We start from the raw sequence: 54859 nt of genomic DNA on the forward strand, positions 1-54859 counted from the left end.
CCGCCTGGCGCGCGGGGTTCTGCCCCGCACCGGCGGGCAGCACCTGCCCGACGAGGACCGCATCGACGATCTCGGGGTCCAGCCCTGCTTTCCCCAGCGCTCCGCGGATCGCGGCGCTGCCGAGCGCCGTCGAGCTCAGCGAGGAGAGCGCTCCCTTCAGGCGCCCCTGCGGGGTCCGGGCGGCGGCGACGATGACGACGTCTCGACTGTTCATGACTGCTGTTCTCCTTCGACGACCGCGACGGTCAATTCGGGTTCGGTGGCGGCGCGCACATCTTCGACGCTCACGCCGGGCGCGAGTTCGACGAGCACGAGACCCGTCTCGGTCACATCGATCACGGCGAGGTCCGTGATGATCCGATCGACGACGCCGCGACCGGTGAGGGGCAGGGAGCATTCGCGGACGATCTTCGGGGTCCCGTCCTTCGCGACGTGTTCCATGAGGACGATCACCTTGGCGGCCCCGTGCACGAGATCCATCGCTCCGCCCGGCCCCTTGACCATCTTCCCGGGGATCATCCAGTTGGCGAGGTCGCCGGCCGCCGATACCTGCATGGCGCCGAGGATCGCCGCGTCGATCTTGCCGCCGCGGATCATTCCGAAACTCATCGCCGAGTCGAAGAATGCCGAGCCGGGCAGGACCGTGACCGTCTCCTTGCCCGCGTTGATCAAGTCGGGGTCCACCGCGTCCTCCCCCGGGTAGGGACCGACGCCGAGGATGCCGTTCTCGGACTGCAGCACCACCGTCACCCCATCGGGGACGTAGTTCGGCACGAGCGTGGGCAGCCCGATGCCGAGGTTGACGTACGAGCCGTCGCCCAGTTCCCGGGCGGCACGGGCAGCCATCTCCTGACGCGTGAGTGCCATGCTCAGTTCCCCTCTCCGTCGACGGCGACAGTGCGCCTCTCGATGCGCTTCTCGATCGCCGGCCCCACCTCGACGATCCGGTGGACGTACACGCCGGGGAGGTGCACGGTGTCGGGGTCGATCTCCCCCGGCTCCACCAGTTCCTCGACCTGCACGATGCACACGCGGCCGGCCATCGCGGCGAGCGGATTGAAGTTCCGGGCCGCCTTGCGGAACACGAGGTTGCCGTGACGATCTCCGCGGAGAGCGTGGACCAGCGCGTAGTCCGTCACGATCGCCTCCTCCAGCACGTACTCACGAGGGATTCCGTCGGGGGCGAAGGAGCGGACGTCCTTCGCCGGGGAGGCGACGGCAACGCCGCCCGCGCCGTCGTAGCGGCGGGGCAGTCCGCCCTCGGCGACCTGGGTGCCGACCCCGGTCTGGGTGTAGAAGGCGGCGATCCCCGATCCCCCGGCCCGGAGCTTCTCCGCGAGAGTGCCCTGGGGCGTCAACTCGAGCTCGAGTTCCCCGGACAGGAACTGACGTTCGAACTCCTTGTTCTCCCCCACGTAGGACGACGTCATCTTCCGAATGCGGCGGTCCTTCAGCAGGATGCCGAGACCCCAATCGTCGACACCGCAGTTGTTCGACACGATCGCGAGCTCGCGCACTCCGCGCTCGTGCACCGCATCGATGAGGGACATCGGGTTGCCGGACAAGCCGAATCCGCCGACCGCGAGGGACGCGCCGTCGGGGATGTCGGCGACAGCGGACGCTGCCGATTCCCAAGTCTTGTCGATCACGCGAGAAGCTCCTTCGATCCGAAAAGGACGCCGCGCCGGCGCCTCCTCGACCATCGTCGTCCGCGACGGGCTGCACGGCGACCGGACGCTTGCGATGTGGACATCTGGTCGTCTAGCGTCCACGATGTGGACACTCCTCGCGCGATCCCCGGTGCGCAGGCGATCGCGCGCGCGGCCCTCCTCCTTCGTCTGGTGTCCGCGGCGGGGGTGGAAGGGCTCACGGTCTCCGCACTCGCGCGGCAGTCGGCCCTCACCCGTCCGACGACGCACCGTCTCCTCTCGGCGCTTCGGAAGGAGGGGCTCGTCGATCAAGACGAAGCCCGTGGCACATGGACCCCCGGCCCCGAGCTCTACCTCATGGGCGCCGCGGCCGCCGCACGGTATGACGTGACCGCGGTGGCCCGCGACATCGTGCGGTCCCTCGCTGTCCGCACCGAGGAGAGTGCCTTCCTCTCAGTCAGACGGGGCGACGAGACGGTGTGCCTGCTCCGGGAGGAGGGCAGCTTCCCGATCCGCTCCTTCGTGCTGTCGGAAGGGATTCGATTCCCTCTCGGCGTCGCCTCCGCGGGGCTCGCGATCCTCTCCTTCCTGCCGGCTCACGATATGGACGACTATCTCGACCGGCATCCGGAGCTGCCTGACCGCTGGGGCGCTGCCCATGCGCCGCACGATGTCCGCCGGCGCGTTCGCGAGACCCAGCTGCGCGGATACGCCGTGAACCCGGGGCTCATCGTGGAAGGAAGCTTCGGCCTCGGAGCGGCGGTGTTCAACCGAGACGGCCAGCCGCAGTGGGCGCTGAGTCTGACCGGCGTGCAGTTCCGCTTCGGTCCGGATCGCCTTCCCGAACTCGGCCGGACCCTCCTCGCGCATGCTCATCAGCTGACCACCCGGATCGCCGCAGCGCGGTCCTGACCGGGCGGCGGGGTCTACCGTTCGGACATCCGCGTGATCGCCTGGGCGGCGACCGATCCCACCACGCGTGCGCCGGCGGGCGCCATGATGATCGTGTAGTGGTTGACCCCGAGGACCGCGGTGTGCGCGATCCCCGGGTAGTGCGCCAGAAGTCGACTGAGGTACCCGGGGGCGTAGAGGCCCGGGGGCTCGTCCCGATACCCGCGCGGGGCCGTCAACAGAGTGGTCGGGTGGCGGAGGGCGGCGAGAGCGGCGGGCACAGCCTCCCCCATGTTGCTGTCCAACGTGTCCTCGATCATCACGCGATAGCTCGTCACCGGGCGGAGAGCCCCGTGACCGTCATCGACGAGGTCGTATCGGAGGTAGCGCTCGAGTTCCTCCGACCAGTGACCGCAGAACGCGGGATGACCGCGCCAGAACTCCAGGTACTCCTCATCGTCGGCGAAGCGCATCGACAGTCGCGCCGCTGTGGGCCCCAGGAGACCGGAAACGAGAGCATCGGGATCGGCGTCCCGGGGCAGATCCAGTGGGAGACCTCCGTCGATGAGGACGAGACGCGAAACGCGGTCCGGGTGCCGGTGGGCGAGCACGACGGCGACGAAGGCGCCCATCGAGTGCGCGATCACCGGCACCCGGTCGATGTCCAAGGCATCCAGGACGAGGGCGAGGTCGTCCGCGTGCACGGCCATCCCCGCGCGTCCGTCGACGTGCTCGCTCCGACCGCGGCCGCGCAGGTCCGGTGCGACGAGCCGGACACCCGGGAGCTGGGAGACGACGAACGACCACGCGAGGTGAGACGCGGTGATCCCGTGGACGAGCAACGCCGTGGGCGCATCGACGAGGTCGTCTACCGGATCCCACACCGCGACGGTGAGCGTACCGCCGGGAACGGCGACCTCGACCGTGCGATGACGGTGGGTCCGAGTGTCGTGGATGCTCACCGAAGCAACCGTACCCGCCCGGAGACGACATGAGGGCCTCGCCGAAGCGAAGCCCTCATGCCCTTCCCGTGTGTGGTGCACCCCCAGGGACTTGAACCCTGAACCCACTGATTAAGAGTCAGTTGCTCTGCCGATTGAGCTAGAGGTGCGTGGATCCGATCGGAAAACCGACGTCTCGAACCGAGGGTCAACACTAGCATCACGATCCCGTCACGCGGAAATCGAGCACCGAGTCCGCGGGTATCCTGAAGCGGTGACGTCTGCTCCCCCGCCCTCCTCCTTCGACGCGGAGTTCTCCGGGGACCTGACCGCCGATCTCGCGTTCGCGCTTGCGCTGGCGGATGCCGCGGACGCGGTGTCGATGACGCGGTTCGACGCTCCCGACCTCGAGGTGAGCACGAAAGCCGACAGCAGCCACGTCACGGAGGCCGACCTCGCCACCGAGCGCGCGCTGCGGGAGCGGATCGAAGCCGGGCGGCCCGGTGACGGGATCTTCGGCGAGGAGTACGGCACGACGGGCTCGAGCGAGCGTCGATGGATCATCGACCCCATCGACGGGACGGCGAACTATCTGAAGGGCATCCCGATGTGGGCGACGCTCATCGCCCTCGCCGTGGACGGCGTCCCCCGGGTCGGCGTGGTGAGCCAGCCCGCGCTCGGGCGACGCTGGTGGGGCGCCACGGGCCTCGGCGCGTGGACGCGTTCCGCGGACGGACGAGAGCGCGCCCTGCGCGTGTCGAGCGTGGACGACATCGCGACGTCGAGCGTCAGCTTCCAGAGCATCGGCCAGTGGCGCGACGCCGGCAGGGAGGCGGAGCTCGACCGCCTCACGCGAGCGGTGTGGCGTGACCGAGGGTACGGCGACGCATGGCCCTTCATGCTCCTGGCCGAGGGCCGCCTCGAACTCGTCGCCGAGTTCGGCGTCAAGGAGTACGACATCGCCGCGCACGTCCCGATCATCCGGGAAGCCGGTGGACGGGTGACCTCCTTCGACGGAGAGGACGATCTCGCCGCCCGCTCCGTCCTCGCCACCAACGGCATCCTCCACGCGTCGTTCCTCGACCTGCTCCACAGCCCCTGACCGCTTCCGACAATCCCCGCCGGAGACTCCCCCATGATCCCGCCTCGCGTCCGCTGGACCGCCGCGCTCCTCGCTCTTCCCCTCGCCCTGGCCGCGACATCGTGCGCGCCCCAGGAGCCGGAGCCCTCAGCACAGCCGACCCCGTCCGCGTCGGCTCCGGTGATCGCCGAGCCCGAACCGGAGCAGTCCGTGGAACCGGGAGCCGATGCAGAGGTCGACCCCACCTGCGAGACCATCATCGCCACTTCGATCGTCACCGAGTTCGAGCGGATCGGCTGGACCTCGCGTGAGGAACCCTTCTACGTCGGATCGACAGAGCTCGAGGACGGACTCCGTTGCATGTGGGCGGACTTCGATGCACCCGCCAGCGACAACCTGCAGATCTTCGGCTGGTCGCCCATCGACGAGCAGGCCACCAGATCCGCGCAGACCGAGCTGGTGGGGCAGGGCTGGATCCGGGAGGAAGCGGCAGAAGGCGTCTACGTCACCGAGAACCCCGAGACGATCATCGCCCCGGACGAGAACGGTTACGGCATCACCTACTTGTTCGGGGACGGCTGGGTCACCGTTGCGGACACGAAGCAGGGACTCGTCCTCATCGAATGGCCCCCTCCGGCATCCTGAGCCGCCGCGACAGGCGTCGCGCATCGCCTATCCTCGATCTCCATGGCCGCCGGCGCGACGATGTACTCCTTCCAGGTCACCCTGGCCGACGTCGATCGCGGGATCTATGAGGACCTGGCGCTGCGCGTCGCGCGACATCCCTCCGAGACGGGCGCCTTCATGCTCACGCGCTTGCTGGCCTACTGCCTCGAATACACCGACGGCATCGTCTTCAGCGACGGGATCTCCGCTGCGGGTGAGCCGGCGGTGTACGCGAAGGACGCGACCGGGGCTCTCGTGATCTGGGTCGAAGTGGGAGCCCCCGATGCGGCCCGTCTGCACGACGGATCCCTGCGTTCGCCGCGGGTCGCGGTCTACACCCACCGGGATCCCGCCAAGGTCGCCGCCCCCTGGTCGGGCAAGCGCATCCATCGGAGCGAGGAGATCTCGCTGCACAGTTTCGACCCCGGATTCATCGACCGAGCGACAGAGGCGCTCGAGCGACGCACCGTCGTCTCGGTCTCCCGCGTCGAAGACACCCTCTACCTCGAACTGAACGGGTGGCAGGGCCAGAGCGCGCTGCACGCCCAGCGCGTGTCCTGACCTTCGGGTCAGAACCGCAGCAGGACCTTCCCCGCGCGGCCCGCCCGCGCGTTGGCGCGGACAGCGTCGGCGATCTCCGCGGCGGGGAAGATCTCCTCCACGGGCAGCGACACCTCACCCGAGGAGATCCGGGTGACGAGTTCGCCCATCAGACGCGTCCTCGTGGCGGTGTCCATGTCCTTGCTGACCCGGCTGCCCCAGAAACCGCGCACCGTGAGCTGCCGGAAGATGATGTCGCCGGTGGGGAGGGACAGATTCGGCTCACCCATGGACCCGAAGACCACGAGGGTCCCCGCGTCGCTCAGGAGCGAGACCAGGTCTCCCGCCGCCTGACCGCCGACCGAATCCACTGCGGCCCGCACCGTCGCGCCGCCGATGATCTCGGCCGCGCGTTCCTGCCAGTCGGCGGAATCTGTGGCGACGACATCTGCGATTCCGGCCGCAGTCAGCTCATCGACGGCGGCGGATCGGCGGACGAGGCCGAGGACACGGATACCGCGGGCCGCCGCGAAGGGGACGACCAGCCGTCCGACCGCGCCGTTGGCGGCGTTCTGGACGATCCAATCGCCCTCCTCCGCACCGAGGGAATCGACGAGACTGAGCGCGCTGAACGGCATCGAGATCCACTGCGCCGCGGTCTCGTCGGACACCTCGTCCGGAACGGGGACGAGCGCTGCGGCACGGGCGATGAACGACTCCGCCCACACGCCGAACGCTCCGGCGGAGGACACCCGCTGGCCGACGCGAAGCCCCTGGACGTCGGGACCGACGGCGTCGATCACCCCGACTGCCTCCGTCCCCGATCGGGCCGGAAGTTCCGGCCGGTACCCGTAGGTGCCGCGGACAGTCCACAGATCATGGTTGTGGATCGCCGCCAACGCGGTACGGACCCGGACCTCTCCGGGGCCCGGCTCGTCGGTCTCCTGCTCCACCAGGGTCAGGACGTCGGCGGGTTCTCCGAAGGTGTGGTGCATGAGTGCTCGCATGCGGGGCACAGCGCGTGCGCGGTCCCCCGTATTCCCGCCCCTGCGCGGAGGACGACGGTAGGGTCGGATCCACGGCGGCGCGGCAGGAGGCGACATGGATCGGTTCGACACGATCATCGTCGGCGCGGGAATCTCGGGTCTGGCGGCCGCACGACTTCTCCGCGGCGAAGGCCGGCGCACCGTCGTTCTCGAAGCGCGGGATCGGATCGGTGGGCGGGTCCACACCGATCGCACCGACGGATGGGTGACGGATCTCGGCGCGTCGTGGATCCACGGGATCACGGACTCGCCCGTCGCAGCGGCGGCGACCGCCTTCGGCATGCCGATGCGGGAGTTCACGGTCGGGGGCTACCAGCCGGACAGCCGTCCGATCGCCTACTTCGGCCCCGATGGTGCGCGTCTGAGTGCCGAGGAGACCCGGCGGCATATCGCCGACATTCGCCGCATCGATGCGGACCTCGTCGGCATCATCGCCCGATCCGAGCCGCGCGCGTCCTATCGCGACGTCACCGACCAGGCCCTCGCCGCTCAGGGGTGGGACGCGGAGAGGACCCAGCGGGTCCGGGAGTACTTCGAACACCGGAGCGAGGAGCAGTACGGCGCCCGGATCGACGACCTCGCCGCGCACGGGCTCGATGACGACGCCATCGAGGGCGACGAGGTGGTCTTTCCCGGGGGCTACGACGTGCTCGCGCAACGGCTGGCCGACGGAGTCGACGTGCGGCTCGAGGAGGTCGTCCGCGAGGTGCATTGGAACGGCGACGGCGTCACCGCCGTGACGGACGCCGGCGCCTGGCACGCGCGCTCGGCGGTGGTGACCGTCCCGGTCGGCGTCCTCGCCTCTGGCGACCTGACGATCTCACCCGCGCTCCCCGACCCCGTCGCCGGAGCACTTTCACGTTTGAGGATGAACGCGTTCGAGAAGGTCTTCCTCCGGTTCCCTGTCCGGTTCTGGGATGCGGACGTCTATGCTCTCCGCGCTCAGGGTCCCGCCGCGCAGTGGTGGCACTCGTGGTACGACCTCACCGACCTCCACGGTGAGCCGACGCTCCTCACCTTCGCGGCGGGACCGGCCGGGGTCGGCATCCGCGATCTCTCCGACAGGGAGGTCGGCGAAGCGGCAGCGGGACCGCTCCGACGCCTGTACCCGGGCGGCTATGTCGACCCGATCCATGTGCGGGTCACCCGGTGGTGGGAGGATCCTTTCGCACGCGGCTCGTACGCCTATATGCGGGTGGGGTCGACCACCGCCGACCACGACGACCTCGCCACGCCCGTGGGCGACGTGCTGCACCTGGCCGGCGAGGCGACCTGGACGGATGACCCTGCGACGGTCACCGCCGCGCTGTGCTCGGGACATCGGGCGGCGGAGCGGGTGCTGGGGAGGTTCGTGCCGATCGAGTCGCTGTGGGCCTAGCACCGGAGACCTCCCCCGATCGACCTGCTCCTCCGCGCGTCGTGACTCTGGAACTCCTCCTCGACGCGGCGTCCGAGGCGTCCATCCGCGACGACTGGGAACGGCTGCGAGCGGGCGGCCACTCGTCACTCGCGGCATCCACCGCCGCGGCGAACCGTCCCCACATCACCGCCGTCGTGCGGGCGGATCTCCCTGTCCCGGATCTGACCCCGATCGTCAGCATCCTGCCGCTGGAGATTCGGCTGCTCGCGCCCATCGTGTTCTCGCACTCGGATGAGGCCCGTCGCGGAGTCCTCGTTCGACCGATCCGCCTGACGCCCGAGCTCGATGCGCTGCACCGGAGGCTTCACGCGATCTGCGGACCGGGCGGGGATCTGCCGCACACCGCCCCGGGCGCATGGACGCCGCATGTCACCCTCGCGCGCCGCCTCATCCTCTCGCAGATCCCGGAGGCGACCGCCCGTCTCGCGCCTGCTTACGACGGGTCGATCGTCGGCGTGCGACGGTGGGATGCGGCCCGGCGCGAGTCGAGGATCCTGTGGAACTCATGACGGATCCAACCGCCTCGACAGCGGCGCCAGACCGTGTCTCACGGAGACGATGAAGGCCCGGCATCCGCGTGGTATCGCGGAAACCGGGCCTTCACCGTTGTGACAGCGGTCGTGGAGATGGGGGGAATCGAACCCCCGTCCATCGCTTTTGAACTGCGTCTTCTCCGGGCGCAGTCTGTGAAGACGTTCTGCTCGGCCCCGACATTCAGCACAGACACACAAGTCGACGGGCCCAGCCTGGAAAGAGTCCCGCGTGACGTCCAGACGCCATCACGCAGCAAGATCCCTAGATGACGCCAGTACCCGTGACGGGATCACTCACGGACTGACGGACTCGAGCTCGCTGCTTAGGCAGCGAGGGCGAAGTCGGACTGCTTCTTTTCGGCAGTTATTGTTTTCGCAGGGAGCGTTGACGAGATAACCCTGCATCCTCGGCCCGCTTCCCGCAGCGTCACGAGCGATGTCGAAACCGATCATCCCCGAGCGCCGTTCGGCAAGGAACCGCTGTCACCCTGTGGAGTTGTCCCCGGGTGCGAACACCCGAGCACATCAGGATACACCTTCGCGTGGAAGGTGCACACCCGGACCCACGATCCGGCTCACGCTCACGCGAACTCGAGCTCGCCCCGCACAATGGAGTCGCCCGAGTGGCCCGGGTCCTCGTCATCCTCCTCCTGGGAGATGTCGACGAGGACGTATTCGTCGATGTCGATACCCGCGGGGACGTCGAACTCCCCTTCGCGTCCGTCGAGGACACCGAGGCTCACCAGCGCGGACGCATCCGCGGTGATGAGCCAGACCTCGCGGTAGCCGGCATCCGGAACCGACGCGTCCAGCTCGACGCGGACGCGGGTGTCGCCGTCGGCGGACTCCACGACCACCGCCGATCCGGCCGCCCCCGGATGCTCCGGGAACGCGTTCAGAGTCGCGGACGCCAGCTCCACCACCTGCACGGGACGAACGAGCGACCACACGCCGACGACGGCGAGCACGAAGGCCGTGCTGGCAGCCAGAGCGAAGAGCAGGCGATAGCCCCGCCGCCGCGGACGCGCAGCGGGAGCGGGGGTCCGAGGAGACCCCGCCTCGCGCGCGGTCATGGTGGCCACCGGGGCGGAGTCTGATCTGCGCACCTCGTCGAGGATGTTCCCCCAAACACGGTCCGGCGGGGACTCGAGCTCGCCGAGACTCATCGTGGAACGGCCGATGGTGATCGTATGCTCCAGCTCAGCCAGTTCGAGCGCACACTCGTCGCACGCGGCGAGGTGGACCTGCTCGTCGGCTGACGGAGCCTCACCGAACGCGACGGCGGCGAACCGGTCAGGATCAAGATGCGACATGACCCACCTCCAGTCGTCGTCGCAGTCGCGTCAGGCTCCTGCGGATATGGCTTTTCACGGTTCCCAATGGCATGTCGAGGCGGGAGGCGATCTGGTCGTGCGTCAGATCATCGTAGAAGGCGAGACGCACCACACGTTGCGCGTCGGGTTCGAGCCGCTGCAATTCATCGGCGAGAAGGAGCGAATCTCCGAGGTCGACCTCGTGTCCGACCATGTCATCCGGGTGCGCCGTCCGCTGCAACTGCTCCTGAAGGGCGCGGACCCTGGCCCTCGCCTCGTGCATGTCCGCGATGCGTCGCTTCGCGATCGCCACCAGCCAGGTGGAGAGTTTCGCCTTCGACGGGTCGTACGACGCACGCGACGTCCACGCAGAGACGAACGTCTTCTGCGTCACGTCCTCCGCATCGCCCCGATCCCCCAGGGACCGCAGGGCCAGGGTGAAGACGATCGGCGACCACCTGCGGTAGATGGCTTCGAGCGCTCTCTCGTCGCCCTGACGGAACCGCTCATGCAGTTCCTGCTCCTCGATCTCATCCACGGGGGTGCCTTCCCTCAACACTGCGCTGCTCATGGCACCGGCGTCATTCCACGGGCGTGGCCACGGCGACCACATTATCCGCGTAGCGGCCCGTTGCCTGATCGAACGGACCACCGCAGGTGATGAGAACAAGCGAATCGGTTCCCGATCGCGCGAACAAGTTGTTGACGGGGAGGTCCGCCTTGGGGTAGTAGGTGACACTCTCGATGACATAGCGATGCACCGTCCCCGCGTCGTCAGTCACGTCGACCTGCTCTCCGGCAGGAAGATCGCGGAGGCGACTGAACGGCCCGATGGGGTAGCCGGGGAAGTCGACGTGGGCGGTGATGACGGTGTTGCCGTCAGGGCTGGACGGGTCAGCGCCGAACCGGTACCAACCAGCGACGGCGGGGTCGTCGGGGATCTCCATGAAACCGCCCTCTTCCACTCCGACGGGGACGACCGGGATGTCGACGCCGATGGCCGCGACGGCCACCCGCACGGGCGGCACGGGCTGACGTACCGGCTCGGGGGTGGCCGCCGCGATCGGCACGTCGGCGACGGGGGTGGGGGCCGCCGTCGCCGACGGTGCCGGTGCAGGCGGAGTGGATGCGGCATCCGTGGGGGCGGAACCGCACCCCGCCAAGACGAGGGAGACCGCCGCGGCGGCCAGCGTCGCGACGATCCCCCTCATGCTCATCACTCGATTCAGCGGCCGGCGCGCGCGCGGGCGACGACGACGACGGAACCGGCGGCGACGGCGGCGATCAGCAGTCCACCGATGAGGAACATGGTCTGACGCTGCTGGTCCTGCTGCGCGAGCAGGCCCGCGGTACCGGAGTTCACGCCCTCGGGGCCCGAGTGCAGACCCTCGATCGTCTGGACGGCGAGAGCGAGGTTCTCGTCCTCGAGGCTGCCCCAGGCGTAGACGATGGTCAGGACGCCTTCCTGGATCTCGACGTCGGCCGGGCCGATCACGGGGTCGGTGGTGCCGGTCGCGGCAACCGATGCCGAGACGGTGCCCGCGGCGAGGTTCAGAGTCGCCTCGTCGGGGTTGGAGAGGTTCTCGATCACCGGCGAACCACCCGCGAGGATGTCGACGGCGGGGGCCGCGGCGTCGTGACGAACCGTGAGTCGGCCTTCACCCGCGGCGGTCTGAGAGGTGTCGTTGACGTAGGGCGTCACCGTCGGAGTCCCGTCGGCGGTCAGGTGCGCGACGGCGGTGTAGTTGACACCGGCATCGAGCGTCAGGTCGACCGGCCCGAGGATCGGCTCGCTGTCGTCCGCCGCGTCCGGAGCGGTGATCGCGACCGAGTAAGTCGCGGCCGGGAGCTCCAGCGGGCCGGCGAGGTCGCCGGGCTGGAAGTCGTCGAGGGTGAGTTCACCGTCGACGTACACGTCGACGGGGGTGTCCGGGATGCCGTGCAGCACAGAGAGCTGAGCCGATTCGGCCGAGCCCGCGTAGGCGGGGGCGACGAGCCCGAGGGCCGCGACGGCTCCCGCTGCGACACCGAGAGCGATGGTCTTTCGCACGATGGTCCTCCTTGATCGGGGGCGGCGCCTGACCGCCCGTTGATGAGTGTTTCTCCGCGAACCCCGAATTCGGATGCACGTGAATGAGATTCTTTTCCGGGAGGCTCCCGCACCCGCCGAATCCTTCGGCGTACCCTCGGGTCATGAGCGAGGTCATCATCAGCGTCCGCGGCGAACACGAAGTGCGCGTCGCGCCCGAAGAAGCGGTCGTGCACCTCTCCGTGCGAACGGAGGGTGCCGTGCGTTCCGAGGTCGTCGCCCGCAACGCCGCGCTGACGGATCCCCTCCGCGCCGATCTCGACCGGCGGCTGGCGTCGGGGACTGTGCGGCGTTGGGCATCCGACCGCGCATCCGTGTGGTCCGAGCGCCCGTGGCACCCGGAGGGCGCACGTTTGGATCCGGTCCATCACGCGAACGTCGACATCACCGCGGCCTTCGCGGATTTCGACGCGCTCTCCCGATGGGTCACGGAGATTGCGGACGTCGACGGCGTACACCTCGTCGGTATCCAGTGGCTTCTGGGAGCGGAGACCCGCGTGCGGCTCGAAGAGGAAGCGGCGACGACCGCCGTCGGGGTGGCCGTCGCCCGCGCCCGCGCCTACGCGGGAGCCCTGGGACTCTTCGCCGTCGAGGCCGAACACATCGCCGACGTCGGGTTGCTCGCCGAATCGGGCGATCGGACGGAACGCCGTTCCGCGCCGCTGATGGCCGCGGCTGCCTTCCGCGACGCAAACGCACCCTCGGTGCAGCTACGTCCGGAGGAACTCGTCATCACCGCCGCGATCGAGGCGCGCTTCCGCGCACACTGACCGTGGCGGCGGGCGGGTCAGTCGCCCAGCCGGTTCTTCGTGCGCATCGCGCGTTCGGCCTCACGCTTGTCCTGACGCTCGCGAAGGGTCTGGCGCTTGTCCCAGTCCTTCTTTCCCTTCGCCACGGCGATCTCGACCTTGGCCCGACCGTCCAGGAAGTACAGCTTCAGGGGGACGAGCGTGTAGCCCCCGGCGCTGATCGCGTGCGAGAGCTTCACGATCTCCTCCTTGTGCAGGAGAAGCTTGCGGGTGCGTTTCGACGAATGGTTCGTCCAATGCCCTTGCGAGTACTCGGGGATGTGCACGGCATCGAGATACGCCTGCCCGCCGTCGATGTACGCGTAGCCGTCCGAGAGGTTGGCACGCCCCTGGCGCAACGACTTCACCTCGGTCCCGGTGAGTACGAGCCCTGCCTCGTACGTCTTCTCGATCGCGTACTCGTGGCGCGCGCGACGATTGGTCGCGATGACCTTCTCCCCGCGTTCCCTGGGCATGGTGACTCTCCTCGATCGATCCGCTCCGTCGACGTTCGGGCGGCTTTCGTGCCGGACGGCAGCCTTTCACCCTACCCGAAAGTCCGGCAGGGAGCGGCACGTCGCCGAAGCCCGTCAGGCACGCAGCCAGCGTCGGATCGCGAAGCCGGCGGAGACGGCCGCGAGGACGACCCCGATCGCCACCAGCACGGGCACGACGAGCCACGCCTCGCCCATACCGACCCACGTCGTGACGAACTCGACGCGACCCCGGAGGTACTGTTCGACGCCGAAGTGCACACCGGCGAGGACGGCGGCGCTGGCCAGGACGGATCCGATGAGCGCGGCGAACACCCCTTCGAGGATGAAGGGTGTCTGTATGAAACGGTTCGAGGCGCCCACGAGCCGCATGATGCCCAGCTCCCGCCGACGCGCGTACGCGGAGAGCCGGATCGTGGTGGAGATCAGCAGCACCGCGGCGATCAGCATCAGGACGGCGATTCCGACAGCGATGTAGGTCGCGACCGTCAGGGCCGAGAATAGCGGGTCGAGGTACTGGAGCTGATCCTGCACCTCTTCGACGCCCGCCATGCCGGTGAAAGCCTCACTGATGACGTCCGATTCGTCCTGGTCGACGAGGTTGATCCAGAAAGTCTCGTTCAGCTGGTCCGCGGTGATGACGCTCGCGTAGTCCTCCCCGACGAGGGCGATGACGTTGTCGTACGCCTCCTCCCGCGTCTCGAATCGCACTTCGCGGATGAGAGGCGCCAGCGCCGGACCCTCCAGCTGCGCCTCGACCGCGTCCAGCTGCTCCTGGGTGGCGACGCCGCCCGTGCACGTCGGCGTCTGCACCGCGGTGCACATGTACACCGCGACCTGCGCCCGATCCACCCAGAACGCACGCATCTGACCGATCTGCATCTGCATCAGGATGGCCGCTCCGACGAAAGTGAGCGAGACGAACGTCACCAACACGATGGAGATCACCATCGATGCATTCCGACGGAGTCCGTTGACAGCCTCGGCGAGGACCAGTCCCCCCCTCACGAGGTCGGCCCCACTTCTTCGTGACCGCGGTCTCCGCCGAGTCCGAGGCGATCGGCGACGCCGAGTTCAGCGACATCCACCTCCGCGATGTCGGCGACCGGGATCGGATTGGTGCGCGGCGCGGGCGATGCGTCCGCGGAGTCGGCGACGGGCGCGACTCCGGCCTCGGCGAGGGATGCCGCCGCGGCCTCCCGCGCCACCTCGAGCGCATCGTGGGCTTCCGCCTCGCGCGCCGGATCGGCCGCGACACTCGCCGCCGTCACGGCGGCATCCACCGCTTCGGGTTCCACCGTTCCGGTCTCGACGATCTCGCGATGCAGTTCCAGGACCGCCGTCAGCGCCGCGACCGCTGCGGCCCCGCGTTCGGGCTGCGGGGCGAGGCTCGGCAACCCCGATGTGTCGCCGTATCCACCGTGTCGTTCGTCGCGCACCATCACGCCGTCGCGGAGCTCGATGACCCGTCGCTGCATCTGATCGACGAAACCCGCTTCGTGCGTGGCCATGACCACGGTCGTCCCGCCGTCGTTGATGCGGGCGAGGAGCTGCATGATGTCTACGGAGGTTCCGGGGTCCAGGTTGCCTGTCGGCTCGTCGGCGAGGAGCACCTGAGGTCGGTTCACCAACGCCCGCGCGATGGCCACGCGCTGCTGCTCACCCCCGGAGAGCTCGTGGGGGAATCGCTTCTCTTTGCCCGCGAGACCGACGAGGGCGAGCACTTCCGGGACGGCTTGCTGGATGAACGCGCGCGATGAACCGATCACCTGGAGGGTGAAGGCGACGTTCTGAAAGACGGTCTTGGTCGGCAGAAGCCGGAAATCCTGGAACACCGCCCCCACGTGGCGGCGGAAGTACGGGACCTTCCGATGCGGCAGGGTGCGCAGATCCCGCCCCAGGACGACCACACGCCCCTCGCTCGGGATGTCTTCACGGAGGATCAGCCGCAGACACGAGGACTTCCCCGAACCGGAAGCTCCGACGAGGAAGACGAACTCCCCGCGGAGGACTTCGAAGTCGACTTTCTCCAGGGCGGGCCTCGCGGTTCCGCGATAGCGCTTGGTGACGTTCTCGAACCGGATCATGACCTGATGAGCCTAAGCGCGCCGACCTGATCGCCCTCGCACGACACGGGCGTGCCCGGGTTTCGTCGTCCGGGTCAGTCGTCGGTCTTGCGCTTGCGCCAGCGGATGCCGGCCGAGATGAAACCGTCCAGATCGCCGTCGAGGACCACGGCGGGGTTTCCCACCTCGTGCCCCGTGCGGAGGTCTTTCACCAGCTGCTGACCGTAGAGGAAGTAGGAGCGCATCTGGTCGCCCCAGCTCGCCGTCATCGTTCCGGCGAGCTCCTTCTTCTTGGCCGCTTCCTCTTCGCGCTGGAGCAGCATGAGGCGCGTCTGAAGCACCCGCATGGCGGCCGCCCGGTTCTGGATCTGCGACTTCTCGTTCTGCATGGACACCACGATGCCGGTCGGAAGGTGGGTGATGCGCACGGCGGAGTCCGTCGTGTTGACGGACTGCCCACCCGGGCCGGAGGAACGGAAGACGTCGACACGGATGTCACCCTCGGGAACCTCCACCTCCTGCGCCTCCTCCATGACCGGGATGACCTCGACGGCCGCGAAGCTCGTCTGCCGCTTGTCGGCACCACCGAAGGGGCTGATGCGGGCGAGGCGATGGGTCCCGGCTTCGACGGAAAGAGTCCCGTAGGCGTAGGGAGCGTCGATCTCGAACGTGGCCGACTTGATCCCGGCCCCCTCGGCGTAGGACGTGTCCATGACCTTCACCGGGTACTTGTGGCGCTCGGCCCACCGCAGGTACATCCGCATGAGCATTTCGGCGAAGTCCGTGGCGTCGTCGCCGCCGGCTCCGGATCGGATCGTCACGACCGCCGAGCGCGCGTCGTATTCGCCGTCGAGGAGGGTCTGGACCTCCAGCTGGCCGATGAGGTCCTCGAGTTCGGCGAGCTCGCGGCGCGCCTCCTCGGCGGAGTCCTCATCCTCCATCTCGTTGGCGAGCTCGATCAGCACGTCGAGATCGTCGAGACGCCGCTCGATCTCGGTGATGCGCTTGAGTTCCGCCTGACGGTGGCTGAGCGCGCTGGTGACCTTCTGCGCGGCGTCCACGTCGTCCCAGAGGTCGGGTGCTCCGGCCGCGTCGCTGAGGCGCGCGATCTCGGCGGTGAGTGCGTCGACGTCGACCACGGCGCGGATGTCGCCGAAGGTGGAGCGCAGCGCCTGGATATCGTCGGAGAGGTCGAGTTCGAGCATGACAGTCCAGCGTAACGTGGATGCCCGTGACCGATGGCCCCGATTCCGTACGCGCTCGCGAGGTGCTTTGGGGTTTCGGACCGATGGTCTACGCCCCGACGGTCCTGTTCGCGCTCGGAGAGGGCGCGGTCCTGCCCCTGATTCCCGTGATCGCGTCGCGTCTGGGCGCGGATGTCCCGACCGCCGCGCTCGTGGCCTCGGCCCTGGTCGTCGGACAACTGTGCGGCAACCTGCCCGCGGGATGGGCTGTCGCGCGGTTCGGCGAGCGCGTCACTATGGCCGTCGCGGGCGTGATCGCCCTGGGCGGTGTGGCCGTGCTGGCACTCGCCCCTTCGCTCGGACTCGTCGCCCTCGCCGTGCTCGTGGTCGGGATCTGCGCAGCCGCATTCGGTCTCGCCCGGCATTCGTTCATGACCACGCGTGTTCCTCAGGCGTTCCGCGCCCGCGCGTTGTCGCTCCTCGGGGGGAGCTTCCGCTTCGGCATGTTCGTGGGGCCTTTCGCCGCCGCCGCGCTGCTGGCGCTGTTCGGCACGGATGCGTCGGCGATCTGGTTCTTCGCCGTCTGTCTCGTCGCCACCGTGATCCTCGTGGTCTTCGGTCCCGACCCGGAGGCGCGGTTCACCCCGCGACCCGACCCGGCACGCGCCTCCGCCTGGCAGCCCGACGTCGCCGACGACAGCGGAGAGCCCGTCTCGGGGTCGATCCCCGTCGTGGAGAGGGCCGGGGTCTTCCGGACCATGTGGCGCCACCGCAGCGTCCTCGGGCGCCTGGGCCTGGCCGCTGCATCCCTGTCGGCCGTGCGATCCGCCCGCCAGGTCGTGCTCCCGCTGTGGGGCGTCTGGATCGGCCTCGACGCTCAGACGATCGCCCTGGTCGTCGGAATCTCCGGCGCCATCGACTTCGCCCTCTTCTATGCGAGCGGCCAGGTGATGGATCGATTCGGTCGCCTGTGGGCGGCGCTCCCCGCGATGGTGCTCATGAGCGCCGGGTTCCTGGCCCTGGCATTCACGAGCGGCAGCGATCAGCAGTCGATGTGGTTCGCGATGTTCGCCGCCGTGCTCGGGGTCGGCAACGGGTTGTCGAGCGGCATCCTTCTCACCCTCGGAGCGGATGCCGCCCCGAAGGACGATCCGGCCCCGTTCCTCGGATCGTGGCGGACGCTCACCGACGCGGGCGGTGCCGCCGCGCCGCTGGCCGTGTCCGCGATCGCGTCCATGAGCAGCCTGGCGATCGCCACCGGGGCGATGGGCCTCGTCGGTCTCCTCGGCGCCGCCGCCTTCCTCCGCTGGGTACCGCGGACGCGGCGATGACGCCCACCGTGTTCTGCCGCAGTCGACTGTACGGACGCCGGTGCACCCGCCCCGAGGGCCACCCCGGTCTGCACCGGCACCGCACGACCCTCTGGAGCGGCGTCCAAGCCGATCCGGCGCGCTGTCCGGGTTCCGGTGCTCCGGCGGAAGCGGCGGTACCGCTCCTCGACGGCTGGCCTCACGGACGGGCGCTCTGCCCCCGGTGCCTCCGTTTCGTCCCGCTCATCGACGGCGCGGTGATCGACCACGAGACGGGCGGCGACGGCGCGGCCGAGCGCGCCCGCGTGGCGGAGTGGTTCAACGCCCACGGGTGGTGATCGGATACCGCCTCGGCCGCATCGGCCGCATCGGATCATCGCAGAGCGGTGCGGCTGGTCGCGGTGGACTCGAGCACGAGCCCGTCCGCCACGAACATCGCGCCGACGAGAGGTCGCCACGCCGCACGCACCGTGACTCTGGCCGACACGCCGTCCGGGGTGCCCGCGTCCACCACGACGGCGTCCGTGCCGAGCGTCTCCACGAACAGCACCGCCTCCCGCTGCACCGCCGCCGTGGTCAGGACGGCGACCGGCCGCCCGTCCCGCACCTCGAGGACGAAGGCGTCGGCCGCCGCAAGCGCGGCGGCATCGGCCGCGGCATCCACCCGCTTCTGGGCGAGGGAGAGCCCCGTCGCCTCCACGCACACCAGCACCAGCGCGATCGCCAGGAGGGCGTAGCCGAGCGTCAGCAGAAGCACGCTGCCCCGTTCATCGTCGCCCAGGGCGGCTCCCGCAGGCCGTCTCACGATTCCCCCCAGAAGCGCGAGACCTTCTGCGCCGACATCGCCTCGACGGGTATCGCGGTCGCCCGGTGCAGTCCCCAGATCGCAGGCATGAAGGGAAGCGCGACCCGCGTGTCGATCCGGACCACCACGGTCGAGCCCGCCGCAGGGCACGTCGCTGTGGCGGGCCGGCAGTCGATCGCCACCGCTGTCCCCGCCGGGTCCAGCCGATACTCGCGGTTCACGGTCGCGAGGATGTCGTCCGCGCGTTGCTGCGCCTCACCCGGACCGGAGGCCGTCGCGATCGCCCGCGCGACGTGGCGCGCCCCCGCCTCGGCCCCGAGGGCCGCGGACTGCAGTGCCCCGAGAGCGACGACGAGGTAGACGATGGGGACGAGCAGCACGAGTCCGACGACGATGAACTCCAACGAGGCGGATCCGCGCTCCGCCTCCGCCCGCGTCTCGGCCTTCGGATCACGGGGACGTTCAGTCGAAAGACTCGGCCGGGGCATTCGCGCTCACCTCCCATGCTCCGGGGACACCCCACAGGCCGAGGACCGGCAGCGGTGCCCGCACGCGCACCGTGACCGTCGGGGCGCCGGACACGACGCTCTCCGTGAGGGCGATGTCCTCCGCGTAAGCGGTCCCGATGGCACGCGTGATGACCTGGCGCGTACGCTCGATCCCCTCGCGGTCTTCGGTGTCGGCGAGCGCCGCATGGAACGCGCCCTCGACCGCCGCGTCGTGGACGACGTTGCGCACGTACACCGCAAGGCCGAGCTGCAGCACGCCCAGGGTGAGCGCGGTGAGGATCAATCCGACGAGGATGAACTCCACCGGAGCAGAGCCGACGTCGTCGCCGCCCGAGCGGTCGGACGCCTTCGTGGCCCGAGAACGCTCACCTCGGGCCACGTCACAACCCGGAGACGCGGGCGATCGCCGACTCGAAGAGCCCGGCGAGGGCCGGTCCCGCCAGCGCCCAGATCAGCACGACGAGCCCCGCGGTCATCAGCGTGATGAGCACCCAACCGGGTACGTCACCGCTCTCATCCTCCAGAAGCGACCGGAGGCCCTGTTCGGCCGGTGGGCCCGCGAGCGGGGTGTTCTGCGATGGCGTGTCCATCGTTTCTCCTTTCATCGGCGTCAGCCGAGTCCGATTCGAAGCATGAGGATGCCGGGGAACACGGCGAAGAGGACGCTCAGCGGCAGGATGGCGAACACGAGAGGGATCAGCATGGTGATCTCCTTGCGGCCCGCGCCTTCGATAAGGGCCCGCTTCGCCTCCTCCCGGGCATCCGACGCGTGGGCGTGGAGGACCTGGGCGAGCGGGGCGCCGCGACCGAGCGCGGCGACCAGCTGGTCCACCGCACGCGTCAGTGCGGGGAGGTCGAACCGCGTCGAGAGAGCGGAGAGCGCATCCGGCAGAGGCTCGCCCGTGTCGACGGCGAGGACCACTCGACGCAGCTCCGCCGCCAACTCGCCGGACCCCACGGCGCTGACCCGCCGCACGGCGTCGAGCATCCCTTCTCCGGCGGAGAGGCACAGGGCGAGGAACTCCAAGACGGTCGGGAGTTCTTCCTGTATCCGCGCTCGCCGCGCGGATGCCGCACGGGTGAGGGTGGAGTCGTAGGCCACGGCAGCGGCGAACGCCGCGAGCAGCGGCACGGCGCCGACCAGAGCTCCGCCGCGCTGCGTCATGGTGAGGAGGACGGCGACGAGTCCGCCGACGAACAGACCTGTCAGCGCCCACAGGAGCTGGCGCTGGCGGAATCCGCCCGCGTCCATCACCCAGGCGGCACGACGCAGGCGGCCGGTGATCTCCGCCTCGTCGCCGATGGAACGAGCGAGGCGCACCCCGAGTCGAGCGCGACTCCCCCCGGAACCCGCCCGACCGGACACGGTGACCGGCTCGATCCCGAGGGGGTCGGCGAGGTCGCGAAGGTACGGTGCGATGCGGCGGTGGAGGCTCGCCGCACCCCATCGAGGGGTGCGCGACACGATGAGCAGCACCCCCACCCCGAGCGCGACGCCCCACGCGATCGAGACGGCCCCCGCGTCCAACGCCGTCGTCACGCGAACCATCTCCTCGGCTCCGGAAGCCGCCCGATGCGCACCATGACCCAGAAAGCGGCCCCCGACACGATCGCCCCGACGAGGACGAGCGCGGCACCCGCCGCCGACCCGTACGCCTCCGCGCCCTCCGGCCGCAGGGAAAGCAGGATCAGGATCACCCAGGGCGCGCTGACGCCGAGCACGGCGGCCCCGCGGATCCATGACTGGCGCGCTTCGACCTCGGCGCGCAACGCGGCGTCGGCGCGTACGGACGCTGCGAGGGCACGGAGCACCGTGGTCAGATCGGTTCCCCCGACTTCACGCGCCATCCGCAGCGTCTCGATGATGCGATCCGCGACCGGATCCGCGAGTGTTCCCTTCAGACGCGTCAGCGCCGATGAGAAGTGGCCGCTCGCGGCCAGATCCCGCGCGAAGCCCTCGAACGCGGGGCGCAGCGGTGCCGGCACGGAGGTCGAGAGGCTGGCGACCGCGTCCGGCAGCGACATGCCGGCACGTACCGATGCGATGAGGAGGTCGCAGACGTCAGGCCACAGTCCGCGGCGCTCCTTCCGCCGCCGCAGCCGGCGTGCGCGCAGCCACGCGATCGGGGCGAGCGCCGCGGCCGCCGCGCCCACGAGCGCGACCACGGCGACCGCGGTGGCCAGCCAGAAGACGGCGCCCGCGACGCATCCCGCCAGTCCGCAGAGAGCGGCGAGGCGCGCGGGGGTCAGCGACGAGGCACCGGATTCGGCGATGAGCCGATCGATCGCCGACCTCCGCCCGCGTGAGGTAACCGCCGGTGAGCCGTCCCGACGCGGCCAGAGCCACGGTGCCACGACAAGCAGGACTCCCGCCGCCAGAAGCGCACCCCACACGATCGTCATGCGGCACCCGCACGGTAGACGGAACGGGCAGCGACCGATCCGTCGACGACGGCCCCGGTCACCTCGAGGATCTCCTGCACGAACCGATGCCCTGACTCGTCTCGGCGGCAGTGGACCACCAGGTGCACGCCGCGGGCGACCGCCGGTACCAGGAACTCGGCGTCGATGTTGCGACCCGCGAGGAGCGGCAGGGCGCAGAGCTTGTCCAATGCCTCGTGCGCCGAGTTCGCGTGGATCGTCGCCGCCCCGGGAACACCGGTGTTCAGGGCCAGGACCAGATCCAGCGCTTCGGCATCGCGGACTTCCCCGACGACGAGGCGATCGGGCCGCATCCGCAGGGCTTCCTTGATGAGACGCCGGAGCGTGACCTCGCCGGTCCCTTCGAGGCTGGGTTGACGCCCCTGCAGCGCGACCACGTCGTCGACGACCACCGCGAGCTCGAACGTCTCCTCCACCGTGACCACCCGGGCTCCGGGTGCGGACGCGTCGATGAGAGCGCCGAGCATGGTCGTCTTCCCCGCGTGCGTCGCGCCCGACACGAGGATGCTCCGTCCCGCGCGGACGGCGTCGCGGAGGTATCGCGCCGCGCCGCGGGTCAGCGAGCCCGACTCCACGAGAGCGGCGAGGTTGCCGTATCGGGGCAGGAACTTGCGGATGTTGACCGACCAGTGACGGCGGGTGATGTCGGGGATGACGACATGCAGCCGGCTGCCGTCCGGAAGCGACGCGTCGACGAACGGCTGGCTGAGGTCCACCCGGCGCCCGGAGGAATGGAGCATCCGCTCGACGAGGTCGCGCACCATTCCGTCCGTGAGCGTCAGCGGCAGACGCTCCGACGTGCCGTTCCTCGCGACGAAGACACGGTCCGGAGCGTTGATCCACAGCTCCTCGACCGTCGGATCGTCGAGATAGGGCTGCAGGGGCCCGTACCCCAGCACGCGCGCGAGGATCTCCCGCTCGCATCCTTGCTCGTCCTCGACGACGGTGAGGCCGCGGGCGGCGGCGATGTCGTTGTGCCGGCGGATCTCCTCGCGCGCGACCCGAGCCGCCTCCTCCGCCGGTAGGCGGTCGGACGCCTCTGTCCGAAGGCGGTGCTGCGTGCGCTCCAAGACACCGGTCGGCACGATCGTCGCCGTGGGCGCGGGAGCGGCGGCGACGACGGTGGCAGGAGCGGCTCGGAACACGCCGTCATCCTCGCAAGAGCGCGCGCGAGGCGTCGAAAGTTATCCACAGTCGAGATGAACGCGAGCCCTTCCGGTGGGACATCCGCTCGAGAGAGGATGGCGACGGACGAAGGGACGACCATGACCGCCACGAAGACAAACCTCTCCCCCACAGCCCGCGTCGCGTTCGGGGCGATCGGGCTCGTCCAGGTCGCATTCGCGTTCCTGGCCTTCTGGGATCTCAGCCACAGAGACGACGACGAGGTCCGCGGCCCCAAGCCCGCCTGGGTCCCGGTCATCCTCGTGAACTGGATCGGCCCGGCTGCGTACTTCCTGTTCGGCATCCGCCGCTGATCACGCACGACCCGTGCGCTCAGTAGAATGAGCGCACCTCGCGGGAGTGGTGAAATCGGCAGACACGCAGGATTTAGGTTCCTGTGCCTTCGGGCGTGTGGGTTCAAGTCCCACCTTCCGCACGTCGTGGCGTGTCTCCACGACACCGACGAAGGCTATGACCGACAGGACCGCCGTGCACCAGATCGCTCTCATCCCGTGGTTGGACCCGGCCGCGATCATCGCGGCCGCGGGTCCGTGGGCGCTCCTGGTGGTGTGCTTCATCGTCTTCGCCGAGACCGGCCTGCTCGTCGGCTTCCTCCTCCCCGGCGACACCCTCCTGATCATGGCGGGGCTGCTCTCCCATCCGAGCGACGTCGCCCCGAACGGCGTGTTCGGCGTCAGTGCCTGGGTCGTCGCGCTCCTCATCGGCCTGTCGGCGTTCCTCGGGGGCGAAGCCGGCTACCTCATCGGCCACAAGGGCGGGCCCGCGGTGTTCGAGCGGAAGGAATCGGGCGTCTTCAGCAGACGCAACGTCGAGCGGACGAACGCGTTCTTCGAGCGCTACGGCGGGCTCACGATCATCCTCGCCCGCTTCGTGCCCATCGTGCGCACCTTCGCGCCGGTCGCCGCCGGGGTCGGCCACATGCCGTGGCGCCGCTACACGCTGTACAACTTCATCGGCGCCGTGATCTGGGGTTTCGGCCTCACGATGATCGGCTACGCGATCGGCTTCATCCCGTTCGTCGGCGACTTCGTCGCCGAGTACATCGACATCATCCTGCTCGCGGCTGTGGCCGGCACGATCATCTTCGTGGTGTGGCACTATTTCGCCGAGCGACGCAAAGCTCGCGCGGATGCCGCGGAGGGCCGTGCCGCCATCGGCGCCGAGGAGGCCCGGTCGCTGACGCTCGACCCGCAGGTGCTCGAACACGGCGACCCGGAGACGCGGAGCGACCGACGCGACTGATCCGCCGCGACGATCAGGCCTTCTTCTTCCGCTTCTCCGTCGTCTCAGCGGGGTCCTCGTCTTCCGCCGATCGGGAGGCGCGCGAGCGCTCCACGCTCGCGCGGAGGGCGGCCAGGAGATCGATGACCTCTCCCCCGCTCTCGTCCTCGTCACTCTCCCCGAACGTCGCCGCGGTGTCGACCGCGTCGCCATCGGCGAGCTTCGCATCGATGAGGGCACGCAGCTCCTGCTGGTATTCGTCGGCGAATTCCGAGGGATCGAAGTCGCCGGAGAAGCTCTCGACCAGAGACGCGGAGAGCTCGAGCTCCTTCGCCGAGATCCGGACCTCCTCGTCCAGTGAGGGGAACGCGGCCTCCCGCACCTCGTCCGCCCAGAGGAGTGTCTGCAGCACCAGGACGTCACCCCGCACGCGCAGAGCCGCCAGGCGGGTCTTCTGGCGAAGCGAGAAGCGGACGATCGCGGTGCGGTCGGTCGCTTCGAGGGTGCGACGCAGGAGCACATAGGCCTTCGGCGAAGCCGAGTCGGGTTCGAGATAGTAGGCGCGGTCCAGGGTGAGCAGATCGATCTGCTCGGTGGGGACGAACTCGACGACGTCGATCTCCCGGCTGCGCTCGGAGGGCAGAGAGGCGAGGTCGCCCTTGGTCAGGACCACCGTGCGCTCGCCGTCGTCGAAGGCGCGGTCGATCTCCGAGTAGGGCACGACCTCACCGTCCAGCTCGCAGATCCGCTGGTACCGGATCCGTCCACCGTCGGCGGCGTGGACCTGGTGCAGCGGGACGTCGTGGTCTTCGGTGGCCGAGTACACCTTCACCGGCACGTTCACCAGCCCGAAGGTCAGCGCACCCTTCCAGATCGCTCTCATCACACCAGTAGACACCTGCCACAGCACCGAGGGCTACCCTGAGCGCATGAGCGGGAAGGCGCAGACGGTGCGGGTGGGTACGCGCACGATCCGTCTGACCAACCTTGACAAGATCCTCTACCCCGCGACCCGGACGACCAAGGGCGAGGTCATCGAGTACTACACCCGAGTGGCTCCGGTGATGCTCCCCCACCTCCGGGACCGCCCCGTCACCCGCATCCGCTGGCCGGAGGGAGTGGCGCAGCCGGCGTTCTTCGCGAAGGAGCTCGAGGCCGGCGCGCCGAGCTGGCTGCGACGCCGCGGCATCGCCCACTCGCGCGGACCCAAGACGTACCCGCTGGTGGACGACGTCGCCGGGCTCGTCTACCTCGCCCAGGTCGCCAGTCTCGAGATGCACACCCCGCAGTGGCGGTTCCTGCACGAGGACGCAGACGGAGATGAGCGCCCGCGGCACGCGGACAGGCTCGTGTTGGACCTCGATCCCGGCCCGGGAGTGGGACTGGCGGAGTGCGCGGAGGTCGCACGCTGGGCCAGAGCGGTCCTGGACGACATGGGGATGCCACCGCTTCCCGTCACGAGCGGAAGCAAGGGCATCCATCTCTACGCCCCCCTTCCGAACGGGGTCACGACCGATGATGCCGGCGCGCTCGCCCATGAGCTCGCGCGCGCGCTCGAGGCGGACCATCCCGATCTCGTCGTGAGCGACATGGCGAAGTCGCGGCGCGAGGGGCGCGTCCTGCTCGACTGGTCGCAGAACAACGGCGCCAAGACGACGATCGCGCCCTACTCGCTGCGTGGACGGGAACGTCCGACCGTCGCCGCCCCGCGCACCTGGCAGGAGCTTGAGGAGCCGGAGCTCGCGCACCTGGATTTCTCCGAGGTCATGCGCCGCGTCGACGCGGAGGGCGACCTCCTCCTGGCCCTCCTCCCCTCCCGACCGGCGCACGTCGGCGGCGATCTCACCACATACATCGCGAAACGCAACCCCGGGCGCACGCCCGAGCCGCTCCCTTCCGCGACACCCGTGATCCCGTCGCCGGAGCTCGACCGTTTCGTGATCCAGGAGCACCACGCCTCCCGGCTCCACTGGGATCTCCGACTCGAGCGCGGCGGCGTCCTGGTCAGCTGGGCGGTGCCGCGCGGGATCCCCGCGACGTCGACGAAGAACGCCCTCGCGGTGATGACCGAGGACCACCCCATCGACTACCTCGACTTCGCGGGCGAGATCCCGCGCGGCGAGTACGGCGCAGGATCCATGACGATCTGGGACACCGGTCGTTACGAGCTCGAGAAGTGGCGGGACGACGAAGTCATCTTCACCGCGGAGGGGCGCCCCGGCGGTCCGCTCGGGCGGGTGCGGTTCGCTCTCATCCGGACGGCCGGGGTCGGCGAGAAGTCCACCTGGCTCCTGCACCGCATGAAGACGGATGCCGCCGGTCGGACCCAACCTGCCGCGCGCGTCGAGGCTCGGAACGACGCCGGACCGCCCGATCCTCTTCCGGCGTGGGGGGCGCTCCGGCCCATGCTGGCGGTGGCGGCGTCAGCGGCTCAGGCACGTGCGCGGGCGAGCCGACGCGGCTCGTGGGCGGAGGCCAAGTGGGACGGCATCCGGGCGCTCGTCCGGTGGGACGGCCAGGACGTGACCATCCGCGGGCGCAGCGGACGCGACATGACCGCGATCTATCCGGAGCTGAGGGCGGGACCCGGCGGCGCTCCCGTCATCCTGGACGGTGAGATCGTCGCACTGGACAATCGGCACCGCCCGAGCTTCTCCCGCCTCCAGCAGCGGATGAACCTCACCTCCGCCGCCGAGATCGCGGCGGCGAGGGCGCGCATCGGCGTGCACTTCTTCGCCTTCGACGTCCTCGCCGCGGACGGCCTCGACCTCACCGCCATGCCGTTGCGGGAACGCCGTGGCATCCTCGAACGCGTCCTGGCCGACGCGGGTCCGACGTACGTCCTCACGCCTGTGTTCGACGACGTCGAGGCGGCCCTCGCGGCGTCGCGCGCGACGGACCTCGAGGGGATCGTGGCCAAGGACCCCGCCTCCCCCTACCGCTCCGGTGCGCGGGACGAGGCGTGGCTGAAGGTGGTGTTCACCCGCCGACAGGACGTCGTCATAGGCGGCATCCGTCCCGGGCGCGCCTCCCGGCCGGGAGGCATCGGGTCGCTCCTGGTCGGCATTCCCGACCAGAACGGTCTCCGCTACGTGGGGCGCGTGGGGAGCGGCTTCGACGATGCGGCATTGCGCGAGCTCGATCGCCTACTGACCCCGCTGCGCACATCGGCGGTACCCTTCCACGACGTCCCGCCCGCCGATGCGGCGGATGCCCTGTGGGTGCGCCCCGTCGTCGTCGGCGAGGTGGAGTTCGCTCGGTTCACGCCCGACGGCGTTCTCCGTCATGCCCGATGGCGCGGGTTGCGGCCGGACAGGGATCCGCTCGACGTCCAGGTGGAGGGGGATCGTTCGGGGTGACGGGACCGGTGTCAGAGGGACGCCAGAAGCGGGCGCAGCGCCGCGAGCGCACGCGCACGGTGCGATTGCGCGTTCTTCTCCTCCGCCGACCATCGGCCGACCGTCCGCTCGCCGCCGGGTTCCTGTCCGTCGGGGATGAACGCGGGGTCGTAGCCGAAGCCGCCTCCGCCGTCCGCGGCGCGGGCGAGGCGACCGGACCACAGGCCTTCCACGACGTGCTCAGCGGCATCCGCGCCCTCCGCCGACGGAACCACCAGCGCGATCGTGCACGCGAAGTGCGCGGAGCGGTGGGGGTCGGCGATGTCGGAGAGCTGGTCCAGGAGGAGCGCGAGGTTCGTGGAGGAATCCTTGGCGTGACCCGCCCAGTACGCGGAGAAGATGCCCGGCGCGCCGCCGAGGACGTCCACGCAGATCCCTGAATCGTCGGCGAGCGCCGGAAGCCCCGTGTGCGCCGCGGCCGCCCGCGCCTTGATCAGCGCGTTCTCGGCGAAGGTGACGCCGTCCTCGATCGGTTCTGGGCCGTCGTACCCGATGACTTCGAGGTCCGGGCGCGCGCCGGCGACGATCTGCTGAAACTCGGCCACCTTGTGCGCGTTGTGCGTCGCGAGCACGATGCGGGCCGTCGCCCGCGCGGAGGAGCCGGTCACGAGAGCGCCGCCAGCTGCCGCTCGCGCAGCTGCGCGCAGCCGGACTCCCCCAGCGCGAGGAGGGCGTCGAGCTCGGTCTTGTCGAAGGGCGCCCCTTCCGCGGTTCCCTGCACCTCGACGAAGAGGCCGCGACCGGTCATCACGATGTTCATGTCGGTTTCGGCGCGGACGTCCTCGACGTAGGCGAGATCGGCGAGCGGCGTCCCGTCGACGATGCCGACCGAAACTGCGGAAACGGAGTCGAACAGGACCCGCGACTTCTGGCCGATGAACTTCTTCGCGCGTCCCCATTCGATGGCATCGGCGAGCGCGACATAGGCCCCGGTGATCGCCGCCGTACGCGTCCCCCCGTCGGCCTGCAGCACGTCGCAGTCGATGACGATCGTGTTCTCGCCGAGCGCCTTCGTGTCCACGACCGCGCGAAGCGATCGTCCGATCAGCCGAGAGATCTCATGGGTGCGCCCGCCGATGCGCCCCTTGACGCTCTCGCGGTCGTTGCGACTGTTGGTGGCGCGCGGCAGCATCGCGTATTCCGCGGTGACCCACCCCTTGCCCTTGCCGGTCAGCCAGCGGGGCACGCCGGGTGTGAAGGACGCCGTGCACAGCACGCGCGTGTTACCGAAGGAGATGAGCGCCGAGCCTTCCGCCTGACGCGACCAGCCGCGCTCGATGCGGACATCTCGGATCTGGTCGGCCGCACGACCGTCGGCGCGACGGACAGCAGAAATCTCGGTGGTCGGGTCGGTCATGATTCTCCTCCGTGGGGACGGCGAACGGTTCAGGGGTGGTCCGGCACGGCGGCATGCCGTCCGGGAAGGTCGATCGCGCCGGTCTGCACCAGCCGGACCGCCTGCACCTCGCGTCCCATCAGTCGATGAGCGAGTCGCAGGAAGTCGTCGGCGGAATCACCGGTCGCCTCGTAGAGATGCTGTGCCCGCGCGCCGGGGCCGGCCAACAGGTCGCGCGAGACCAACTGCCGGTAGACGTCCTTCGCCGTCTCGGTGTCGCTGGAGACCAGACTGACCTCCGGGCCCATCACGTAGCTGATGGCCCCCTCCAGGAAGGGATAGTGCGTGCACCCCAGGACGAGGGTGTCGACGCCGGCGTGCCGCAGGGGGGCGAGGTACTCCTCGGCGACCGCGAGGACCTCGGCGGAGTCCGTGACGCCCGCCTCGACGAACTCGACGAATCGCGGACAGGCCCTCGGGAAGACCGTCAGATGCGCGTTGACCTCGAGCATGTCCTGGTACACACCGGAGCCGATGGTCCCGGTCGTGCCGATCACCCCGATGCGACCGTTCCGGGTCGTGGACATGGCCGTCCGCACCGCCGGGGCGATCACTTCGACCACGGGGACGTCGTAGCGTTCCCGTGCGTCCCGCAGCACGGCCGCAGACGCGGTGTTGCAGGCGATCACGAGCATCTTCACGCCCTGTCCGACGAGGTCGTCGAGGATCTCCAGGGCATAGCGACGTACGTCGGCGATGGGCTTGGGTCCGTAGGGCGATCGTGCGGTGTCACCGATGTACACCAGCGACTCCCGCGGGAGCTGTGCCGAGATCGCCCGTGCGACGGTGAGGCCTCCGACCCCCGAGTCGAAGATCCCGATCGGTGCGTCGTCCACGGTGGACCAGCCTACGCCAGCGCCTCACTAGGCTTGCGCCATGAGCTCCGGGCGCAGCACGGCTTTGCACACCGACCGTTACGAACTGACGATGCTCGACGCGGCGCTCCGCGACGGCACTGCGTCCCGTCGATGCGTCTTCGAGGTGTTCGGCAGACGACTGCCCGGGGGCCGCCGCTTCGGCGTCGTGGCGGGTACGGGCCGACTGCTCTCCCTGATCCGCGACTTCCGGTTCGGGCCCGAGGAGCTCCGATTCCTGCGCGACGCACGCATCGTGGATGCCGCCACCGTCGCGTGGCTCGAGACGTACCGCTTCTCCGGGGTCGTGACCGGCTACCGCGAGGGCGAGCTCTACTTCCCCGGGTCGCCGATCCTCACCGTCGAGGGCACCTTCGCCGACGCCGTCATCCTCGAGACCCTGATCCTCAGCGTCATGAACCACGACTCCGCGATCGCCACCGCCGCCGCGCGCATGAGTATCGCCGCCGACGGACGCCCGCTGGCGGAGATGGGCTCCCGTCGCGCCGGCGAGGAGTCCGCCGTCGCCGCGGCCCGGGCCGCGTACATCGCGGGCTTCTCCGCGACGTCGAATCTCGAAGCCGGTCGCCGATGGAGCATCCCGACGATGGGTACGGCCGCGCATGCCTGGACTCTCCTCCACGACGACGAGGAGTCGGCGTTCCGCTCGCAGGTCGACGCGATGGGCCCGGAGACAACCCTCCTCGTCGACACGTACGACATCGCCGAGGGCGTGCGTACGGCGGTGCGCGTCGCCGGGCCGGCGCTCGGGGGTGTGCGGATCGACTCCGGCGATCTCCCCACCGTGGCCGCCGCGGTTCGCGCCCAGCTCGACGCCCTCGGCGCGACCGGGACGAAGATCACGGTCACCAGCGATCTCGACGAGTACGCGATCGCGGCGCTCGCGGCCTCCCCCGTCGATGCGTACGGCGTGGGGACGTCCGTCGTCACGGGCTCCGGCCATCCGACGGCCGGCATGGTGTACAAGCTCGTCGCCCGCGAAAGCGCGTCAGGTGACTGGATCCCGGTGGCCAAGGCGTCCACCGAGAAGTCTTCGCGTGGCGGTCGCAAACGCGCAGTGAGGGTCGTCGCGGACGGGACGGCCACCACGGAGCTCCTCCGAATCGTCCACCCCGGAGACGCGTCGGACACGGGTTCGCGAGGAACGCGCGCCCTGCAGGTCGTGCTCATAGACGGAGGGGAGACGGAGGTCGCGTTCGAGGGTCCGCGCGGCGTCGAAGCCGCACGTCATCATCACGCGCTGGTGCGCGCCGAACTACCCGTGGGAGGATTCGGCCTCAGCCGTTCGGATCCGGCAGTCCCCACCGTGTATCAGGAGGGCGCGCCGCCGAGCGAGGCGTAGATCTCCTTGCAAGTCGGGCACACGGGGAACTTCTCCGGATCCCGTCCCGGCGTCCACTTCTTTCCGCAGAGGGCGCGCACGGGCTTACCCGTCAAGGCGGACTCGAGGATCTTGTCCTTCTTGACGTAGTGGGAGAACCGCTCGTGGTCGCCGGGTTCCACCGACTCTTCGCGGATGAGTTCTTCCAACTCGCGATCGAGGGTGGCGATCCCCCCCTCGTCGGGGCTTCCGATGGGCGTGCTCATGGTCCCCGAGTCTATCGTCCGCCTCCGACGAACGGTGCTCAGCTGGCTTCCGCGAACTCCATGATCCGTCCCCCGCGGCGCGCGAACGCGAAAGCTCCGATGGCGGTGCCCACCACCAGGACCGCCACGCCCACCCCGACGCCGAACCACAGCGCCGACACCGCCGCCTCGATGTCCCCGGTGAGGGCCTCCCAGCCGAACCACAGCGCGGGAGCGGCGAGGGCGATCGCACCCGAGAACACGAGCCCCTGTGCGATCACGCCACGGGAACTCGTGCGCTGCGGTTGCTGGAACGGACTCTCCCCCGGGGGCGACACCGCGTACGGCGCCACCGCGGACGCGATGCTGGAGAGCCCGAGCGCGGAGAAGAAGAGCGCCACGCAGATACCGATCATGGCCGGCAACAGCGCCCAACGGCCGTGTACCGCGACGGCCACGGGAATCAGGACCGCCAGAAGGGGCAGGCCGATGAGCATGACCGGAACGAGACGGCCCCACCGATCGGCGGCACCGCGGACACCGCTCGCGATGTGCATCCACACGGCGGTGGAGTCGTAGGCGATGTCGTTGTGGGGAAGCCAGCCGAGGAACAGGGCGATGAAGGGCACCGGGATCAGGATGGCCAGGCTGAAGGGCACACCGGCCACGAGCAGGGGCAGAACCGTGACGGCCGCCGCGACCGGCACCACGACGATGTTGACGAGATACCGGCGGTCTCCGAACCAATAGATCAGGCTTCGCGCGGCGATCACGCCCCCGGGGGTCCCCGGCGCGACGGCGAACCACCCCAGTCCCCCGCGCTCACGCACGGCGGACGGGCGCTCGGTCGTGGTCAGCACCCGCTCCACGACGATGATCCAGATCACGACGAGTGCCAGCAGCGTCCCGACGGCGACCGCCAGTGACACCCAGGCAGTACCGTCCGACGCGGCGAAGAGGAGCGGAAAAGCCCAGGCCGCACCCAGCGGTGTCACCGAGAGGACTGCCACGGCTTCGGCGAGTTGGCTCGGCACACGGCCATCCCATTCGAGAGAGGCGAAGAACACCACGCCGGGGATCACCACGACCAGGACCACGAGCAGGAACAGGCCGGTGAGTTCGCGTGACCGCCTCTCGCGGAGGAACATCGACGCACCCGCCATGGCGATGCGCGCGAAGAGCATGCAGGTCAGGATGCCGAAGACCACCCCGAAGATCGCACCTACCACGGGGGCGCCCTGCGCGACCCAGACCGTGCCCGCCGCGCCCGCGATGACCGCCAGCACGAGCACGGGAAGGCTGATGAGACCCGCCACGATCAGGACGACGGCGAGAGCGCGGGCGCGGAGGCCGAGGACGGCGAAGCGACGGGGGTCCAAGGGATCGGACGTGGATGCGATCGCCGGTGCAGCCGCGAATCCCGCGGTGACCGCCGCGCCCGCGAGCACGGTCACGGTGAGGACGACCTCGGGCCCGCTCTGCTGCAACGACACGAGCGCCCAGCAGACCGCCGCGACACCGGCGGCCAGCGTCAGGAGCGCAAGCATCAGCCTCGTGACGTGAGAGGCATCGCCGCGGAGGCTCCCGAGGAGCAGGGCAGCCCTCAGCCGGAGAATGTATGCAGCCACTCGAGCCCTTCCACGTCGCTCAGGCCTCCGGCCAGCTCGACGAACCGCTGCTCGAGGGTGAGTTCCCCGCGCACCTCTTCGATCGACCCCTCGGCGAGCACCTGGCCCGCGACGATCACGGCGACGCGGGAGCAGACCCGCTCCACGAGATCCATCCCGTGACTGGAGAGGATGACGGTGCCGCCGTGCGCCACATAGGTCGAGAGGATGTCGAGGATGACGGCGCTGGAGACGGGGTCCACGGCTTCGAAAGGCTCATCGAGCACGAGGAGCCTCGGGGAGTGGATCATCGCACCCGCGAGCATCACCTTCTTCGCCATTCCGGCCGAGTAGTCGGAGACGACGCGGCCGAGGGCCTCGGTGAGGTCGAAGGCGCGCGCGAGATCCGCGGTCCGGGTCTCGACCACCGCCGGCCGCAGACCGCGCAGCACGCCGTAGTAGTAGAGAAGCTGACGACCGGTGAGCCGGTCGAACGTGCGCAGCCGGTCGGGGAGCACCCCCATCATCTGCTTCGCGGCGTGCGGATCCGCCGCGAAGTCGACACCGCCCACGCGGATCGATCCCCGGTCCGGAGAGAGCAGGCCGGCGATCATCGACAGTGTGGTCGTCTTGCCGGCCCCGTTGGGACCGACGATTCCGTAGAAGCTTCCCGCCTGCACGGTGAGGTCGATGCCGTCGACGGCACGGGTACTGCCGAAGGACTTGACGACGCCGCGCAGGACGAGGACGTCGTCGTCGCCTTCGGCCGCCGTCAGCGGAGTCGCGATGTCGACGAAGGCGAGAGCCCCCGGGTCCGCCGGACCCGACGTGAGCGGTTCGGGGTCCGGTGCGTCATCTGCGACGGTGCCGTCGTGGTCGAGCTCCGCCGGCTGTTCCGCGGTCTCCGGAAGCGTTCCCACGACGTCGCCGGCGACGGTGCTCTCCTCGGAGTCGTCGGCGTCGGGATCCTCTCCGGCGGACTCACCGGGAGCGCCGTCGTGGAGGTCGGCCCCTACAGCATCGGCATCGGCATCGGCATCGATCGAATCCGCCTCGTCATCGCCGTCGGGCGTGTCGTCGACGACCTCCTGCTCGATGGGCTCGTCCGCCTCGTCGGTCGTCGCATCGGCGGGCGCCTCATCCCGATCGCGCGGCGTCGGCAGGGGCGGGCGCGGAGGGATGACGAGGTCAGCCGTCGCGGGGCTCGGAAGGGGAGGAAGCGGCGGACGCGGCGGGATCTCCACCGCGCGCGGCAGGTGCACGACGGGCGCGACTCGGCCTCCGTCCGGCTGATCCGGATCGGCGTCACGGGGCACCGGGAGAGAGGGAGTCACTCCTCCAAAGTAGCAAGGCGGGCCGACACCCCGAAGACGGCGTCGAAGAGTGTCGGCAAACCCTCGGATTGTCACGAATCCACAACGGAGAGCGAACATTCTGCACGTTCCCAGCTGTCATCGCTACCATTGCCCCGGCACGAGGAGGTGTCTCACCGATGAATCTCCGGTGAATCCCACTCTCTTTAGGAGAAGACCGTGACTCTTCAGACCGTCATCCTCGCAGCCGGCATGGGCTCGCGCCTCGGGCGGAGCCTTCCCAAGCCGCTGACCGAGCTCAGCGACGGCCGCACGATCATGCGCCAGCAGCACGACAACATCTTCGCCGCGTTCGGCGACGACGCGAAGATCACGACTGTCGTGGGCTACCGGGCCGAGACGATCGTGGAGGCCTTCCCGGCCGCCGACTACGTCTACAACGAGCGGTACGACCAGACCAACACGTCCAAGAGTCTCCTCCGCGCGCTGGCGGCCACCGGGAAGGCCGGAGTGCTCTGGATGAACGGTGACGTCGTCTTCGATCCGCGGATCCTCGGCCGTGCGATCGTCCTCATCGAGCGCGACCAGTCGTTCGTCACGGTGAACACCGCGAAGGTGTCCGACGAAGAGGTCAAGTACACCGTCGATGCGGCCGGCCACATCGACGAGCTCTCCAAGACCGTGTCGAACGGGATCGGCGAAGCGGTCGGCATCAACTACATCTCCGCGCGCGACAAGAAGGCCTTCATGCGCCAGCTCGCGCGCGTCGGCGACCAGGACTACTTCGAGCGTGGCCTCGAGCTGGCGATCCGGGAAGACGGCCTGCGGCTCGCGCCGATGGACATCTCCGACCTCTACGCCGTGGAGGTCGACTTCGCCGAAGACCTCGAACGGGCGAATCTCTACGTCTGACTCCTCCTCGACGGTCCGCGCATTGCGCAGGGCACCTTAGCCCGTGCATGGCCACTGCGCCAGGGCCTCCTCACGGCTCGACACGTGGGCCGCGCCCCGCCTACGCTCGCGGGTATGGACAGCACGCTCGCATGTCTGACGGCCTGGATGCCGCGCCAACGCTGGTACGCGACCAAAGGGCGGTCGCCGCGCCTGCGGATGGTGTCGTGGTGGGACTTCGAGCCGGCTGGGCCGACGGAATCCGTCTCTGATGCGGACCAGGTCCTCTTCGTCCGAACCTACCTCGTCGCAGACGACGCTTCCGACCCCGCCGTCCTGTACCAGGTGCCGGTCGTCGCGCGCGCGGCCCCGCAGGTCGCGGCGGACGATCCGCATGAGATCGGCAGGCCCGATCCGGACCTGATCCTGCGGGACGGTCCCTACGACGACGCCTACGCGCAGGTGCTCCTCTCCCTCATCACCGGCGGAGGGACCGCGATCGGGCCGGGGTCCCAGGCCACAGGCCATCCTGCCGCCGCACACGATGAACGTCAGCGCACGAACCGGGTGATGACCGGCGAGCAGTCGAACACCTCCCTTGTGTTCGAGGGGCCCGAGGCCATGCCCGTCATCTGCAAGATCTATCGACAGCTGCATCCGGGGCACAATCCCGACATCGAGCTCCCCGGAGCTCTCGCGGCCGGCGGCTCACCTCACGTCCCCGCGGCCGTGGGATGGATCGAGGGCAGCTGGCCGAGCCCCGGTGACACCGAGAGCGTCGTCCGCGGGTCGCTCGCCTCCGCCCAGGAGTTCCTCCCCGGCGTCCAGGACGCCTGGCGCGTCGCTCTGAACGCCGCCGCCTCCGGCGCGGACTTCCGCGCCGCGGCCGAAGAGCTCGGCATCGCGACGGCCGATGTGCACGTCGCGCTCGCGCGATTGTTCCCGCAGCAGGAATGCACCCCCGCCCAGCGCGACGCCGTCGCGGCCGCCTGGAACCGCCGCCTGTCCATCGCGCTCGACGAGGTGCCTGCGCTCTCGCCATGGCGCTCGGACATCGAGGCCGTGTACGCGACGGCGTTGAGGCTGCCGTGGCCCGCGTTGCAGAGGATCCACGGCGATTATCATCTGGGCCAGGTCCTCCGGGTACCGGGCCGCGGCTGGGTGCTCCTGGATTTCGAGGGAGAGCCGCTACGGCCGATGGACGAGCGCACCCTTCCGGATCTCGCTCTCCGAGATGTCGCCGGCATGCTGAGGTCGTTCGATTACGTCGCGGGCTCCCTCGAACTCGAGCGTCCCGACCAGGCCTCCGCCGTCCGGGACTGGGCCCGCACGGCGCGCGAGTCTTTCCTGCGGGGATACGCCGCCGTATCCTTCGTGGATCTGACGACGGTGGCGACCCTGCTGACGGCGTTGGAGATGGACAAGGCCGTCTACGAGGCGATCTACGAGGTGCGCAACAGGCCGGCGTGGACGGAGATTCCACTCGGGGCGGTGAAGCGGCTCATCGCCGAGGTCTCTTCCCCGTCGAACCGCCGGTGAGGTGCGGATTCAGGTCTCGGCACCATCCTCGAGCTCAGCCTCGTCCTCATCGCCATCCGTCGCGCTCGACGCATCAGCGGACGCCGCATACCAGCGTTCCCATTCGGTCATGAGGAAACCGATCGCGGCGTGGAAACGGCGCGTGGACGAGCCCGGCGCGGTGTCGCCGAAGTAGTGGTACACCCAGTGCGCGAGCTTCGCGACGGCTGCCGGGTCGGTCCGCACACGGTCGATGTCCCCGACGAAGTCGGCGGACCGCGACGCATCGAGCCATTCGCAGTCCGAAAGATACCCGTGCGTGTCGACGACCGCCTCGGGGTCGACCGGGCGCGTGATGAGCAGCGGCTTGTCCGCCGCCAGGCGGTCGTAGACCATCGCCGACACATCCACGACCGCGACATCCGCCGACGAGAGCTGCCAGCCCAGCTCGGGCCCGTTGTCGTACACGTGCTGAGCGCGCGCATCCGCGGCGTTGGCGGCGGCGATCGCCGCGACGATCCGCTGGTGCGCACGGCCGTAGGCGGGCGAAACCACGCCGGACCGCGGATGCGGGCGGTACACGACGCGATGGCGTCCGGTCGCCAGAAGCGCAGACACGAGGGACTCGCCGTGGCTGAGGATCGATCCGTAGTGCGCGGAAGGACGATCCCCCTCCCACGTGGGCGCGTAGAGGACCACGATGCGATCGTCGGGCGTGTAGGGCAACACCCCGGAGTAATGATCCGCCTGGGGACGACCGATCTCGATCGTCCGTGTGGTGACGTCGTAATCCCAGAGGACGCGGGACAGCCGATCGCGCGCGGCTTGGCCGGCTACCAGGGCGTAGTCGTAGGCCTTGTACTGGTTCGTCGTCATGTACATCTTGTCGGACTCGCCGTGGTTGATGAAGACGTGCCAGCGGCGGCCGTAGCGGAACATCTGGAAGTTCCGCGTGTTCTGGTTCACGTAGAGGACGACGCGGATCTCCTGGGTCGCGAGGAAGCGCTCGACGTCGCGCACGGTGGGGACGAATGCCACCGGCGGCGCGTCCTCCGCCATCAGCGCCCGCGCACCCGTCGCCGACCGGCTCAGCACCACGACCGGCCAGGTGCGGGCGAGCTCGGCGAGCGGTTTGTACCACTGCCGCATCTGGTACATGTTCACATCGCCATCGGCGAAGTACACCGCAACCCGGAAATGGGATCGTGGATGCCCACCGAGACGGGCCGCTTCACGCCGGACGTGGACGGCCGCCGATCGGTTGTCCAGCGCCTTGCGCACGAGCGCGACGGTCTTCTTGACGTCTGAGAGCACACCCACGCTTCGAGCCTACCGACCGTGCCGAACCGCGGCCGCCGGTATGCGCGTGACATGATCGGACGCGTGCAGCGCGAATCCGACGGCCGACGCGATGCTCCAGTGGTCCGCGCGGACGCGGGGGTCTCGTACGTCATGCCCGTGCTGAACGAGCGCGGTTATCTGCGCCGTGCGGTCGAGTCCGTTCTCGCGCAGGAGACCGGCGGGCCGATCGAGCTGATCCTCGCCCTCGGTCCGTCCACCGACGGGACGACGGAACTCGCTCGGGAACTCGCAGCGGCTGACCCGCGGATCGTGCTCGTGGCCAACCCGGCCGCCGACATCCCCGTGGGCCTGAACCTCGCCATCCGCACGGGCCGCTACCCGACGATCATCCGCGTCGACGCGCACTCGGAACTCGCGGAAGGCTACGCCCTGCGCGCGCTGGAGACGTTGGCACGGGTCCGCGCCGCAAACGTCGGCGGCGTCATGCGGGCCGAGGGGCGGACCCCATTCCAGCGGGCCGTGGCACGTGCCTACAATTCCCCGTTCGGCCTGGGCGGCGGCGCGTATCACGGGGGAACCGTCGAGGGCGAGGCCGAGTCCGCGTACCTCGGGGTTCTCCGACGATCCGTTCTGGAGGAGGTCGGCGGCTTCGACGAGTCGATCCGTCGGGGCGAGGACTGGGAGCTGAACCTCCGGATCCGTCGAGCGGGGTACCGGGTCTGGTTCGACCCTGATCTCTCGGTGACGTATTGGCCGCGCGAGAGCTGGTCTCGCCTCGGACGTCAGTTCGTGGCCACCGGACGTTGGCGTGGCGAACTCGTGCGACGCTTCGGGCGGGGAAACTCGGTGCGGTTCTTCGCTCCCCCGCTCCTGGTGCTGAACCTGGTCCTGGCTCTCCTCGTCGGCGTCGGTCAGGCCGCGGGACTGATCACCGGGACTCTCGGCCTGATCGCCTCCCTCGTCTACCTTCCGATCACGGCCTACGTCGTGCTGATCGTCGCCGTGGCGCTCGGCCGTGGCGGTGGTACCGGCTGGCGGGACCGGCTGTGGACGGCAGCCGTCCTTCCGACGATGCACCTCGCGTGGGGCGCCGGCTTCCTCGTCGGTGTCCTCCGCGGCGCTGACGACACCGTCGACACGTCACGCCTCGGACAGCGCAACACACCGCTGCCCTGAGGTCAGCGCTCGACGAATCCCTGGTCGAGGATGCGCGCGACCACGCGCTCCGCCGCCGTGCCGTCGTCGCGGGAGTTGAAACGCGCGCGCCATCGCTCGTAGCGCTCGGCGAACTCCCCCGGATCGCCGTGGCGGATGGCCTCGACGAGATCGGACGCGGATCCGAGCAGAGGACCGGGCGCGTGCCGGGCCAGATCGAAGTAGAAGCCGCGGAGCTCGCCGCGGTAGTGCTCGATGTCGGGTACCAGGAAGTACATGGGGCGCCCGGTGACGGAGAAGTCGAACATCACGGACGAGTAGTCGGTGATGAGGGCGTCCGCTGCCAGAAGCAGCTGGGCGGTGTCCGGAAAGCCCGTGACGTCGATCACCCGGGGCCCCTCGACGTCCCTCCCGGGCAGCAGCGTGCGGGAGTGCCCGCGCACCAGCACGACGGCGTCCGTCTCGCGGGCGAACGCAGCCGGATCGAGGAAGTCGACCATCTCGGAGCGGTCGTCCCTCCACGTCGGGGCGTAGAGCAGGACGCGCTCGTCATCGCCGATCCCCAGCATGCGACGGATGCCGATGCCGTCGCCCGTGACGAGCACGTCGTTGCGCGGGTAGCCCTCGACCCAGATCGGACGGCGGAGGAACGCATAGGCCTTGCGGAGGATCCGCTCCGCGTAGGCGTTCTGCGCGAGAAGGACGTTCCAGCGCAACGATTCACGAGCCACGGCGAGCATCCGTCGCGGGTCGAAGCCGGGCCGGTGCAGGGCGAGGCGCTTCAGCGGGGTCCCGTGCCAGGTCTGAAGCACGCGCTGCCCCGGGCGTCGTGCGAATCGGCGTCGCAGCCAATCGTTGACGACGAGCAGTCGCGCGGCGCCTCGGGCTCGCCACCACTCGGGGCTCCCCTCCACGACCGCGACCGCGCCGTCGGGAACCACGACCGAGTGGTCCACGACGCTCCAGTAGCGGACGACGTCCGGGGCCACCCGCGCCAGCTCACGATCGATGGCGAGCGGATTGCACCCGGCGTTGCGTCCGTAGAAGCTCTCGAAGAAGACCGCGTTCTCGAGGGGCGTCGTGCGCGTCGCATAGCGGCGCTCCAACGCCGCCTGGCCCTCGCCCGAATCGTAGGCGGGGTCGAGGGGCGGTCCGACGTGCACGACACCGTCGCGGAGCTCGGCGCGCAGGAGAGCGCCGGTGGCCAAGGGAACGTCGTCGACGGGCGACGAAGACTCGGCCTCGGAGGACGGAACGACGACCACCGCGTACTCGCCCGTGGGCAGCGGGAGCTCGGGCCCGCCCCACTTCGACGCACGGAGCGGGAACACCGCCCTCCAGGTCTTCCCTCGGCCCGTGAGCGTCGCCGACACGCGTGCGCGTGGCCCGACGAGTTCCGCGCGCGCGGGCCTCGCGCCGGTTCCGGAAAGGACGAGCGTCAGCTCGCCCTCGGTGTCGAAGCGGGCCTGCGTCATCGATCTCCCTCTGTCGCGCGCCCGCGGCGCGCCATCACGGCACGGTACACCCGCTCGGCGTTGCGCCCGTCGCGATGCCGGTGGACGCGGTCGCTCAGGTGCCGGCTGCGCGCGACACGACGCTCCGACTCCCCTGTCGCGGGATCGAGCACAGCGTCGAGGACGGGCAGAACCTGATGCCAGGACCGCGCGATGTCGCTTCCCGCCACATCCTCGTACCGGCCGTAGAAGCCCCGGCGTTCGGCGTACTCCTCCACGTCGGGCGCGAGGAAGACGACGGGAAGCGGCACGAGCGCGGCGTCGTACACCAGCGAGGAGTAGTCGGTGATGAGGGCGTCGATCCCCGGAAGCAACGGCGTGATGTCCGGGACCTCCGACGACGGAACGGCACGGACGCGGGTCGTCGGTGCCGGCGGAGCGTACTCCCCCGAGCCCAAGGGATGAGACCTGACGAGAAGGACGGCATCCCGCCGTTCGAGCACGTCGAGGATCGCGTGCCAATCGGCCGGGCCGGGTACCGCCGGGTCCGGCGCGCCGTCCCGCCACGTGGGGGCGTACAGCACGACCGCGGACGGGGATCCCTCCGCACCGGCGGCCCGGAGGATCGCTTCGCGCGCCGCGGCGCGGCGCGTCGGCGCGTCGCCGGTGCTCAGAACGTCCACACGGGGCTCACCGGTCTCCACGACGACGTGGTCCCGCACTCCGAACGCGGAGACCAATCGCCCGCGGACGAGCCCGGAGGCGGCGGGCATCACATCGATCCGGGAGGCAGCCGCGCGGTACATCAGCGCGAGCAGTCGCCGCGAGAGCCGACGCGAGGCTCCGTGGTCCAGCCACCGCGGAGGGCGGAGGGTCTCGGGCGAATCCAGACCGATGCGCTTGAGGGGGATGCCGTGCCACAGCTGGACGACGAACGCACCTGAGACGGCGTAGCGGTGCACGTCGCCGAACCCGTGCGTGATCACGACGACGCCCGCGCGGGCGGTCGCCCACAGCCCGGCGACGGAGGACTTCCTCACCGCCCTCACCCCGAGCCGCGCAGCGTCGCGTGCCTGCGTGTCGTCATCGACCAGCCACAGCGCCGGATGCCGCGGTGCCACCTGCTGCCACAGCGCCAGCGCGCCTTCTCCGACGCCGGTCGCGCACCCGAACACCCACATGTCGTGACGCCGGGGAACGAGGGCGGTCAGGAGCCGTCCCGCCGCATAGAGGGGAAGAGCGACGATCTTGCGCGCGTTGCCCGAACCGAAGGAGAACGCCGCCACCCCGCGAGCCTATCGCGGGGTGGCGGCGCCGTGCGGGTCAGCCTCCGAGCGTGCCCAGGGTCACGTCGACCTGCTCGGTCGCATCGCCCCGGACGTAGGTCACCGTCGCCGTGCTGCCGGCGGCGGCGGCGCGCACCTGCGCGGTGAGATCGGTGGCGTTGGAGATCGGTACGCCGTTGAACGCCGTCACGATGTCGCCCTGACGGAGGCCTGCCGCCTCGGCGGCGCCACCGGCGACGGCCTCCTGGATGTAGGCGCCGGTGATCTGCGAGCCCTCGACGGATGCCGCGGAGCGGACGTTGGCACCGAGCAGACCGTGCGTCGCCGCGCCGGTGTCGATGATCTCCTCGGCGATGCGTTGGACGATGTCAGACGGGATGGCGAAGCCGACCCCGATCGACCCCGCCTGCCCGGATGATCCGCCGGCCGAGGCGATGGCGACGTTGATGCCGATCAGGCGCCCCTCGCTGTCCACCAGCGCACCGCCGGAGTTCCCGGGGTTGATCGCGGCGTCGGTCTGGATCACCGCGATCGAGATCGTCTCGCCCGAACCGGGCGTCGTGCGTCCCTGGCCGAAGTCGAAGTAGAACGGCGCGTCCCCTTCGCCCTGCTGCTCGCCGTCCTCCGCATCGGGCGTCTCGGGCGCCGCCGCCGACGCGATCGCGATGGACCGGTTCAGCGCACTGACGATTCCGGTGGTGACGGTGTTGGAGAGCCCGAGCGGCGCGCCCACGGCCGCCGTGGTGTCGCCGACGTTGAGATCGGCCGACGAGGCGAACTCGATCGGCGTCAGATCCGCTGCTCCGTCGAGCTTGATCACGGCGAGATCGTAGGTGGGGTCGGTGCCGACGATCTCGGCATCGAAGACCTGGCCGTCGGAGGTCGTGGCACGGATGGAGGCATCCGCGCTGGCACCGTCGAGCGTGACGACGTGCGTGTTGGTGACCACGTATCCGTCGGCGCTCAGGATGACACCGGAACCGGAGCCGCTGCCATTGGTCCCGCTCGCCGAGATCGTCACGACACTCGGCAGTGTGCGAGCGGCGATCCCCGTCGCCTCGGTGACGCTGTCGGTGTCGTTCACCGTCACCGACACCGGCCCGGATGCCGGCGCGGACGCCGACGTCGAGAAGAGGTTCACGCCCGCGTAGGCGCCTCCGAGGCCCGCGGCGCCACCGACGACCGCCGCGGCCACGAGGAGCCCGACCACGGCGCCCGCGGAGGTCCGACGCGGAGCGGGTGCCGGCGCCGGAGCCGCGGTCGCGGCGAAGTCCATCGGGATGGTCGCCGCAGGTCCGGTCGGGGTCGCCGCGCCCGAGGCGTGCGGCGGAACGGCGCCGGGCAGGACGTATCCCTGCGGGGGCGCGTAGCCGGTCTGCGGCGGCAGCGGAGGACGCGGCGGCACCGCGGGGTTCGTGATGCCCTCGGTCGCGGACGTCGGGTCCGTGGGGCGGTCGATGGGCTCTGCGTCCTGCGGATCGTTCATGGGTGCTCCTTCTTCCTGGCGTGATCCACTGTCGTCGCCGATCCTGTGGATTGCTTATGCCGGGAGTGGGACCGGACTATGCGAACATCGTGAGCACGTCGAAAGGATGCGGCTGTGCACGAAGTGACCGGGGGCTGGCGACGCGTCGCCGCGGGAGCAGGACTCCTGGGGACCGACGGAACGGTGCATCCCACCATCTTCGCCGAGATGAGCGCACTCGCGGGCCGAACCGGCGCCATCAACCTGGGGCAGGGCTTCCCGGATGAGGACGGTCCGGGCGTGGTCCTGGAGGCGGCGCGCCGAGCCATCTCGGACGGCGGCAATCAGTATCCGCCGGGACGCGGCATCCTCGATCTCCGGGTATCGATCGCCGAGCATCACCGGCGCTTCTACGAGTGGGAGGTGGACCCGGAACGCGAGGTGCTCGTCACCGCCGGGGCCACCGAGGCGCTCACGGCCACCTTGCTCGCGCTCGTCGACGGCCCCGACGACGAGGTGGTCGTCTTCGAGCCGTTCTACGACTCGTACGCCGCCGCCGCGGCGATGGCCGGAGCGCGCCTCGTCCCGGTGCCTCTGGTGGCGCCGTCCTTCCAGCCCGACCTCCAGGTGCTCCGGGACGCTGTGACGGACCGCACTCGGATCATCCTGGTCAACGACCCCCACAACCCCACCGGAACGGTGTTCACCGCGGAGGTGCGGGCGGAGGTGCTCCGCCTCGCCGAACGGCACGACGCGGTGGTCGTGACCGACGAGGTCTACGAGCACCTCGTGTTCGAGGGACCGCACGTACCCCTCGCCACGATGCCCGGTGCGCGCGAGCGGACGGTGTCGATCTCCTCCGCGGGCAAGACCTTCTCCGTGACGGGGTGGAAGATCGGATGGGTCACCGCGTCCCCCGAACTCATCGACGCGATCCTCGCCGTCAAACAGTTCCTCACCTACGTCAACGGCAGCCCGTTTCAGCCCGCGATCGCCGCCGGCCTCCGACTCCCGCAGGCCTTCTTCGACGAACTCGCCGCGGCGATGCACGCGAAGGCACGACTTCTCGGTGAGGGGCTGCGCGCAGCGGGCTTCACGGTGACACCACCCGCGGGGTCCTACTTCACCGTGGCGGATGCCGAAGGCCTGGGCGTGCGCGATGCCGCCGCGTTCTGCCGGACGCTGCCCGAACGCGCCGGAGTGGTGGCCATCCCGCTCACCGCCTTCGTCACCCCCGCACACCGCGATCGCTACGCCACGATGCTGCGGTTCGCGGCATGCAAGCGGGTCGACGTCCTCCGCGAAGCGTCCGGACGCCTCGCCGCACTCGGACGCGTCAGTTCCGCGGGCTGACGGTGTAGCGCCGCAGCGACAGCACCGGATTGATCCGCCGCACGCGCTCCAGCTGCGCGCGTTCGAGGTCCGACACCGCGATGCCGGTACCCGTCCCGATGGACGCGCGGACGACGCCCTGCGGATCGACGATCGCGGAGTTGCCCACTCCGAGCGGCGGCGGGTGGTCCGCCGCCGCCACGAAGACCGTGTTCTCGATCGCCCTCGCTTGGAGCAGGATCTGCCAATGGAGCTCCTTCAGCGGTCCGCGCACCCACTCGGCCGGAATCGCGAAGACGTCGACGCCGGCGTCCGCCAGCACCCGACCGACCTCGGGGAATCGCAGGTCGTAGCAGGTCATCAGGCCGAACCGGAGTCCGCGGACCTCGAAAGTCTGCACTCCGCCCGCCTCACCGGGCTCAACCCAGTCCGATTCCCGCTGGCCGAAGGCGTCGTAGAGGTGCACCTTCCGGTAGACCGCCTTCACCCCTGCCCCGTCGACGGCCACCACCGTGTTGCGCACCAGGCCGGGATCCGAGGCCTCTTCGAGCAATCCGGCGACGATCGTGATGCCGAGCGCAGCGGCGTGGCGACACAGAGCACGGACGAACGGTCCGTCCAGGGACTGCGCATGCGTGGCGAGGGTCGCGTCGAACGGATCGATGAAGAAGCTGGAGTACTCCGGGAAGACCACGACGTCGGCGCCGAGCCCGCTCGCCCGGGCAGCGAGCGCCGCGATCTCGGCGAGGTTGACCTCCTCGTCGGACGCCGGAGCGAACTGTGCGACGGCGATCCGCACGTCGTCGTGGTCCTCGGTACCCATGGTCGTCTCCCGCCCTCGCGTGCTCCTCCACCTTGCCACGACCGGTCCCGCACCCGAAGGGGGGCCGCGATTCGCGTCGGTTCGGAAGCCGTGATAGTGTTTCTTCTTGTGCCGCGGGGTGGAGCAGTTCGGTAGCTCGCTGGGCTCATAACCCAGAGGTCGCAGGTTCAAATCCTGTCCCCGCAACAAGAAGAAGAGGGCGTCTCGGAAGAGGCGCCCTTTTCGTTTCCGCTTTCGCCTCCCGGGCGCCCCACGGTGCGGCAGGATGGACACTCCCGTGCACCGCTTGTATCATCGGGCACAGCAGATCGCTAGATAAACTAGCGAAATACCTGGAGTGTGTGATGACAGCTGGCGACGATGTGGTGCTCCTCGACGATGAGGGGACGATGATCGGCACCGCGCCGAAGAGCAGCGTGCACGACTTCGACACCGCGTTGCACCTCGCCTTCTCCTGTCACGTCGTGAACGAGCGAGGCGATGTCCTCGTCACGCGCCGCGCGCTGAGCAAGGTCGCGTGGCCGGGAGTGTGGACCAACTCGTTCTGCGGTCATCCGCGCCCGGGTGAGGACATCTCCGACGCCGTGCACCGCCGAGCTGCCGACGAACTCGGGATGCGGGTGGAGGAGGTCCGCGTGACGTTGCCCGACTTCCGGTACCGCGCCGTGGACGCCAGCGGGATCGTCGAGAACGAGATCTGCCCCGTGTACACCGCCCGCGCGGCATCCGAACCGGTCCCCCACCCGGATGAGGTCATGGAGATCCGCTGGGTCGAGCCCGAGCGCCTCGCCGACGCCGTGCGTGCGACGCCGTGGGCCTTCAGCCCGTGGCTGGTCCTGCAGGCCGCACAGCTTCCGCTGCTCACCGACGCCCCCAGGTCGCGACGGTCATGATCGCACTCTCCCCGCATCCGCAGATCGACGACACGATCCATGAGGCGCTCGCGCGGATGCGATGTCGACGTGGTGCGCTCGGCGAGGCGTTCGATGCATTGATCGACGCCTCCGACCGCGCAGCTCGCGGTGGCAAGCGTTTCCGTCCCGCGCTCGTCGTCGCCGCCTTCGAGAGCCTCGGCGGCGACCTGGGTGCCGCTCCCGGCGTGTTCCCGGTCGCCGCCGCCTTCGAACTGCTCCATACGGCATTCGTCGTCCACGACGACGTGATCGATCACGACACCGTCCGTCGCGGCATCCCCAACGTCGCCGGGGAGTTCCGCCGGCGTGCCGAGGAGCAAGGAGCGGATGCCGCGGGTGCCGCCCTCCTCGGGGACGCGGCGGCCATCCTCGCCGGCGACCTCCTGCTGCATGAGGCCTTTCGGCTCATCGCCCTCGCACCGGTGGATCTGACCGCCCGCGTGCGGCTGATGGAGCTCCTCGACGAGGCCATGTACGTCTCCGCGGCCGGCGAGCTGGCGGACGTGGAGAACAGTGTCGTCGACGATGCCCCGCACCACGCCGTCCTCGACGCGGCGTACAACAAGACCGCCGTCTACTCGTTCAGCGCTCCGCTCTGCGCGGGCGCCGCGCTGGCCGGGGCGTCCCCGGAGGTCACCGGACTCCTCGAGCGCGCGGGCGGTCAGCTCGGTCTCGCATTCCAGTTCGTAGACGACCTCATCGGCGCTTTCGGCACCGACGATCAGGCAGGACGCGCGAGCGGGGGCGACCTGCGCGAGGGCAAACGGACACCGCTGGTCTCGCTCGCCCGCGAGAGTGCGACCTGGGCTCAGGTCAACGACGCGATCGCCGTCGCACACACCGGTCCCATCGCCGTGCAAGAGGCGCAGCGGATCCTCGAGGCCAGTGGAGCCCGGGCGCAGATGCGCGCACTCGTCGACGGCGCGCTCGCCGAGGTGCGCGGAGTGTCCGCCGATCCCGCACTGCCGGCGTCCGCGGGGTCCCTCCTGCGCGCGCTCGCCGACGGGGTCGAAAGTCGCATCCCATGACCGAGGAGACCGAGGGCATCACGGGGCTGGCCCTCTACGACAAGACCGCGCGCGACGCCGCGGACATCGTGATCGCGCGGTACTCGACATCCTTCGCACTCGCGTGCCGCCTGCTCGGGCCCCGCCCCCGCACGCACGTCCGGACCATCTACGCGCTTGTGCGCGTGGCCGACGAGATCGTCGACGGCCCGGCCGTCGCCGCCGGCCTCTCGGTGCCGGAAGCCGAAGCGATGCTGGACGAACTCGAGGCCGAGACCTACCGGGCGATCGCACAGGGCTTCAGCGCGAATCTCGTCGTCCACGCCTTCGCCCTCACCGCCCGCGAGTGCGGCATCGGGGAAGACCTCGTGGCCCCTTTCTTCGCCTCCATGCGGACGGACCTGTCCACATCGACCCATGACGACGCGTCGCACGATGACTATGTGTACGGGTCCGCGGAGGTGGTGGGCCTGATGTGCCTGCAGGTCTTCGTCAACGCCGGGGAGCCTCGCCCCCGACCAGCCGACGCCCGGCTGGTCGACGGCGCCCGACGCCTCGGTGCGGCGTTCCAAGACGTCAACTTCCTCCGGGACCTCGATCATGACGCATTCGCGCTCGGTCGTGATTACCTCGGGATAGGCTCGGGAACTGTGAGCCGCGACGCCGTTCTGGACCGTATCGATGCGGACCTCGCCGCGGCCGCGGCCACCGTCCCCCACCTTCCCAAGGACTGTCGTCGCGCCGTCACCGCGGCGCACGATCTGTTCTCGGAACTGTCCCGCCGACTGCGCGCAGCCGAGCCGGGCTCAGGTCGCGTGCGGGTGCCGGACCCGGTCAAAGCCCGCCTGGCGGCCCGCGCCTGGCTGGGGTTCTCGCCACGGAAGGTTCTCTCATGAGCGACTCTGCTTCCTCTTCGCGTACGGCCATCGTCATCGGCGGGGGTATCGCGGGTCTCGCCACCTCCGCGCTCCTCGCGGAGGAAGGATGGTCCGTCCGGCTCCTCGAAGCGCGCTCTGATCTCGGGGGACGCGCCGGGTCATGGGATCAGGACGGATTCCGCTTCGACACCGGGCCGAGCTGGTACCTCATGCCGGAGGTCTTCGACCACTTCTTCCGCCTCCTCGGAACGAGCGCCGACGCCGAACTGGATCTCGTCCGCCTGGACCCCGCGTACCGGGTCTACTCCGACCCGGCGACGGGTCGGCAGCCGCTGGATGTCCGCACGGGCCGCGAGCTCGCCACCGAGCTGTTCGAGAGTGTCGAGCCGGGGGCGGGCGCGCGCCTTGCGGACTACCTCGACTCGGCCGAGGACGCCTACGATCTCGCGGTGTCCCGCTTCCTCTACGACACCTACGAGACGACCGCGGGACTGCGGGACCCCGCGATCCTCCGCCGCATCCCGACCCTGGCACCCCTGCTCACCCGATCCCTGGCTTCTCATGTGGATCGGAAGTTCACCGATCCCCGGCTGCGCCAGATCCTCGAATACCCGGCGGTGTTCCTCGGCGGATCCCCCTACGGCGTCCCGAGCCTGTACCACCTCATGAGCCACCTCGATCTCGATGACGGCGTGCTGTACCCCCGTGGTGGATTCGTCGAGGTGATCAAGGCGATCCAGCGCCTCGCCGCGGCGCGGGGTGTCGACATCGTCACCGGCGCAGAGGTCGTCGAGATCGTCACGGGAGCACCCGATCGCGGCTCACGTGCGCGGGCACGCGCCACCGGTGTCCGCACCCTGGACGGCACACTGCACGAAGCCGACCTCGTGGTGTCCACCGCAGACCTGCACCACACCGAGACCTCGCTCCTCCCCACGGAGCTGCAGACCTATCCGCAGTCGTGGTGGGACACGAAGACCCCCAGCCCGGGCGCTCTCCTGCTCCTACTCGGCGTCGACGGCGAGCTCCCCCAGCTCGCGCACCACACGCTCCTGTTCGCCGATGATTGGCGGACCAACTTCGAGGACATCTTCGGCGACCGCCCCCGCATCCCCGACCCCGCTTCCCTCTACATCTGCCGGCCGAGCGCAACCGACGCCGACGTCGCACCGACCGGTTCGGAGAACGTGTTCGTCCTGGTACCGGTGCCCGCCGACCCCGGATCCGGACACGGCGGAATCGACGGGGACGGGGACCCCCGCACCGAGGCGGCCGCTGACCGTGTCATCGAGCAGATCTCGCAGTGGTGCGGCATCCCCGACCTGAAGGACCGCATCGTCGTGCGGCGGACGATCTCTCCCGCGGACTTCGCGACCGACCTGCACTCTTGGCGCGGCAACTCCCTCGGTCTGGCGCACACCCTCGGCCAGAGTGCGATGTTCCGTCCGCGCAACACGTCGCGCAGGGTCGACGCGCTCGCGTACGCGGGAACGTCGGCACTGCCGGGCATCGGGCTTCCCATGTGCCTCATCTCCGCCGAGCTCGTCGTGAAACGGCTTCGCGGCGACCGCACCCCCGGTCCCATCCCGGAGCCCGCGAGAGTCTGACATGCCGGGGCTCTACCTCGCCGCGCTCCTCTTCTCCCTGGCCGGCGTGGCGCTCACCGACGCGCGCCTCAAGCTCGCCGCGTGGCGAGATCCGCGCCGGACGATCATCGCCGTCATCCTCGGCACCGTGTTCTTCCTGATCTGGGACGCGGTCGGAATCGCCACGGGCGTCTTCGTCAAGGGAGACAGTCCGCTCCTGCTCGGGATCGACCTCGCTCCCCACCTCCCGCTGGAGGAACCGGTCTTCCTCATCTTCCTGTCCTACCTCGCCCTCGTCCTCCACGGAGCGGCGATGCGTCTGCGTGCCCTCCGCGCGGGGCGCCGCCCCGTGAGCGGTCAGGGGGGAGAATCGGCGGTATGACCTATCCGCTGATCGTCGTCCCCTTCGTGGTGATCACGGTACTCGTCACGCTCGCCACACGGCGACGCCCTCGCTTCCGAGAGCGTATGGTCGCCTCCGGTTGGGCAGCCGGAGGACTTCTGATCCTCACGGCGATCTTCGACAACCTCATGATCGCCGCCGACCTTTTCGCCTACCCTCCGGAGCACCTCAGCGGGCTGCGGATCGGCCTCGCTCCCATCGAGGACTTCTCCTACCCGCTGTGCGCGGCCTTCCTGATCCCCGCCGTGTTCGAGCTGCTCTCCCCCCGTCTCCCCCAGGAAGCGTCATGACCGCCCTCCCGCTGCGACCGGCCGCGGTCTCCCGGCAGCTCTTCGTCTCGTCCCGCCCCGTCAGCTGGGTCAACACCGCGTTCCCCTTCGCGGCGGCGTATCTGCTGACGACCCGACAGATCGATCTGACGCTGATCCTCGGTGTCCTGTTCTTCCTCGTGCCGTACAACCTCGCCATGTACGGGATCAACGACGTCTTCGATTACGAGTCGGACCTCCGGAACCCCCGCAAGGGGGGTGCTCACGGCGCGATCCTCGACCGTCGACTGCACCCCGTGACCCTCTGGGCGGCGGGCCTGTCCTGCCTTCCCTTCGTCATCTATCTTGTGATCATCGGGTCGCCCATCTCGTGGTTGGTCCTCGCCGCGAGCCTCTTCTTCGTCGTCTTCTACAGCGCGCCGCCCCTGCGATTGAAGGAGCGGCCGTTCGCGGATTCCGTGACGAGCAGCATCCACTTCTTCTCCCCCGCCGTGTACGGGCTCGTGCTGGCCGGTGCGACGTGGACGTGGCAACTCGGACTCGTGGTGGCGTCCTTCGCGCTCTGGGGGGTCGCATCGCACGCCTTCGGCGCGGTCCAGGATGTCGTCGCGGACCGCGAGGCGGGGATCGCGTCCATCGCCACTGTCCGCGGAGCACGCTTCACCGTCCGCTTCGCACTGGCGTGCTACACGCTCTCGGGTCTCGCGATGCTCGCCACCGCGTGGCCCGGCCCACTCGCCGCGATTCTCGCCGTGCCCTACCTCCTAACGGTGTGGCCATACCGCAGGATCACCGATGCCGGCGCGGCGGACGCGACGCGAGGATGGGATCGATTCCTGTGGCTCAACCAGATCACGGGCTTCGGCGTCACGCTCCTCCTCATCTGGTACGCGATCCTCACCCGCTGACCTGCCCGCACCGCACGACGAAGAGGGACGGACCGGGAATGACCCGCTCCGCCCCTCTTCCGCACATCCCCGTCAGTCGCCGCTGAGCTCCAGCAGCTGCTCGACGGCCGCGGTCAGCCGCTCGTCCGCCTCGGCGAAAGCCGTGAGATCGCCGGCGCGGAGCGCCTCCTCACGAGCCATCATGGCCTCGCGGGCATCCTGCAGTGCGGCCTCGTAGGATCCGGCCTCCGGTGCCGGCGTCGGCTTCTCGTCACCCGGCTCGGCCGGTGCGGTCGGCTCAGGGGTCGGGGTCGCGTCCGGCTCCACCGGAACGACCTCGTCGTCACCCGCCGTCGCGCCGGAGTCCCCACCGAAGAGGACGTCGAGCGCTTCCGCCAGCGTGTCCTCGAAGGCGATGTCATCACCGAAGGCGACCAGGATCTTGCGGAGCGTCGGGAGCTGGGTGCCCTGGGAGGCCTGCACGAAGACCGGCTGGACGTAGAGCAGACCGCCACCCACCGGAAGGGTGAGGAGGTTTCCGTTCAGCACTTCGGACTGGCCCTGCTGCAGGATGTTGATCTGCGAGGACACGGCGGTGTCGGAGTCGAACGTGTTCTGCACCTGCCCGGGTCCGGGCACGGTCGTGGACGCGGCGATCTCGAGAAGACGGAGCTTTCCGTAGTCCTCGCCCTTCACACCCGCTTCCTGACCGGCATTGGAATCGACGGCGAGGTAGCCCATCAGGACGTTCCGACTCGCCGCCCCGGTCGACGACGGGATGAAGGTCGTGAACATCGAGAACGAGGGCGCCTCCTGACCGGGCATCTGCATCGTCAGGTAGTACGGCGGCTGCAGCTGATTGGGGTTCTGCGGGTCCTCCGGCGTCGCCCAGGCGTTGTCCCGCTCGTAGAAGGACTGCGCGTCGTCGACGTGGTAGATCTGCAGCATCGCGCGCTGGACCTTGAACAGGTCCGTCGGATACCGGACGTGACTCATCAGGTCCGCGGACATCTCGCTGATCGGTTGCACCGCGGTCGGGTAGACGTTCTGCCACGCCTGGAGCAGCGGGTCCTCAGGATCCCACGCGTACAGCGTCACCGAACCGTCGTACGCGTCGACGGTCGCCTTCACCGAGTTGCGGATGTAGTTGATGTCGTCGAGCGCGAATCGCGGCTGAGTGTTGTTGGAGTCCGCAATGGCCTGGGAGAGCGGGACCGTCGTGGAGTACGGATAGTTCGAGCTGAGTGTGTATCCGTCCACGACCCAGACGATGCGCCCGTCGACGACCGTCGGGTACGGGTCGCTGTCCAGCTCGAGGTACGGAGCCACCTTCTCGACGCGGGTGAGGGGGTCGCGGTCATAGAGGATCTGCGATTCCTCGTTGACGTCCTCGGAGAAGAGGATCTGCTCGGACTGGAAGCGGAGCGCGTAGATCAGGCGGTGGAACATGTTGCCCACGGAAGGACCGCCGTCGCCCTCGAAGGTCACACGCGGACCCGCTCCGCCGTCGGCGCCCGACGGGTAGTCGAGCTCGATCGGCGTCGCGCCCTCGGGCGCACCGACGATGGAGTACGTCGGCGAGTACTCGCCGAAGTAGACGCGCGGTTCGAAGTCGGGGTTGTCCGAGAGGAAGCCCTGGGCGGGGATGCCCCGCTCGAGGAAGACGGGGTTGCCGTCGCTCGTCCGCTCGTTTCCGGCGGCGGCGACGAGACCGTATCCGTGGGTGTAGACGAGGGTCTCGTTGACCCACGAGGAGCCGGCGCCGAGCTGGTCGACGTTGAGTTCGCGGACGGACACGATCGTGTCCTGCATCTCGCCGTCGATCTCATATCGGTCCACGTCCAGGGGCTCCTGGAACTGGTAGTACGCCCGGTACTGTTCGAGCTGCCGCACGGTGGGCCCGATGATCGCGGGGTCCATGATGCGGATCTGCGTCGTCGTCTGCGCGTCCGCGCGGAGCTGCCCCTCCTCCGCCGAGGTCTCCGCCGTGAACTCGATCTTCTCGAGACCGTCGATGCCGTAGGCCTTCTTGGTCATCTCGAGGTTGCGTTCGTAGAACGGCCGCTCGAAGGCTGCCTGGTTGGGCAGGACCTGGAAGGTGTTGACGACCCAGGGATAGCCGACTCCGACCACGAGCGACGAGACGATCAGCAGCGCCGTTGCGATGAGCGGGTAACGCCAGCGTCCGATGACAGCCGTGACGAAGAAGAGCACGGCGACCAGCGCCGCGACGATCGAGAGGATCGTGAGCCCGGGGATCACCGCGTTGACGCCGGTGTAGCCGGGGCCGGTGATGCGGTCCCCCTGCTCGACGAGCAAGCGGTACCGATCGAGGAACAGGCTGACCGCCTGTACGGCGAGGTAGAGGCCGGCGAGGATCGCCAGTTGGATCCGCGCCGCCTTCGAGATCCGCAGCTCACGCTGTCCGACCCGGACGGAGCCGTAGAGGTAGGACACGACAGCGGTCACCAGGAGGCAGATGAGCAGGACCGCCGAGACGAATCCCACCACCGCGCTGTAGAAGGGCAGGGCGAAGAGGTAGAACCCGGTGTCGAGACCGAACTCGGGGTCGACGTCACCGGTCGGCACTCCGTTGAACCACAACCATGTCGTCTGCCACTGGGCGGACGCGGCGAATCCCGCGAAGAAGCCGAAGAAGACCGGGATGCCCCACATCGCCAGACGACGAAGCGGCTCGACCACTTCCTGGTAGCGATCGAGCTGGGAGCTGAGCCGCGCGTAGACGGGGCGGAGGCGGTAGGCGAGCTGGATGGCCAGCCAGACGGGGACGGCCATTCCGAGGAATCCGATCGCGAACATCGCGATCCGCGCCACCCACTGGGTCAGCAGCACCCCCTCGAACTCGAGCTGCCGATACCAGAGCCAATCGGCGTAGAGGCTGGCGAAGACGAAGAACGCCACCACGAGGGCGGCGACGATCGCCACGGTGATGCCGAGTATTCGTCGAGGTCGGGAGGGCGTGGCCGGGGCCGGCGCAGAGGTCGTGGTCACCCCTCCATCCTAGGTGCGCGGTTCTGGAGGGTCGCCGAGGGTGTGCTGAGGGAAAGCCGGTCGGGTCACGTGTCGCATGTGGGGAGCGCGTCGAGGTCGCCGCCCGTCGCCACCGCGTCCAGCGCCCGCATCGCGTCGTCGAGGTCCTCGACGGCGAAGACGTGGAGCCCGTCGGGGACATGCCCGACGATCTCGGGGCAGTTCGCTTCCGCCGCGAGGAAGTACGAGGCGCCGTCCCCCACTGCGCCCCAGAGCTTCTGACGCACGCCGCCGATCGGCCCCACGATCCCCTGGGCGGTGATCGTCCCGGAGCCGGCCACACGTTCGCCGCCGTTGAGCTCACCCGGAG

58 protein-coding genes, 3 tRNA genes and 1 other RNA gene (2 of these 62 only partly in view) are annotated in these 54859 nt (G+C 69.5%); 26 read left to right on the top strand and 36 right to left on the bottom strand.

Annotated elements, in window-relative coordinates; genetic code table 11:
* The 3 genes in view from KZC50_RS12375 to KZC50_RS12385 are tightly spaced (at most 2 nt apart) and all read right to left on the bottom strand, a layout consistent with a single transcriptional unit that may run on beyond the window.
* On the bottom strand, positions 1–214 hold the beginning of the coding sequence (locus KZC50_RS12375) for an acetyl-CoA C-acetyltransferase (RefSeq protein WP_310891866.1). The gene continues 971 nt to the left of window position 1, outside the view; 214 of the gene's 1185 nt are visible here — the first part of the coding sequence; the start codon lies at positions 212–214; its stop codon lies beyond the left edge, outside the window.
* On the bottom strand, positions 211–867 hold the full coding sequence (locus tag KZC50_RS12380; RefSeq protein WP_197273004.1) for a CoA transferase subunit B: 657 nt from the start codon (positions 865–867) through the stop codon (positions 211–213). The genes KZC50_RS12375 and KZC50_RS12380 overlap by 4 nt, the downstream gene beginning before the upstream one ends.
* A gap of 2 nt (positions 868–869) precedes the next feature.
* Positions 870–1649 carry a CoA transferase subunit A gene (locus KZC50_RS12385; protein WP_310891867.1) on the bottom strand — a complete coding sequence of 260 codons (780 nt, stop codon included), beginning with the start codon at positions 1647–1649 and terminating at the stop codon, positions 870–872.
* A gap of 126 nt (positions 1650–1775) precedes the next feature.
* On the opposite strand from KZC50_RS12385, the gene KZC50_RS12390 reads away from it, so the two are divergent.
* A complete protein-coding gene (locus KZC50_RS12390; protein WP_053548379.1) occupies positions 1776–2561 on the top strand; it encodes an IclR family transcriptional regulator in 786 nt (261 codons plus the stop codon).
* Between the two features lie 14 nt (positions 2562–2575).
* On the opposite strand, the gene KZC50_RS12395 is transcribed toward KZC50_RS12390, so the two are convergent.
* Positions 2576–3502: an alpha/beta hydrolase gene (locus KZC50_RS12395; protein ID WP_310891868.1), complete on the bottom strand. Its 927-nt coding sequence runs from the start codon at positions 3500–3502 to the stop codon at positions 2576–2578.
* 73 nt (positions 3503–3575) lie between these two features.
* Positions 3576–3651 (bottom strand) — tRNA-Lys (locus KZC50_RS12400).
* Between the two features lie 104 nt (positions 3652–3755).
* Here KZC50_RS12400 and KZC50_RS12405 point away from each other — a divergent pair.
* Genes KZC50_RS12405 through KZC50_RS12415 form a run of 3 tightly spaced genes read left to right on the top strand, consistent with a single transcriptional unit; the run spans position 3756 to position 5789 of the window.
* Positions 3756–4583, top strand: coding sequence for an inositol monophosphatase family protein (locus KZC50_RS12405; protein ID WP_310891869.1), 828 nt, complete (start codon positions 3756–3758; stop codon positions 4581–4583).
* 33 nt (positions 4584–4616) lie between these two features.
* Entirely contained in the window at positions 4617–5207 is a 591-nt protein-coding gene (locus tag KZC50_RS12410; protein ID WP_053548381.1) for a hypothetical protein, read from the top strand.
* Between the two features lie 42 nt (positions 5208–5249).
* Positions 5250–5789: a YaeQ family protein gene (locus KZC50_RS12415; RefSeq protein ID WP_053548382.1), complete on the top strand. Its 540-nt coding sequence runs from the start codon at positions 5250–5252 to the stop codon at positions 5787–5789.
* An 8-nt stretch (positions 5790–5797) separates the two neighbouring features.
* Here the strand turns inward: KZC50_RS12415 and KZC50_RS12420 are convergent, their stop codons facing one another.
* Positions 5798–6775 carry a zinc-binding dehydrogenase gene (locus KZC50_RS12420; RefSeq protein WP_310891870.1) on the bottom strand — a complete coding sequence of 326 codons (978 nt, stop codon included), beginning with the start codon at positions 6773–6775 and terminating at the stop codon, positions 5798–5800.
* Between the two features lie 94 nt (positions 6776–6869).
* On the opposite strand from KZC50_RS12420, the gene KZC50_RS12425 reads away from it, so the two are divergent.
* Both KZC50_RS12425 and KZC50_RS12430 read left to right on the top strand, forming a co-directional pair.
* Positions 6870–8192 carry a flavin monoamine oxidase family protein gene (locus KZC50_RS12425; RefSeq protein WP_310891871.1) on the top strand — a complete coding sequence of 441 codons (1323 nt, stop codon included), beginning with the start codon at positions 6870–6872 and terminating at the stop codon, positions 8190–8192.
* A 41-nt stretch (positions 8193–8233) separates the two neighbouring features.
* Positions 8234–8743 carry a 2'-5' RNA ligase family protein gene (locus KZC50_RS12430; RefSeq protein WP_310891872.1) on the top strand — a complete coding sequence of 170 codons (510 nt, stop codon included), beginning with the start codon at positions 8234–8236 and terminating at the stop codon, positions 8741–8743.
* A gap of 109 nt (positions 8744–8852) precedes the next feature.
* Here the strand turns inward: KZC50_RS12430 and ssrA are convergent.
* The 5 genes from ssrA to KZC50_RS12455 form a co-directional block, all read right to left on the bottom strand.
* Positions 8853–9224: a transfer-messenger RNA gene (ssrA, locus tag KZC50_RS12435) on the bottom strand.
* A gap of 124 nt (positions 9225–9348) precedes the next feature.
* Positions 9349–10080, bottom strand: coding sequence for an anti-sigma factor (locus KZC50_RS12440; RefSeq protein WP_310891873.1), 732 nt, complete (start codon positions 10078–10080; stop codon positions 9349–9351).
* Positions 10067–10651 (bottom strand): RNA polymerase sigma factor, encoded by a 585-nt coding sequence (locus tag KZC50_RS12445; RefSeq protein ID WP_363568442.1) that lies wholly within the window; start codon positions 10649–10651, stop codon positions 10067–10069. The genes KZC50_RS12440 and KZC50_RS12445 overlap by 14 nt, the downstream gene beginning before the upstream one ends.
* Positions 10652–10661: 10 nt before the next feature.
* Positions 10662–11291, bottom strand: a complete 630-nt coding sequence (locus KZC50_RS12450) for a class F sortase (RefSeq protein WP_310891874.1) — start codon at positions 11289–11291, stop codon at positions 10662–10664.
* Between the two features lie 14 nt (positions 11292–11305).
* On the bottom strand, positions 11306–12130 hold the full coding sequence (locus KZC50_RS12455; protein ID WP_310891875.1) for a DUF4397 domain-containing protein: 825 nt from the start codon (positions 12128–12130) through the stop codon (positions 11306–11308).
* 143 nt (positions 12131–12273) lie between these two features.
* On the opposite strand from KZC50_RS12455, the gene KZC50_RS12460 reads away from it, so the two are divergent.
* Positions 12274–12939, top strand: a complete 666-nt coding sequence (locus tag KZC50_RS12460) for an SIMPL domain-containing protein (protein WP_310891876.1) — start codon at positions 12274–12276, stop codon at positions 12937–12939.
* A 17-nt stretch (positions 12940–12956) separates the two neighbouring features.
* Here KZC50_RS12460 and smpB read toward each other — a convergent pair whose 3' ends face one another.
* The 4 genes from smpB to prfB form a co-directional block, all read right to left on the bottom strand.
* Positions 12957–13433: an SsrA-binding protein SmpB gene (gene smpB / locus KZC50_RS12465; protein ID WP_053548390.1), complete on the bottom strand. Its 477-nt coding sequence runs from the start codon at positions 13431–13433 to the stop codon at positions 12957–12959.
* Between the two features lie 114 nt (positions 13434–13547).
* A complete protein-coding gene (ftsX, locus tag KZC50_RS12470; RefSeq protein ID WP_310891877.1) occupies positions 13548–14459 on the bottom strand; it encodes a permease-like cell division protein FtsX in 912 nt (303 codons plus the stop codon).
* The gene (gene ftsE / locus KZC50_RS12475) at positions 14456–15538 is read right to left on the bottom strand and encodes a cell division ATP-binding protein FtsE (RefSeq protein WP_236968652.1); all 1083 of its coding nucleotides are present in this window, start codon (positions 15536–15538) and stop codon (positions 14456–14458) included. Before ftsE ends, ftsX begins: the two co-directional genes overlap by 4 nt.
* Positions 15539–15612: 74 nt before the next feature.
* A complete protein-coding gene (prfB, locus tag KZC50_RS12480; RefSeq protein ID WP_053548393.1) occupies positions 15613–16722 on the bottom strand; it encodes a peptide chain release factor 2 in 1110 nt (369 codons plus the stop codon).
* Between the two features lie 20 nt (positions 16723–16742).
* On the opposite strand from prfB, the gene KZC50_RS12485 reads away from it, so the two are divergent.
* The gene (locus KZC50_RS12485; RefSeq protein WP_301132962.1) at positions 16743–18032 is read left to right on the top strand and encodes an MFS transporter; all 1290 of its coding nucleotides are present in this window, start codon (positions 16743–16745) and stop codon (positions 18030–18032) included.
* On the top strand, positions 18029–18349 hold the full coding sequence (locus KZC50_RS12490) for a hypothetical protein (RefSeq protein ID WP_053548395.1): 321 nt from the start codon (positions 18029–18031) through the stop codon (positions 18347–18349). Before KZC50_RS12485 ends, KZC50_RS12490 begins: the two co-directional genes overlap by 4 nt.
* Before the next feature lie 35 nt (positions 18350–18384).
* Here the strand turns inward: KZC50_RS12490 and KZC50_RS12495 are convergent, their stop codons facing one another.
* The 7 genes from KZC50_RS12495 to KZC50_RS12525 are packed head-to-tail and all read right to left on the bottom strand — an operon-like array spanning position 18385 to position 22912.
* Positions 18385–18768: a hypothetical protein gene (locus KZC50_RS12495; protein ID WP_310891878.1), complete on the bottom strand. Its 384-nt coding sequence runs from the start codon at positions 18766–18768 to the stop codon at positions 18385–18387.
* Between the two features lie 44 nt (positions 18769–18812).
* The gene (locus KZC50_RS12500; RefSeq protein ID WP_310891879.1) at positions 18813–19220 is read right to left on the bottom strand and encodes a TadE family protein; all 408 of its coding nucleotides are present in this window, start codon (positions 19218–19220) and stop codon (positions 18813–18815) included.
* 58 nt (positions 19221–19278) lie between these two features.
* On the bottom strand, positions 19279–19704 hold the full coding sequence (locus tag KZC50_RS12505; RefSeq protein WP_231718018.1) for a TadE family protein: 426 nt from the start codon (positions 19702–19704) through the stop codon (positions 19279–19281).
* A gap of 1 nt (position 19705) precedes the next feature.
* Complete coding sequence (locus tag KZC50_RS12510) at positions 19706–19915, bottom strand: hypothetical protein (protein ID WP_053548398.1); 210 nt, start codon at positions 19913–19915, stop codon at positions 19706–19708.
* A 20-nt stretch (positions 19916–19935) separates the two neighbouring features.
* Positions 19936–20865 carry a type II secretion system F family protein gene (locus KZC50_RS12515; protein ID WP_310891880.1) on the bottom strand — a complete coding sequence of 310 codons (930 nt, stop codon included), beginning with the start codon at positions 20863–20865 and terminating at the stop codon, positions 19936–19938.
* Positions 20862–21728 (bottom strand): type II secretion system F family protein, encoded by an 867-nt coding sequence (locus tag KZC50_RS12520; RefSeq protein WP_301133074.1) that lies wholly within the window; start codon positions 21726–21728, stop codon positions 20862–20864. Before KZC50_RS12520 ends, KZC50_RS12515 begins: the two co-directional genes overlap by 4 nt.
* A complete protein-coding gene (locus KZC50_RS12525) occupies positions 21725–22912 on the bottom strand; it encodes a TadA family conjugal transfer-associated ATPase (RefSeq protein WP_375294602.1) in 1188 nt (395 codons plus the stop codon). The genes KZC50_RS12520 and KZC50_RS12525 overlap by 4 nt, the downstream gene beginning before the upstream one ends.
* A 120-nt stretch (positions 22913–23032) precedes the next feature.
* Here KZC50_RS12525 and KZC50_RS12530 point away from each other — a divergent pair, with 120 nt between their 5' ends.
* The 3 genes from KZC50_RS12530 to KZC50_RS12540 all read left to right on the top strand — a co-directional run bounded on the left by KZC50_RS12530 (position 23033) and on the right by KZC50_RS12540 (position 24194).
* Complete coding sequence (locus tag KZC50_RS12530; RefSeq protein WP_301133076.1) at positions 23033–23245, top strand: PLDc N-terminal domain-containing protein; 213 nt, start codon at positions 23033–23035, stop codon at positions 23243–23245.
* Between the two features lie 40 nt (positions 23246–23285).
* Positions 23286–23367 (top strand) — tRNA-Leu (locus KZC50_RS12535).
* Positions 23368–23402: 35 nt separating this feature from the next.
* The gene (locus KZC50_RS12540) at positions 23403–24194 is read left to right on the top strand and encodes a DedA family protein (RefSeq protein WP_310891881.1); all 792 of its coding nucleotides are present in this window, start codon (positions 23403–23405) and stop codon (positions 24192–24194) included.
* Between the two features lie 13 nt (positions 24195–24207).
* On the opposite strand, the gene ku is transcribed toward KZC50_RS12540, so the two are convergent.
* Complete coding sequence (ku, locus tag KZC50_RS12545) at positions 24208–25056, bottom strand: non-homologous end joining protein Ku (RefSeq protein ID WP_310891882.1); 849 nt, start codon at positions 25054–25056, stop codon at positions 24208–24210.
* Positions 25057–25102: 46 nt separating this feature from the next.
* On the opposite strand from ku, the gene KZC50_RS12550 reads away from it, so the two are divergent.
* Positions 25103–27532 (top strand): ATP-dependent DNA ligase, encoded by a 2430-nt coding sequence (locus KZC50_RS12550; protein WP_310891883.1) that lies wholly within the window; start codon positions 25103–25105, stop codon positions 27530–27532.
* Between the two features lie 11 nt (positions 27533–27543).
* Here KZC50_RS12550 and KZC50_RS12555 read toward each other — a convergent pair whose 3' ends face one another.
* From KZC50_RS12555 to murI, 3 genes are read right to left on the bottom strand one after another with little or no spacing between them, the layout of a single operon-like run.
* A complete protein-coding gene (locus KZC50_RS12555) occupies positions 27544–28179 on the bottom strand; it encodes a non-canonical purine NTP pyrophosphatase (RefSeq protein ID WP_310891884.1) in 636 nt (211 codons plus the stop codon).
* Positions 28176–28928 carry a ribonuclease PH gene (gene rph, locus KZC50_RS12560; RefSeq protein WP_375294603.1) on the bottom strand — a complete coding sequence of 251 codons (753 nt, stop codon included), beginning with the start codon at positions 28926–28928 and terminating at the stop codon, positions 28176–28178. The genes KZC50_RS12555 and rph overlap by 4 nt, the downstream gene beginning before the upstream one ends.
* A gap of 29 nt (positions 28929–28957) precedes the next feature.
* Positions 28958–29803, bottom strand: coding sequence for a glutamate racemase (gene murI / locus KZC50_RS12565; protein WP_310891885.1), 846 nt, complete (start codon positions 29801–29803; stop codon positions 28958–28960).
* Between the two features lie 40 nt (positions 29804–29843).
* Between murI and KZC50_RS12570 the strand changes: the two genes are divergently transcribed.
* Positions 29844–31184, top strand: a complete 1341-nt coding sequence (locus KZC50_RS12570; RefSeq protein ID WP_310891886.1) for a nicotinate phosphoribosyltransferase — start codon at positions 29844–29846, stop codon at positions 31182–31184.
* On the opposite strand, the gene KZC50_RS12575 is transcribed toward KZC50_RS12570, so the two are convergent.
* The 3 genes from KZC50_RS12575 to KZC50_RS12585 are packed head-to-tail and all read right to left on the bottom strand — an operon-like array spanning position 31154 to position 34349.
* Complete coding sequence (locus tag KZC50_RS12575) at positions 31154–31429, bottom strand: DUF3039 domain-containing protein (RefSeq protein ID WP_301133089.1); 276 nt, start codon at positions 31427–31429, stop codon at positions 31154–31156. The genes KZC50_RS12570 and KZC50_RS12575 overlap by 31 nt on opposite strands.
* Positions 31430–31467: 38 nt before the next feature.
* Positions 31468–32955 carry a hypothetical protein gene (locus KZC50_RS12580; protein ID WP_310891887.1) on the bottom strand — a complete coding sequence of 496 codons (1488 nt, stop codon included), beginning with the start codon at positions 32953–32955 and terminating at the stop codon, positions 31468–31470.
* A 56-nt stretch (positions 32956–33011) separates the two neighbouring features.
* Positions 33012–34349 carry an ABC transporter ATP-binding protein gene (locus KZC50_RS12585; protein ID WP_310891888.1) on the bottom strand — a complete coding sequence of 446 codons (1338 nt, stop codon included), beginning with the start codon at positions 34347–34349 and terminating at the stop codon, positions 33012–33014.
* Positions 34350–34547: 198 nt separating this feature from the next.
* On the opposite strand from KZC50_RS12585, the gene KZC50_RS12590 reads away from it, so the two are divergent.
* Entirely contained in the window at positions 34548–35240 is a 693-nt protein-coding gene (locus tag KZC50_RS12590) for a phosphocholine cytidylyltransferase family protein (RefSeq protein WP_310891889.1), read from the top strand.
* A gap of 114 nt (positions 35241–35354) precedes the next feature.
* Positions 35355–36758, top strand: a complete 1404-nt coding sequence (locus KZC50_RS12595; protein WP_310891890.1) for a maltokinase N-terminal cap-like domain-containing protein — start codon at positions 35355–35357, stop codon at positions 36756–36758.
* Positions 36759–36767: 9 nt separating this feature from the next.
* Here KZC50_RS12595 and KZC50_RS12600 read toward each other — a convergent pair whose 3' ends face one another.
* A complete protein-coding gene (locus tag KZC50_RS12600) occupies positions 36768–38057 on the bottom strand; it encodes a CDP-glycerol glycerophosphotransferase family protein (protein WP_301133099.1) in 1290 nt (429 codons plus the stop codon).
* Between the two features lie 51 nt (positions 38058–38108).
* On the opposite strand from KZC50_RS12600, the gene KZC50_RS12605 reads away from it, so the two are divergent.
* Complete coding sequence (locus KZC50_RS12605; RefSeq protein WP_310891891.1) at positions 38109–39215, top strand: glycosyltransferase family 2 protein; 1107 nt, start codon at positions 38109–38111, stop codon at positions 39213–39215.
* 2 nt (positions 39216–39217) lie between these two features.
* On the opposite strand, the gene KZC50_RS12610 is transcribed toward KZC50_RS12605, so the two are convergent.
* From KZC50_RS12610 to KZC50_RS12620, 3 genes are read right to left on the bottom strand one after another with little or no spacing between them, the layout of a single operon-like run.
* Positions 39218–40669: a CDP-glycerol glycerophosphotransferase family protein gene (locus KZC50_RS12610; RefSeq protein WP_310891892.1), complete on the bottom strand. Its 1452-nt coding sequence runs from the start codon at positions 40667–40669 to the stop codon at positions 39218–39220.
* A complete protein-coding gene (locus tag KZC50_RS12615) occupies positions 40666–41934 on the bottom strand; it encodes a CDP-glycerol glycerophosphotransferase family protein (RefSeq protein WP_310891893.1) in 1269 nt (422 codons plus the stop codon). Before KZC50_RS12615 ends, KZC50_RS12610 begins: the two co-directional genes overlap by 4 nt.
* 37 nt (positions 41935–41971) lie before the next feature.
* Entirely contained in the window at positions 41972–43420 is a 1449-nt protein-coding gene (locus KZC50_RS12620) for a S1C family serine protease (RefSeq protein ID WP_236968634.1), read from the bottom strand.
* Positions 43421–43534: 114 nt separating this feature from the next.
* On the opposite strand from KZC50_RS12620, the gene KZC50_RS12625 reads away from it, so the two are divergent.
* On the top strand, positions 43535–44752 hold the full coding sequence (locus KZC50_RS12625) for an aminotransferase class I/II-fold pyridoxal phosphate-dependent enzyme (protein ID WP_053548419.1): 1218 nt from the start codon (positions 43535–43537) through the stop codon (positions 44750–44752).
* On the opposite strand, the gene KZC50_RS12630 is transcribed toward KZC50_RS12625, so the two are convergent.
* Positions 44736–45554 (bottom strand): carbon-nitrogen hydrolase family protein, encoded by an 819-nt coding sequence (locus KZC50_RS12630; RefSeq protein WP_301133109.1) that lies wholly within the window; start codon positions 45552–45554, stop codon positions 44736–44738. The two genes, KZC50_RS12625 and KZC50_RS12630, sit on opposite strands and share 17 nt — an antisense overlap.
* Positions 45555–45666: 112 nt before the next feature.
* Here KZC50_RS12630 and KZC50_RS12635 point away from each other — a divergent pair.
* The 8 genes from KZC50_RS12635 (at position 45667) to KZC50_RS12670 (ending at position 51519) form a co-directional block, all read left to right on the top strand.
* Positions 45667–45740, top strand: a tRNA-Met gene (locus KZC50_RS12635).
* Positions 45741–45898: 158 nt separating this feature from the next.
* Positions 45899–46447, top strand: a complete 549-nt coding sequence (idi, locus tag KZC50_RS12640) for an isopentenyl-diphosphate Delta-isomerase (RefSeq protein ID WP_310891894.1) — start codon at positions 45899–45901, stop codon at positions 46445–46447.
* Positions 46444–47496: a polyprenyl synthetase family protein gene (locus tag KZC50_RS12645; RefSeq protein WP_310891895.1), complete on the top strand. Its 1053-nt coding sequence runs from the start codon at positions 46444–46446 to the stop codon at positions 47494–47496. The genes idi and KZC50_RS12645 overlap by 4 nt, the downstream gene beginning before the upstream one ends.
* Positions 47493–48371, top strand: coding sequence for a phytoene/squalene synthase family protein (locus tag KZC50_RS12650; protein WP_156305225.1), 879 nt, complete (start codon positions 47493–47495; stop codon positions 48369–48371). The genes KZC50_RS12645 and KZC50_RS12650 overlap by 4 nt, the downstream gene beginning before the upstream one ends.
* A complete protein-coding gene (gene crtI / locus KZC50_RS12655; protein WP_310891896.1) occupies positions 48368–49960 on the top strand; it encodes a phytoene desaturase family protein in 1593 nt (530 codons plus the stop codon). Before KZC50_RS12650 ends, crtI begins: the two co-directional genes overlap by 4 nt.
* 1 nt (position 49961) lies before the next feature.
* Positions 49962–50321 (top strand): lycopene cyclase domain-containing protein, encoded by a 360-nt coding sequence (locus KZC50_RS12660; RefSeq protein ID WP_236968629.1) that lies wholly within the window; start codon positions 49962–49964, stop codon positions 50319–50321.
* Positions 50318–50632, top strand: a complete 315-nt coding sequence (locus tag KZC50_RS12665; protein ID WP_301133118.1) for a lycopene cyclase domain-containing protein — start codon at positions 50318–50320, stop codon at positions 50630–50632. The genes KZC50_RS12660 and KZC50_RS12665 overlap by 4 nt, the downstream gene beginning before the upstream one ends.
* Positions 50629–51519, top strand: coding sequence for a prenyltransferase (locus tag KZC50_RS12670; protein WP_310891897.1), 891 nt, complete (start codon positions 50629–50631; stop codon positions 51517–51519). The genes KZC50_RS12665 and KZC50_RS12670 overlap by 4 nt, the downstream gene beginning before the upstream one ends.
* A gap of 72 nt (positions 51520–51591) precedes the next feature.
* Here the strand turns inward: KZC50_RS12670 and KZC50_RS12675 are convergent, their stop codons facing one another.
* Together KZC50_RS12675 and KZC50_RS12680 are read right to left on the bottom strand one after the other, a co-directional pair.
* Complete coding sequence (locus KZC50_RS12675; protein ID WP_310891898.1) at positions 51592–54510, bottom strand: UPF0182 family membrane protein; 2919 nt, start codon at positions 54508–54510, stop codon at positions 51592–51594.
* 65 nt (positions 54511–54575) lie between these two features.
* On the bottom strand, positions 54576–54859 hold the 3' portion of the coding sequence (locus tag KZC50_RS12680) for a YlbL family protein (RefSeq protein WP_310891899.1). The gene runs 835 nt beyond the window's last position; only the last 284 of its 1119 coding nucleotides appear in the window; the start codon falls outside the window, past its right edge; its stop codon occupies positions 54576–54578.

This window comes from Microbacterium aurantiacum (assembly GCF_031625015.1).
Lineage (GTDB): Bacteria > Actinomycetota > Actinomycetes > Actinomycetales > Microbacteriaceae > Microbacterium > Microbacterium aurantiacum.

What these genes read in the sequence shown, in the direction of transcription:
- KZC50_RS12380 (WP_197273004.1), bottom strand. Translation starts at nt 867, where the DNA reads ATGGCACTCACGCGTCAGGAGATGGCTGCCCGTGCCGCCCGGGAACTG.
- KZC50_RS12410 (WP_053548381.1), top strand. Translation starts at nt 4,617, where the DNA reads ATGATCCCGCCTCGCGTCCGCTGGACCGCCGCGCTCCTCGCTCTTCCC.
- KZC50_RS12415 (WP_053548382.1), top strand. Translation starts at nt 5,250, where the DNA reads ATGGCCGCCGGCGCGACGATGTACTCCTTCCAGGTCACCCTGGCCGAC.
- KZC50_RS12420 (WP_310891870.1), bottom strand. Translation starts at nt 6,775, where the DNA reads ATGCGAGCACTCATGCACCACACCTTCGGAGAACCCGCCGACGTCCTG.
- KZC50_RS12425 (WP_310891871.1), top strand. Translation starts at nt 6,870, where the DNA reads ATGGATCGGTTCGACACGATCATCGTCGGCGCGGGAATCTCGGGTCTG.
- KZC50_RS12440 (WP_310891873.1), bottom strand. Translation starts at nt 10,080, where the DNA reads ATGTCGCATCTTGATCCTGACCGGTTCGCCGCCGTCGCGTTCGGTGAG.
- KZC50_RS12445 (WP_363568442.1), bottom strand. Translation starts at nt 10,651, where the DNA reads ATGAGCAGCGCAGTGTTGAGGGAAGGCACCCCCGTGGATGAGATCGAG.
- KZC50_RS12450 (WP_310891874.1), bottom strand. Translation starts at nt 11,291, where the DNA reads ATGAGGGGGATCGTCGCGACGCTGGCCGCCGCGGCGGTCTCCCTCGTC.
- KZC50_RS12460 (WP_310891876.1), top strand. Translation starts at nt 12,274, where the DNA reads ATGAGCGAGGTCATCATCAGCGTCCGCGGCGAACACGAAGTGCGCGTC.
- smpB (WP_053548390.1), bottom strand. Translation starts at nt 13,433, where the DNA reads ATGCCCAGGGAACGCGGGGAGAAGGTCATCGCGACCAATCGTCGCGCG.
- ftsE (WP_236968652.1), bottom strand. Translation starts at nt 15,538, where the DNA reads ATGATCCGGTTCGAGAACGTCACCAAGCGCTATCGCGGAACCGCGAGG.
- prfB (WP_053548393.1), bottom strand. Translation starts at nt 16,722, where the DNA reads ATGCTCGAACTCGACCTCTCCGACGATATCCAGGCGCTGCGCTCCACC.
- KZC50_RS12485 (WP_301132962.1), top strand. Translation starts at nt 16,743, where the DNA reads ATGCCCGTGACCGATGGCCCCGATTCCGTACGCGCTCGCGAGGTGCTT.
- KZC50_RS12490 (WP_053548395.1), top strand. Translation starts at nt 18,029, where the DNA reads ATGACGCCCACCGTGTTCTGCCGCAGTCGACTGTACGGACGCCGGTGC.
- KZC50_RS12510 (WP_053548398.1), bottom strand. Translation starts at nt 19,915, where the DNA reads ATGGACACGCCATCGCAGAACACCCCGCTCGCGGGCCCACCGGCCGAA.
- KZC50_RS12520 (WP_301133074.1), bottom strand. Translation starts at nt 21,728, where the DNA reads ATGACGATCGTGTGGGGTGCGCTTCTGGCGGCGGGAGTCCTGCTTGTC.
- KZC50_RS12530 (WP_301133076.1), top strand. Translation starts at nt 23,033, where the DNA reads ATGACCGCCACGAAGACAAACCTCTCCCCCACAGCCCGCGTCGCGTTC.
- KZC50_RS12540 (WP_310891881.1), top strand. Translation starts at nt 23,403, where the DNA reads ATGACCGACAGGACCGCCGTGCACCAGATCGCTCTCATCCCGTGGTTG.
- ku (WP_310891882.1), bottom strand. Translation starts at nt 25,056, where the DNA reads ATGAGAGCGATCTGGAAGGGTGCGCTGACCTTCGGGCTGGTGAACGTG.
- KZC50_RS12550 (WP_310891883.1), top strand. Translation starts at nt 25,103, where the DNA reads ATGAGCGGGAAGGCGCAGACGGTGCGGGTGGGTACGCGCACGATCCGT.
- rph (WP_375294603.1), bottom strand. Translation starts at nt 28,928, where the DNA reads ATGACCGACCCGACCACCGAGATTTCTGCTGTCCGTCGCGCCGACGGT.
- KZC50_RS12570 (WP_310891886.1), top strand. Translation starts at nt 29,844, where the DNA reads ATGAGCTCCGGGCGCAGCACGGCTTTGCACACCGACCGTTACGAACTG.
- KZC50_RS12575 (WP_301133089.1), bottom strand. Translation starts at nt 31,429, where the DNA reads ATGAGCACGCCCATCGGAAGCCCCGACGAGGGGGGGATCGCCACCCTC.
- KZC50_RS12580 (WP_310891887.1), bottom strand. Translation starts at nt 32,955, where the DNA reads ATGCTTGCGCTCCTGACGCTGGCCGCCGGTGTCGCGGCGGTCTGCTGG.
- KZC50_RS12595 (WP_310891890.1), top strand. Translation starts at nt 35,355, where the DNA reads ATGGACAGCACGCTCGCATGTCTGACGGCCTGGATGCCGCGCCAACGC.
- KZC50_RS12605 (WP_310891891.1), top strand. Translation starts at nt 38,109, where the DNA reads ATGATCGGACGCGTGCAGCGCGAATCCGACGGCCGACGCGATGCTCCA.
- KZC50_RS12610 (WP_310891892.1), bottom strand. Translation starts at nt 40,669, where the DNA reads ATGACGCAGGCCCGCTTCGACACCGAGGGCGAGCTGACGCTCGTCCTT.
- KZC50_RS12620 (WP_236968634.1), bottom strand. Translation starts at nt 43,420, where the DNA reads ATGAACGATCCGCAGGACGCAGAGCCCATCGACCGCCCCACGGACCCG.
- KZC50_RS12630 (WP_301133109.1), bottom strand. Translation starts at nt 45,554, where the DNA reads ATGGGTACCGAGGACCACGACGACGTGCGGATCGCCGTCGCACAGTTC.
- idi (WP_310891894.1), top strand. Translation starts at nt 45,899, where the DNA reads ATGACAGCTGGCGACGATGTGGTGCTCCTCGACGATGAGGGGACGATG.
- KZC50_RS12645 (WP_310891895.1), top strand. Translation starts at nt 46,444, where the DNA reads ATGATCGCACTCTCCCCGCATCCGCAGATCGACGACACGATCCATGAG.
- KZC50_RS12650 (WP_156305225.1), top strand. Translation starts at nt 47,493, where the DNA reads ATGACCGAGGAGACCGAGGGCATCACGGGGCTGGCCCTCTACGACAAG.
- crtI (WP_310891896.1), top strand. Translation starts at nt 48,368, where the DNA reads ATGAGCGACTCTGCTTCCTCTTCGCGTACGGCCATCGTCATCGGCGGG.
- KZC50_RS12660 (WP_236968629.1), top strand. Translation starts at nt 49,962, where the DNA reads ATGCCGGGGCTCTACCTCGCCGCGCTCCTCTTCTCCCTGGCCGGCGTG.
- KZC50_RS12665 (WP_301133118.1), top strand. Translation starts at nt 50,318, where the DNA reads ATGACCTATCCGCTGATCGTCGTCCCCTTCGTGGTGATCACGGTACTC.
- KZC50_RS12670 (WP_310891897.1), top strand. Translation starts at nt 50,629, where the DNA reads ATGACCGCCCTCCCGCTGCGACCGGCCGCGGTCTCCCGGCAGCTCTTC.